We start from the raw sequence: 56,662 nt of genomic DNA, 5'->3' as shown, positions 1-56,662 counted from the left end.
GTCCCTGGTAGCGGACTACCACGACGACGTCGCCCTCGTCGAACGCACCGGCCTTGAACGCGGCCTTGACCGCCGCCTGGTCGTGAAAGACGCGCACCGGCGCCTCCACCACGCGGTGCTCGGGCGCGACGGCCGACACCTTCATCACCGCGGTGCCGAGATTGCCGGAAAGCCGCGTCAGCCCGCCGGTGGGCTGGAACGGGTCGGCGGCGGGGCGCAGGATGCGGTCATTGCCGGTCTCGCCCGCACCGGGACGCCATGTCAGGACCCCGTCATCGAGGACGGGTTCGCGCGTGTAATGGTGCAGCCCCTCGCCCGCGACAGTCCTGGTGTCGGGATGCAGCAAACCTGCGCCCAGCAACTCGCCGATCATGTAGCCAAGTCCCCCGGCTGCATGGAAATGGTTCACGTCCGCAAGCCCGTTGGGATAGACCCGCGCCAGCAGCGGGGTGACTGCCGAGAGATCCGAGAAATCCTGCCAGTCCAGCACGATACCGCCCATCCGGGCCATGGCCACGAGATGAATGAGCAGGTTGGTCGAACCGCCCGTCGCGTGCAGCCCGACGATGCCGTTGACGAAGGCGCGCTCGTCGAGGATGTCGCAAACCGGGGTATAGGCGTCTCCGAGCGCGCTGAGCGACAGCGCGCGCTGCGCCCCCGCGCGCGTCAGCGCGTCGCGCAGGCCGGTATTCGGCGTGACGAAGCTCGACCCCGGCAAGTGCAGCCCCATGAACTCCATCAACATCTGGTTGGTGTTGGCGGTGCCATAGAAGGTGCAGGTGCCGGGGCCGTGATAGGCCGCCATTTCCGCGCGCAGCAGCTCGGCCCGGTCCACTTCGCCGTTGGCGAATTTCTGGCGGACCTGTGCTTTCTCGTCATTGGACAGCCCGCTGGTCATCGGACCGGCGGGCAGGAACACAGCGGGCATGTGGCCGAAGGCCTGTGCCGCGATCACGAGCCCCGGCACGATCTTGTCGCAAACGCCAAGGAACACGGCCGCGTCGAAGGTGTTGTGCGACAGCGCCACGCCCGCGGCCATGGCGATCACGTCGCGGGAGAACAGGCTGAGCTCCATCCCCGGCTCGCCCTGCGTGACCCCGTCGCACATGGCCGGGACGCCCCCGGCCACCTGCGCGGTGCCCCCGGCCTCGCGCGCGGCCGCGCGGATCAGGCCGGGGAACCGTTCGAAGGGCTGGTGCGCCGACAGCATGTCGTTGTAGGCGGTGACAATGGCGAGGTTCCCGGCGTTACCCTCGGCCATCGCCTGCTGGTCCTCGCCGGCGCCGGCAAATGCGTGCGCCATGCCCGAGCACGACAGGTGGCCGCGCGCCGGCCCCTTCTGCCGCGCGGCGCGCATACGGTCCAGGTAATCGCCGCGCGTCGGCGCGCTGCGTTCGATGATCCGGTCCGTCACATCCCGGACCGTCTTGTTCAACGTCATTCCTTACCGCCCTCCCAGGGCCTGTTCGCGTCGATCTCCCGCCAGCGCCGCCCGTTCCTGTGCAACAGCATAAGCGCATCCTCCGGCCCGGAGCTACCCGGGTCATAGGGCTCGGGGGCGCGGGCCGAGTTTTCCCATTCCGCGATGATCGGGTCGATCCAGCGCCAGGCGGCCTCGACCTCGTCGCCGCGCATGAAGAGGGTCTGGTCGCCGCGGATCACGTCCATGATCAGCCGTTCATAGGCATCCTGCGGCACGCCGGCCTCGCCGAGGGCCTCGGCAAAGGTCATGTCGAGCGTGACCTCCGCCAGCCGCATGCCGCCCGGACCCGGTTCCTTGATTGTGGTGCGCAAGGTGATGCCCTCGTCGGGTTGCAGCCGGATGATGAGCGCATTGCCGCGCCGGCCCTCCATGTCGGGGAATATCATGTGGGGCGGATCACGGAACACCACCGCGATTTCCGAGCTGCGCGCGCGCAGCTTCTTGCCCGTGCGCAGGTAGAAAGGCGTTCCAGCCCACCGCCAGTTGGCGATGTTGACCTTCATCGCCACGAAACTCTCCGTGCGGCTGTGCGAATTCCCGGCATGTTCACGGTAGCCGTCCGTACCGTTCCCGCCGCGGTACTGCCCGCGCACGATATCCGATGGCCCAACGTGATCCAGCGCGCCGATCACCTTGCCCTTCTCGTCGCGCACGGCGTCGGGCTCGAATTTCGAGGGCGGCTCCATCGCGATCAGGCACAACAGCTGCATCAGATGGTTCTGGACCATGTCCCGCATGGCCCCGGAACGATCGTAGTAGGCGCCGCGCCCCTCGACTCCGACGCGCTCTGCCACGGTGATCTGGACGTGATCCACGTGCGTGGCGTTCCACAACGGCTCCCATAGCGAATTGGCAAAGCGCAGCGCCATCAGGTTCTGCACCGTCTCCTTTCCCAGGTAATGATCGATGCGATATATCTGGTGTTCCTCGAAACTTCGGCGCAGCTCCGCGTTGAGCGCGCACGCCGACCGCAGATCGTGGCCAAAGGGTTTTTCCACCACGATACGGCTTTCGGGCGTGGCGAGCCCGTGCCCCGAGAGCCGCTCGGCGATCGGGCCGAAAAGGGACGGCGCGACCGAGAGATAAAAGGCGCGCACGGCCTCGGGTCGCAGCGCCTGTGCCAGATCGTTCCATCCGGCCTCGCCGGTTGCATCGACCGCCATGTAATCGAGCCGGTGAAGGAACCGCGACAGCGTATCGTCATCGCGCGCCGCGCCGGGCGCGACCTCTGCCAACGTGTCGCGCACCGCGTCGCGGAACGCCTCGACGCTCATTTCCGAACGGGCGACCCCGATGATCCTGGCCTCTTGCGGCATCTGGCCGACGACGAAACGGTGGAAGAGGCCGGGCAGGATCTTGCGGCGCGCCAGATCCCCGGTCGCGCCGAACACGACCAGATCGAACGGCTCGACGGGGATGACGCGCGACACCATCGTTCAGACGGCCTTGCGCATGGGGCGCGTGGCATGCGTCACCTCGCCCATCCGGCGGCCGGTATCGATCATCCGGTTGGCAAAACCCCATTCGTTGTCATACCAGCTGACCACGCGTACCATGCCGTTTTCCGTCACCGCCGTCTGCGCCGCCGCGAAGCAGGAGGAATGAGCATCGTGGTTGAAGTCGACCGAAACCAGCGGTGCCTCCGTGTAATCCAGGACGCCGGCCAGCCGGCCCTCGGCGGCCTCGCGCATCTGGGCATTGACGGCCTCGACCGTCACCGCCTCACGAGGCATGAACACCAGGTCAACCACCGACACGTTGGGCGTGGGCACGCGAATTGCGGAGCCCTCGAGCCGGCCTTTCAGATGCGGCAAAACCTCTGAAATGGCCCGCGCCGCACCGGTCGAGGTGGGGATCATCGACATCGAGGCGGCACGCGCGCGGTAAAGATCCTTGTGATCGGTATCGTGGCTCGGCTGATCGCCCGTGAACGCGTGTACGGTGGTCATGTAACCGGTTTCGATGCCAAAGGCCTCGTCCATCACCTGCGCCACGGGGGCCAGACAGTTCGTCGTGCAGGACGCGTTCGAAACGATCAAGTCCTCGGGCGTCAGGTCGCCGTCATTGACGCCATAGACCACCGTGCGGTCCGCCCCCTTGCCCGGCGCCGAGATCAGCACCCGGCTGGACCCGTTCTCGAGATGGCGCGCAGCGGACTCGCGTGCCGTGAACAGCCCGGTGCATTCGAAGGCAACGTCGATGTCGTCCCATGACAGGTCGGCCGGGTCGCGTTCCGAGCTTACGCGGATGGAGCGGCCGTTCACGACCAGTTCGTTCTGCTCCACCCTTATATCCGCGTCGCACCGGCCATGTACGCTGTCATATGCCAGCAAGTGCGCGATATGGTCCAACGGGGCAAGGTCGTTGATGGCGGCGACCTCGACACCGGTTTCGCCGCGCTCCACAAGGGCGCGCAGAACGGCACGTCCGATGCGCCCGAAGCCGTTTATGCCAATCCGTAGTGTCATGTGCGTTTCCTTTCATCGTTCGGTTTTCACCTAGTTAGCGCTAACATATTTTCGGCGCCGCGTTGATCAAATCGCCGCGCCGCGCCTTGGACTTTCAAGCGGCGGCGCGCAGCACGTTCAACAGAACCTCGTTGGTCAGCTCGACCGGGTTTGCCTTCATCGAACTGGAAGATTGCGACCATTCCACGACCGCGGGGTACAGCTCGGCTGCCACCCCCATGCGATCCAGCCCCGGCAGCCCCTTTGCGGCGGCCCATCCGGCAAGGTCCGGCGTGCCGAGCGCCTGCTCGATCGCCTGCTCCACCTCGTCGAAACGGCCGATGGCCGCGCCGCCGGCGGCCGCGCGGTTCGCTGCAAGAACGTGTGGCAACAGTGCCCCGCAAACCGCGCCATGGGGAGCGCCCGGCACCATGCCGCCGATCACGCCGGCCAGACCATGCACCGCGCCCAGACCGGCATTCGAAAGGGCGATCCCGCCGCTCAGGCTGACGAAGGCCATTTCGTCGCGGGCGGATGTGTCCTCGTCCTCGGTCAGCCGTGCCAGCGCCCCAAGGCCGCGGGCAATCGCCGCACGGCAGATGGCATCGGTAAGCGGGGTCGCGCGACTGGACAGGTATGGTTCGATCACCTGCGTGATCGCGTCCAGCCCCGAGCCGAGCGTGACATCGCGGGGGGCGTTGTCGGTCAGCGCAGGGTCGACGAGCGCGATGTCGGGAACAAGCCGCGGGTCACGCAGGGACACCTTTCGCTCATGCTGCGGGACGCCGATCACCGCGTTGCGTGTCACCTCGGCACCCGTTCCGGCGGTCGTCGGGACGGCGAGGCAAGGCAGCGGCGCGTGCTCCAGCGGCAGCCCCCGACCGACCACCTCCAGATGATCCAGCGGATCGCGGCGGGCCGGCATCAAGCCGGCAGCCGCCTTGGCAAGGTCCATCGCCGCCCCGCCGCCAATGGCCACGACAACATCGGCATCCGCGGCGCGCGCGGCCTCTAGCGCATCGGACAGGATTGCCAGGTCGGGCTCGGCCGGGCAGGCATGGCAACTGACCGTAAGCGCAAGCGTCTCCGCCCCGGCCAGGAACGATCCCACGTGCCGCGCTGACGCGCCGTGGATGACAAGCACGTTCCGCCCCAGCGACGCCGCCAGCGCGGGCGCCTCGGCAAAGCGGCCGCGGCCGAACAGCACGCGCCGCGCGGTGGCAAAATCGAAGTGTTCCATCAGACCGTCATCGTCGCGGCGACCGCACGTTTCCAGCCATCGTATTTCGTGGCCCGCGTTGCGGCACACATGCGCGGCTCGAACCGCCGCTCCAGCGCCCATCCATTGGAAAACCCGTCCTGGTCGGGATAAACGCCCGCCTGCATGCCCGCCAGCCACGCGGCGCCGAGCGCAGTAGTTTCCAGCACGCGCGGGCGGTCCACTTGGGCGCCGATGATGTCGGCAAGAAACTGCATCGCCCAGTCCGACGCGCTCATTCCGCCATCCACGCGCAGGACCTGGCCTGCCCGTTCCTCCGTCCAGTCCGCCGCCATGGCCTCCAGCAGGTCGCGGGTCTGGTATCCCACGCTTTCCAGCGCGGCGCGGGCGAATTCCGCCGGGCCGGAATTGCGCGTGAGACCGTATATGGCACCGCGGCAATCGGCCTGCCAGTACGGCGCACCAAGCCCTGTGAAGGCCGGCACGAGGATAACGTTCTGGCCATCGTCGGCGCGTTCGGCCAAGGGCTGCGTTTCCGACGCTTCGCGGATGATCTTGAGCCCGTCGCGCAACCACTGCACCACCGCGCCGGCAATGAAGATCGACCCTTCGAGCGCATAGGTGGGCTTGCCATCCAGCTGGTAGGCAATGGTCGTCAAAAGCCGGTTCTTCGAGGCCACGGGCACCTCGCCCGTGTTCATCAGGGCAAAGCAGCCGGTGCCGTAGGTGGATTTCATCATGCCGGGCGAAAAACAGGCCTGACCGACTGTGGCGGCCTGCTGGTCGCCCGCGACACCCCGAATGGGTATTTCCCGGCCGAACAGATCCGGCCGCGTCGTGCCAAAGTCCGCGGCACAGTCACGCACTTCGGGTAGCATCCCGCGCGGAATGCCGAGAAGATCGCAGATCGTCGTGCTCCACCGGCCCTTGCGGATATCGTAGAGCAACGTGCGCGCGGCGTTGGTGGCGTCGGTGGCGTGCACCGCCCCGCCGGTCAGTTTCCAGATGAGGTAGCAATCGACCGTGCCGAAGAGCAGATCGCCCCTCTCCGCGCGGGCACGGGCGCCCTCGACGTTGTCGAGGATCCACGCCAGCTTGGTGCCGGAAAAATACGGGTCGAGCAGCAGCCCCGTGCGCTCGGTGATCATGGCTTCGTGGCCCGCCTCGCGCAAGCGGCGGCATGTATCGGCGGTACGGCGGTCCTGCCAGACGATGGCACGATGCACCGGCTCGCCGGTCTTACGGTCCCAGACGAGCGTCGTCTCGCGCTGGTTGGTGATCCCGATGGCCGCAATGTCGGCGGTCCGCACACCGCCGCGTTCGATCACCTCGCGGCAGGTTCCGGCCGTCGTCGCCCAGAGATCGGCGGGGTCGTGTTCCACCCAACCCGATGCGGGGTAATGCTGCTGGAATTCCTCCTGCGCCGTCGCGGCTATGCGCATTTCCCCGTCGAAAAGGATGGCCCGGCTGGAGGTCGTGCCCTGGTCGATGGCTAGAATGCTGGTCATGGCGGCCTGTTCGGGAGGTTGATCGTCCGGTTGGCGGCGGAATCGCCGTGATGGGTCGGCCGGGGCCCGAAGGCCCCGGCCCATGGTCAGGTCATTCCTGCCACGACTTGATCAGCTCGTCGTAGGAAACGGTCTTGGGTGTCTCTTCCTCGTTGGCGAGCTTGGCCTTCGGCGCGCCCGGCTGGCTGAGCCAGTACTCGGGATCACGCTCCTCGTTCAGCTGCGGGCCGAGATCACCTTGGATGCCCGCGCGTTCGAGCCGCATCAGCACCTGCTCCTGGTCCTCGCAGAGGCTGTCCAGCGCTTCCTTGGGCGTCTTTGCACCGGACATGGCATCGCCGATGTTCTGCCACCACAGCTGCGCCAGCTTGGGGTAATCCGGCACGTTGGTGCCCGTGGGCGACCAGCGCACGCGCGCCGGCGAACGGTAGAATTCCACCAGGCCGCCCAGCTTGGGCGCCCGTTCGGTGAAGCTCTCGTCGTTGATCGTCGACTCGCGGATGAAGGTCAGGCCGGTATGGCTCTTCTTCACGTCCACGGTCTTGGACGTCACGAACTGGGCATAGAGCCATGCGGCCTTGGCCCGGTCGACCGGCGTTGACTTCATCAGCGTCCACGATCCCGCGTCCTGATAGCCGACCTTCATGCCCTCTTCCCAGTACGCGCCATGCGGGCTGGGGGCCATGCGCCACTTGGGCGTGCCGTCCTCGTTGAGCACCGCGTCGGCCCCGTCGCCGACCATGGCGGCGGTGAAGGCGGTGTACCAGAACATCTGCTGGGCGATGTTGCCCTGCGCGGGCACCGGTCCGGCCTCGGAGAAGGTCATGCCGGCCGCGGCGGGGGGCGAGTACTTGTCAAGCCACTCGATCGCCTTGTCCACCGCGTAGACGGCGGCAGGGCTGTTGGTGGCTCCGCCCCGGTCCACGCAGGAGCCGACCGGCTGGCTGTTCTCGTTCACGCGGATGCCCCATTCATCGACGGGCAGGCCGTTGGGTTCGCCGGTGTCGCCCATGCCGGCCATGGACATCCAGGCATCGGTGTAACGCCAGCCGAGCGAGGGGTCCTTCTTGCCGTAGTCCATGTTGCCATAGACTTCCTCGTCAATGCCCATGTGGCTCATGTCGCGGCCAGTGAAGAACTCGGCAATATCCTCGTAGGCCGACCACGTGACCGGAACGCCCAGCTCGTAGCCGTACTCTTCCTCGAAATCGGCGCGGTTCTTTTCGTCCTGGAACCAGTCGTAGCGGAACCAGTACAGATTGGCGAACTGCTGGTCGGGCAGTTGGTAGAGCTTGCCATCCGGCCCGGTGGTGAAGGACGTACCGATGAAGTCGTCGATGTCCAGCCCGGGGTTGGTGACGTCCGCGCCCTCGCCGTCCATCCAGTCGGTCAGGTTGCGCACCTGCTGGTAGCGCCAGTGCGTGCCGATCAGGTCGGAGTCGTTGATGTAGGCGTCATAGATGTTCTGGCCCGACTGCATCTGCGTCTGCAGCTTTTCCACCACGTCGCCCTCGCCGATCAGGTCATGGGTGACGTTGATCCCCGTGATCGCGGAAAAGGCGGGCGCCAGCACCTTCGCCTCGTACTCGTGCGTGGCGATGGTTTCGGACACCACCTTGATATCCATGCCCCGGAACGGCTCGGCGGCATCGACGAACCACTGCATCTCCTCTTCCTGCGCGGCCCGGTCGAGCGAGGACAGACCGTCGATCTCCGTGTCGAGGAATTCCATCGCCTCTTCCATGCCGGCCACTGCCGCCCCGCCCGTCAGGCAGAGCGCCGTCGCCAGCGCGGTTGTCGTTCGTAGTGTCAGGTTCATTCTGATCCTCCCTTTCTGTCAGAACTTCTTTGGACATGGCGGACCCGCGCGCAGGCGGAGCCGCCGGTTGCAAACGCTCACACCCAGCGGAACACGGCCACCGCGTAGACGAGGCACACGACCAGCGCCCAGGGCTGGCTGGTGCCCACCAGCCCGAGCCATGCCAGGTTGATGAAGGCCGAGCCGAGCAGCGTGATGAACAGCCGGTCGCCGCGCGTCGTCTCGATGCGCAGGATGCCGGTGCGCGGGGTTTCGGGGTATTTCAGCCCGATAATGGTAAAGGCGATCAGCAGCGCGGCGATGATGCCGAAGAACGCCGCCGTGGGCCATGTCCATGCCATCCATGCCATGACGTTTCTCCCTCAGACCCGGCCCAGGGCGAAGCCCTTGGCGATGTAGTTGCGCACGAAGTAGATGACCAGCGCGCCGGGCACGATGGTCAGCACCCCGGCAGCCGCCAGCACGCCCCAGTCGAGCCCGCTTGCCGACACGGTGCGCGTCATCGTGGCGGCGATCGGCTTGGCCTCGACGCTGGTCAGCGTGCGGCTCAGCAGCAGCTCCACCCAGCTGAACATGAAGCAGAAGAACGCGGCCACGCCGATGCCCGACGCGATCAGCGGCATGAAGATCTTCACGAAGAACCGCGGGAACGAGTAGCCATCGATATAGGCGGTCTCGTCGATCTCCTTTGGCACGCCGCGCATGAACCCCTCGAGGATCCACACCGCCAGCGGCACGTTGAACAGGCAGTGCGCCAGCGCCACGGCGATATGCGTGTCGAAGAGCCCGACGCTGGAATAAAGCTGGAAGAAGGGCAACGCGAACACCGCGGGCGGCGCCATCCGGTTGGTCAGCAGCCAGAAGAACAGGTGCTTGTCCCCGATGAAGGAATAGCGGGAAAAGGCATACGCCGCCGGCAGCGCCACCGCGACAGAGATCACGGTATTCATCACCACGTAGATGAGCGAGTTGACGTAGCCCATGTACCATGACGGGTCGGTCAGGATCGTCACGTAGTTCTGAAATGTCAGGTCCCGCGGCCAGAGCGAGAATGTGCCGAGGATCTCGGTGTTGGTCTTCAGGCTCATGTTGACCAGCCAGTAGATCGGCAGCAGCAGGAAGACGAGATAAAGCGTCATCACCACGGCAGAGCCGTTCACCCGGAGCAACGAGCGTGCGCCACCATGCGAGAGGTTGCCGGGCGTGCGGGGGGTATCGGCGGTTGCGTCAGCCATGGCTCAGCGCCCCTCCTTGTCGAGATTGGTCATGACCGTGTAGAACACCCAGCTGATCAGCAGGATCACGAGGAAATACATGATCGAGAACGCCGCCGCGGGGCCGAGGTCGAACTGTCCGAGCGCCATCTTGACGAGGTCGATAGACAGGAAGGTCGTGGCGTTGCCGGGCCCGCCGCCGGTCAGCACGAAGGGCTCGGTGTAGATCTTGAAGCTGTCCATGAACCGCAGCAGGATCGCGATCGTCAGGACACCGCGCATCTTGGGCAGCTCGATGTAGCGGAAAACCTTCCAGCGGCTCGCCTGGTCGATCTTGGCGGCCTGGTAATAGGCATCGGGGATCGACACGAGGCCGGCGTAGGCCAGCAGGGCAACCAGCGACGTCCAGTGCCAGACATCCATCACGATGACCGTGATCCAGGCGTCGAGCGTGTCCTGCGTGTAGTTGTAATCGACACCCAGCTTGTCCAGCGTGTACCCCAGAAGTCCGATGTCGACACGGCCGAAGATCTGCCAGATCGTGCCGACGACGTTCCACGGGATCAGCAGGGGCAGCGACATCAGCACGAGACAGACGGAAACCCATATACCCTTCTTGGGCATGTTGAGCGCCACGAATATCCCCAGCGGCACCTGGATGGCGAGGATCACGGCCGAGAACAGTATCTGCCGTTGCAGCGCATTCCACATCCGATCGCTGTCGAGCAGGTCGCGGAACCACTGCAGCTTGTCCTCCAGCGGAAAGAATTCGCCCGCGAAAGCATCCTGAACCGCGTAGTTGACAACGGTCATGAGCGGGATGATGGCCGAGAAACACACCAGCACGAGAACCGGCAGGACGAACAGCCACCCCTTTTGATTGACGGTCTTTTCCTGCATCACGCGGCCTTTCCTTGCGGGTCCTGCGGGGCGACACGCCAGTCGTCGGCGTAGACGTTCACCCCCGCCGGGTCGAAATTGATACGGGTCAGGTCAGGGCCGATCTCGTCGCTTTCGCCCGCGATGACGTTGATCTCGGAGCCGAAACACTCCGCCCGGACGATCTTGTGCCGGCCGACATCCTCGACCCGCCGGATGCGCACCGGCAGCCCCCCGGAATCGGATAGCCGAACGTATTCCGGGCGCACCCCGATCTGGACGTTGCCGCCGGGCGTGCCGTACGCCCGGCCGAGATCGACCTCCGTGCCGTTGACGTAGGCCTTTTCCCCCTCGACCCGCGCCGGCAGAAGGTTCATGCCCGGCGACCCGATGAAATATCCCACGAACGTATGATCCGGCCGCTCGAACAGCTCCTCGGGGGTGCCGATCTGCACGACGCGCCCGTCATGCATGACCACCACCTTGTCCGCGAAGGTCAGCGCCTCGGTCTGGTCATGGGTGACGTAGATCATCGTGTGGCCGAACTTCTGGTGCAGCTGCTTGAGCTGGGTGCGCAGCTCCCACTTCATGTGCGGGTCGATCACGGTGAGCGGTTCGTCGAACAGCAGCGCGTTGACGTCCTCGCGCACCATGCCACGGCCGAGGCTGATCTTCTGCTTGGCGTCGGCCGTCAGCCCGCGCGCCTTGCGGTCGAGCACCGCCTCCATGCCGATCATCCGCGAGATTTCCTGCACGCGCTGCGCGACATAGGCCGCATCCGCACCCCGGTTCCTGAGCGGAAAGGCAAGGTTGTCGCGCACGCTCATCGTGTCGTAGACAACCGGGAACTGGAACACCTGCGCGATGTTGCGCTGCGCCGTCGCGGCGTCGGTGACGTCGACATCATCGAAAAGTATCCGGCCCTGGCTTGGGTGAAGCAGCCCCGATATGATGTTGAGCAGGGTCGACTTGCCGCAGCCCGATGCCCCGAGCAGCGCGTAAGCCTCGCCATCCCGCCAGTCGTGATTGAGCTCCTTGAGAGCGAAATCTTCCGGCCCGGACGGGTTGGGCAGGTAGGAATGGGCGAGGTTGTCGAGCGTGATCTTTGCCATCCCGTCTCTCCTTTCAGGCTGCCACGGCATAGGCCGCGGGGGCGACCAGCCGGCCCTGTTCGCTGAACACGTAGACATGCCGCGGATCGAGGTAGACGGTCAGATCATCGGCCAATCCGTTCTCGTGCACCCCGTGGATGAGCCCGACCCATCTTTCGCCGTGATGGTCCATGTGGATGAAGGTTTCCGACCCCGTGATCTCGGTCACCTGCAGGTGGGTCCTGAACTCCATCGCGTCGCTTGCATGTTTCTCGATCTCCAGGTGATTGGGCCGGAAGCCGGCGATGTAGCGCCCGTCTTCGAGACCCGCCAACTGCCCGCTCGCTGCCGCGGACTGGCCGTCGCCGAACATGATGCGCCCGCCGGTCTTGGAAATCTGCAGGAAGTTCATCGGCGGGTCGGAAAACACACGTGCCGTGGTGGCATCCACCGGCTGGCGGTAGACCTCCGGTGTCGGGCCGAACTGGGTCACCCGCCCCTCCCAGAGCGTCGCCGTATTTCCGCCGAGCAGCAGCGCCTCCTCGGGTTCCGTCGTGGCGTAGACGAAAATCGACCCGGAGGCCTCGAAAATCTTGGGGATTTCCTGCCGCAGTTCTTCGCGCAGCTTGTAGTCGAGGTTGGCCAGCGGTTCGTCGAGCAGCACCAGTCCGGCATCCTTGACCAGCGCCCGGGCCAGCGCGCAACGCTGCTGCTGTCCGCCCGACAACTCCAGCGGCGTGCGCTCCAGCATCGATCCCAGCTGCATCAACTCGGCCGTCTGGCGAACCGCGGCATCGATTTCAGATTTCGGCCGCCCCTTGAGCCGCATCGGCGAGGCAATGTTGTCATAGACTGTCATCGACGGGTAGTTGATGAACTGCTGGTAGACCATTGCCACGCCGCGGTCCTGCACGCGCCGGCCCGTGACATCCTCGCCGTCCCAGAGAATGCGCCCCGTCCACGGCGTGTCGAGCCCCGCCATCAGGCGCATCAGGGAGGTCTTGCCCGCCAGCGTCGGCCCGAGAAGGACATTCATGGTCCCCTTCTCGAGCGTGAGGTCGGTGGGGTGAATGTGGACTTCTCCCTCGACCTGCTTGGACACGTTTTCAAGAACGAGTGTCATCTGACTTCCTTCGTGGTATTCATTCGGCCGCCGCGGCAGCACCATTTCCGTTCCGGGCGGATTCCATCCAGCGGTCCAGCTCCTCGACCTGCCCCGCCTCCATCCTGAGGCCGAGTTTTGAGCGGCGCCAGAGCACGTCCTGCGCGTCGCGCGCATATTCGCGCGTCATCAGCCACGTCACCTCGCGCTCGGTCAGCGTCGCGCCGAAATCGCGCCCCAGATCACCTGCGATGGCCGCATCGCCCAGCAGCCCACGCGCCTCGGTTCCATAGGCACGCACAAGGCGCCGCGCCCAGAATTCCGTCAGGAAGGGATAGGCCGCGCGCAGGTCGGCGATCAGCCTTTCCACCTCGCCGACCTCGAAATCGCCGCCAGGCAACGGGGCACCGGCCGTCCACGCGCCCGACATGGCCGGAAAGAAGCGCGAAAGCTGCGACATCGCGCTTTCCGCGAGACGGCGATAGGTGGTTATCTTGCCGCCAAAGACATTGAGCAGGGGCGCCCCGTCGTCATCGACCTTGAGCACGTAATCCCGCGTTGCGGCCGTCGCGGACGTCGCCCCGTCATCATGCAGCGGCCGGACGCCGGAATAGGTCCATACGATGTCGTCGCGCGTGACCGGGCGCTCGAAATACTCCGACGCGAAGGCGCAAAGATAATCCTGTTCCTCGGGCGTGCATTCCGGCGGCTGCGATGGATCAAGGTGGTCGGCATCCGTCGTGCCGATCAGGGTGAAATCCGTCTCGTAGGGAATGGCGAATATGATCCGGCCGTCGCGCCCCTGGAAGAAATAGCACTTGTCATGGTCATAGAGCTTGCGCGTTACGATGTGGCTGCCGCGCACCAGCCGCACGCCCTCGCGGCTGTCGATCGCCGTCACCTCGTGGATCACGTCACCGACCCAGGGCCCGCCGGCATTCACCAGCGCCCGCGCATACCGCGTCATCCGCCGGCCCCCGTCACGCTCCTCCAGTGTCACGGCCCAAAGGTCGCCCTCGCGCCGCGCCTCCACGACCTTCGTCCGGGGCAGGATTTCCGCCCCCATCTCGGCCGCGTGCCGGGCGTTCAGCACGACCAGTCGTGAATCTTCGACCCAGCAGTCGGAATACTCGTAGGCGTGCTTGAACTTGGGCTTCAGGGGGGCGCCTTCGGGCGTGCCCCGCAGGTCGAGGCTCTTGGTTCCGGGCAGGATCTTGCGCCCGCCCAGCGTGTCGTAAAGCAGCAGGCCAAGACGGATCAGCCATGCCGGACGCCGCCCACGCATCCACGGCATCAACGTCTCCAGAACGCGCGAGGTCGGCGTGCCGCTCTCGAACCGCATCTCCTTGTGCCACGGCAGAACGAACCGCAGCGGCCAGCTGATATGGGGCATGGCCCGCAACAGCGTCTCGCGCTCGATCAGCGCCTCGCGCACCAGGCGGAACTCGAAGTACTCCAGGTAGCGCAGGCCGCCATGAAAAAGCTTCGTCGAGGAGGAAGAGGTTGCCGAGGCGAGATCCCCCATCTCGGCCAGAGTCACCGACAGGCCACGCCCCGCGGCATCGCGCGCAATACCACAACCGTTGATCCCCCCGCCGATGACGAACAGATCACACGCGTCGTCCTTGTGCGTTCCTCTTTCCAATTCCGGCCTCCTCCCGAATACCGCCAAGTCGAACCATAAGGAAGCGCGTTATGTCAACTTCTATTTTCGTTTTTATTCGCTATTGGCTCGGACAAGCTTTCGAATATAGATTATGTTTGGCGCTGACCGCTCAACTCGGCGAAACCGCACGCAGGGAGAAAGGGCAAATGTCCCAGACCTTTCGACAACCCGAGATCCTCGAGATTGCCCGTCGCGAGGGCAAGGTCGTCGTGGAGGACCTCGCCGAACGCTTCCACGTCACCGTGCAGACCATCCGCCGGGATCTGACGGAGCTCGCGGATGCCGGCAAGCTGGAGCGCGTCCATGGCGGCGCCGTCCTGCCGTCGGGGGTTTCGAACATCGGCTACGAGGACCGCCGCGGCCTGAACGAGGAGGCGAAACAGCGTATCGCCCGAACCTGCGCACGGGCGATGCCGGACAACGCGTCGGTGTTTCTCAATATCGGAACGTCGACCGAGGCGGTGGCGCGGGAATTGCGCCACCACCGCAACCTGATGGCGATAACCAACAACATGAACGTCGCCAACATCCTTGCCGGCAATTCCGATTGCGAGATCATCGTTGCCGGCGGAATCCTGCGCCGCTCGGACGGCGGTCTCGTGGGCAACCTGACGACCGCGACGATCGAGCAGTTCAAGTTCGACTACGCGGTGATCGGCTGCTCGGCGCTCGACGGGGACGGCGACCTGCTGGATTTCGACTTCCAGGAAGTGAACGTGAGCCAGACGATCATTCGTCAGGCGCGCGCCACCTTTCTCGTCGCGGATCACTCCAAGTTCCAGCGCCACGCCCCCGCGCGCATCGCGTCCTTGCGCGACATCGACACGTTTTTCACGGATCTTGAATTGACGCCGGAACTGGCCGCAAAGTGCCGCGAATGGCACACCGAGGTCGTGATCTGCAGCTAGGCGTGCGCGCCTTTATTCACCCCGGCAGCGCGGCGCAATCCTGCGGCCGCAGATGCAAATGGACATCCGCGCCGACGGGGAAAGGGTGTTCGTCGATCATGTTGATGGCCTGCAACTGCTGCTGTCCCGCGCGCACGAAGTACCGCACCGCCTGCCCCTGGTAGTCCACGGTTTCCACCTTTGCCGGCACGGACACCACCCCATCGGGCGCCGCCTCGGTCGACAGCACCAGCTTCTCGGCGCGAATCACCAGCTTGGCGGCACCCTCGCCGCTGATCTTGGGCGCCTTGGCGGCCGGGACCGTAATTGTGCCGAAGGTCGCCTCCTCCATCGTCACATCGCCCCCCGCTGCGGTGCAGCGCGCCGGAAGGATGTTCGACGCGCCCAGGAAATTCGCCACGAACTCGCTGGCCGGGGTGTTGTAGACCTCTTCGGGGGCACCGACCTGCTCGACCCGGCCCTCGGACATGACCACGATCTGATCCGACATCGCCAGCGCCTCGGACTGGTCGTGCGTCACGAACACGGTGGTAACGCCGATCTTGTCCTGTATCCGCTTCAGCTCGACCCGCATGTCCTCGCGCAGGTTGGCGTCAAGGGCCGAGAGCGGCTCGTCCAGCAACAGCACATCGGGCTCGATCACGATGGCACGCGCCAGCGCGATGCGCTGCTGCTGACCGCCTGACAATTCCTTGGGATAGCGCTCGCCAAGTTGCGGCAGCTGCACCAGCTCCAGCGCGTCCTGCACCCGTCTGGGGATCTCGGATTGCGCGACGTTGCGGTATTTCAGTCCGAAGGCGACGTTCTCGGCAACCGTCTTGTGCGGAAACAGCGCGTAGTTCTGGAAAACCAGACCCAGATTGCGCTTGTGAATGGGCACGTCGTTCACTCTTTTGCCGCCGATCATGATTTCGCCCTCGGTGGGGTCCAGCAGCCCGGCGATCATCCGCAGGTTCGTGGTCTTGCCGCATCCCGATGGTCCGAGAAGCGTCACGAACGCGCCCTCTTCGATCTCGAGCGAACTGCGGTGCACGGCGGTGAAGCTGCCGAACCGCTTCACGATGTTGTTCAATGTCACGGCGCTCATCGGCGGCCTCCTGCGGCGCAATTGTCCGGAAATCGGGCCACCCCCCGGCCGCACCGGGCCGGGGGGGGCGTATGGCTCTAGTAGCCTTTCTGAATCCGGCCGAATTTCTTCGACCACTCCTGCTCGTTCCCGTTCCAGTAGGCCGGGTCGGCAAAGGTGAGACCGTCGAGCTTGCCCGTGGGGTCGAAGGCCGGGAGATTGGGTATCTCGTCGCCCAGATCGACCTTTTGCGGGTCGAGCGCCGGCGGGTAGTTCTGCCCCTCCGCCACGGCGATCGCCGTTTGCGGCTCCAGCATGAAGTTCAGCAGTTCCTCGCAGGCCTCCATCGGGCTGCCCTTGATGACGAACATGCATTCCTGCCAGCCATAGCCGTTCGGCGGGTCCATGTAGCCGATGTCGTGGCCCTGCTCCTGCAGCGCGTAGATCCGGCCGGACCAGCCCTCGGTGACATAGATCTCTTCCTCGGCCAGCAGGCTCATCAGTTCCGCGCCCGACCCCCAGTACTTCAGGCTGAGGTCGCGGTGGGTGCGGATCGCATCCCAGATCGCCTCCATGTCGGTGGCGTTGTTTGGGTCCTGCCCTGTCTGCAGCGCGCCGAACCAGATGCGCGTGCGCCAGTCGCCCCAGCCGCCGATCTTGCCCTTGAGCTTCTCGTCGATGAGGATGCGCGCACCCTTTTCCTGCATCTCCTCGTCGGAGACGTAATTGCGGTTATAGGCCAGCCCGGTGGTCCCGTAGTCGTACGGCACGCAGCTCAGCTTGCCGTCCGTCACGTTGCGGAACACATCGATCAGCTTTGGGATCACGTATTGCAGGTTGGGAATGTTGTCCTCGTTCAGCACCGTGCTGAGGCCCAGATTGTGGTAGCGCGCGTAGTCGAACACGCCCGAAAGGTGCGCGATGTTGTACTCGCCTTCCTGGCTGGCCTTCACGCGGCTGAGGTATTCGTCACCCCCGCCAAAGGTGCCATCGACCACCTCGATGCCGGTTTCCTTCTCGAAGGGCTCGAACGCGTTTTCACGCAGTGCCTCGGACACGACGCCGCCCCAGCCGTCGAAACGGACTTCGCTGACGGTCGCGGCGTTGGCGAACTTGGCGAACGGTGTCTGCACGCCATAGGCCAGACCGGCGGCGCCGAGCAGGCCGAGGAACTTGCGCCGTTCGAGGTCACCGTTCATGTACCGCTCGCGCAGCCGCTCGTAGCGGGTGGTATTGTCCATCTTTCTGGTCATCGTGGGTCTCCTTGTTGGTTTCGGTTGGGTGTTGCAGGCGGTTGTCAGGTCCCGCTCTTCTTGGCGACCTGCCGGGCGATTGCCATCCCCAGCAGGGGAAGTCCGACGGTCATCAGGATCATGACCGTACCAAGCGCGTTGATTTCGGGCGATATGGAATTGCGCAGCATGGCGAAAATCTGGGTGGGAACCGTCTCGACGCCGCCCGGCTTCCAGAACAGCGTGCCCGTTATATCATCGAAACTTATCGTGAAGGCGAAAAGCGCCCCGGCCAGAACCGCCGGCAGCATCAGGGGCAGCGTGATCTCGAAGAATGTCTGCCGCGGCGAGGCACCGAGGCTCATCGCCGCCTCCTCCACGTCGCGCTTGATCGCCACCAGGCGGGCCTGCACCACGAGAATGACGAACGGCAACGTAAAGATCACGTGCCCGGCCAGCAGCAGCGTGAAGCTCTTGTTCACGTTCAGGAAATTGAGAAACAGCAGCAGCGCCACCGCCAGCACCACCTCGGGCACCAGTATCGGCGCGATGAGCAGCGTGGATATCAGGTTCGACCCGGGCACCCGGTAACGGATCAGCGCGAGGCTCGCCAGAACGCCAAGCGTGGTCGAGATCGCCGCCGTCAGCAGCCCCAGCACGATCGACGTGCGGAAGGCCCGCAGGATCGCCTCGTTCTGCGCCAGCTCCACGAACCAGCGGAAGGAAAAGCCCGTCATCGGGAAGCTGCCGAACTGGCTGGCGTTGAAGCTCAGCAATACCACGACAGCGACGGGCAGGAACATGAAGATGTAGACCAGGAAGGTCCAGATACGCACGAGGTTCCACGGCATCAGCCCAGCCCCTTCATCAGCTGGGCCATGCCCAGGTAGCGGTTGTAGATCAGCACGAGCGTCCCCAGCACCGCCAGCAGCATCAGGCTGAGCGCACTGCCGAGCGGCCAGTTGAGCTGCGTGATGATCGCCTCGAAGACGAGATTGGCGAACATCGCGTCCGTCGGCCCGCCGAGGATCAGCGGCGTGATGTAGGTGCCGGCCCCCAGCACGAAACACAGCAGCCCCCCGGCGGCCAGCCCCGGCAGCGACAGCGGCAGGGTCACCTGCAGGAACGCCTGCCACCTCGTGGCGCCCAGCGAATTCGCCGCGTCCTCGAGGTTGGTATCGATGCCATCAAGGCTGACGAAGACGTTGAGCACCATGAAGGGCAGCAGGAAATGCACCAGGCCCAGTATGACCGTCGTTTCATTGTACAGCATCTGGATCGGCTCATCGATCACCCCGATCCAGATAAAGAAGGTGTTGATCGCACCGGAAACTCCGAGGATGTTGATCCAGCTCATCGTGCGGATGATGTAGCTGATCCAGAAGGGCAGCATCAGCAGAAGCAGCAGGATCGCCTTGTTGCCTTTGGACCGCGCGATGAAATAGGCCGCCGGGTATCCCATGAGGGCGCAGACAAGCGTGGTGATCGCCGCGATCTTGAGGGTGTTGAGCAGGATGTCACGATAGAACCTGTCGGTCAGCACCTCCTGCCAGTTGTCGAGGTAGAACCCGACCTGGTCGGCCCCCGTGGCCGTCCGCAGCCAGAACGAATACACCACGATGAACAGCAGCGGCACGAACAGCAGGAACGTGACGGCTGTCAATGCCGGTGACAGCAATATCCACGGCTGTCGTGCCTCACGGGCTTCAACCGACATGCATCTCCCCTTTTGGTTGGCGCCCCGTTTCCGGAGGGGCTTGGCACCACGATGCAAAGCTGGCCGCCAGTGTTCAAATAGTTAATCGAAATTCGGGCCATAGATGAGAATTATGTCACTGCTCAAAAATAGAGCCCGAACCGATGCTGCCAGTATCCATGGTCCGGTGATGGCGGGAGGGGCGAATGCCCACGTCAACCGCCGGGCATGGGCCGCCGCGGCTCGGACCGCGACCCGGTTAGCGCAAGGATGTACGGCAAAGCCGGTGGGCGCTGACACAGTTCTGGCGGCTCCTGCGACCGCGTGGCATGAAATCCCACGGCTAGGTCGAGCCCGGTCGATCCTGGCCGTCGCAATGCGCCAGCCCGGCCAACCGGGCCCGCGGATACCGCGCCAGCACCGTCATCACCGCGTCACGGGCGCGCGCGCCCTCCCAGTCATCGGGCAAAAGCGCGTCCTGCAGCCCGCCGTGCCGCAGGCGCAGACGGCGCCAGTGATGGAGGGTCAAAAGGCGGATCACCGTCCTGTCCAGCGCGTCGGAGGGCACCGCCCCCTCGCAAACGCGGGACACGACCTCGTGCAATGCCGCGTACCCTGCGCGCATGTCATCATCCAGCACGAACCCCTGCAACCAGGACGGCACTGACCGCGGGCAGAAAGCCACGCCGACCATCTCGCCGGAACATGCCTCCGGCTCCCCCTCTATCAAGGCGGCGCGCGGCCCCAGTATCAACGCCCCTTGCGGCAGGGCCTCCGCGAACTCGGCGGCGGACCGCCCCGGGTCGCCAAGAACAAGCGCGGGCGTTCTGTCGCGCACGGGATCGGGCGAATAGATAGTGGCACGCACCGCCTGCGTCTGCTGCCAGCCCAGATCGGACAGGAAATAGGCCGATGTCCGTCCCTGCCGTTCGCTCTCGATCCAGCCGTCACGCCGCAGCCTGTGGATGGCCACCCGCGCGGCCTGCCCAGTGATGCCCATCCGGTTGAGAAGCCGGTTGAGGAGCTGGCTGCCGATCCGGTCCCGGCGCGACTGGCACAAATCACCCATCACCGTGACGATCACGGACCAGACCTTGATCGGCCCGGACTGCACAAGCATTTCTATTTTTTCATCTGTGCCAATAGGTTGCATGACCCGAGTATAGCCGGGCCGGAACCGGGCCTTCAATAGGCGTTCATCGTCAGCAACTCGTATTCGGCAACGGGCTCGTCATCAAGGTTGGTCATCGTCACATGCCAGCGGATCTCGCCGTATTCATCGGTCCGCGGGGTCTTTTTCTTGACGGTCAGGCGCACCTTGACGCTGTCGCCCGCTTCCACGGGCTTCATGAAGCGCAGGTTGTCCAGACCGGTGTTGGCCAGCACGGGCCCTTCCGCGGGGTCCACGAAAAGCCCGGCGGCAAAGGAGACCAGCAGATACCCATGCGCCACCCGGCCCGGGAAGAACGGATTGCGCTCTGCCGCCGCCTCGTCCATGTGCGCGTAGAAGGTATCACCGGTGAACTCGGCAAAGTACTCGATATCCTCCAGGGTCACCTCGCGGCTGCCGGTGTGCAGCGTCTCGCCGATGGCAAGATCACCGAAACGGCGTGTGAAGGGGTGCGCCGGCCCCTCCACCTCTGCCGCGCCGGGCACCCAGCTCTGGCCGATACCCGTCAGGATGTCCGGCGAGCCCTGCACGGCGGTGCGCTGCATGTAGTGCATCACACCGCGCACACCGCCCAGTTCCTCGCCGCCGCCTGCGCGGCCGGGACCACCATGCACCATGTGCGGCAGTGGCGAACCGTGGCCCGTCGATTCCTTCATCGAGTCGCGGTTGTTGAAATACAGGCGGCCATGATAGGCGCCGGCCCCTAACGTGACCTGCCGGGCGACATCCGGATCACGGGTGATGACCGAGGCCACCAGCGACCCCTGCCCGCGGTTGGCAAGCGCAACCGCGTGATCGAGATCGCGGTAGCCCATGACGGTCGAGACCGGCCCGAACGCCTCGGTGTCGTGCACGCGCACCGCCGTGTCGGGATCGCCGCAGTGGAAAAGCATGGGCGGCAGGAAGGCCCCCTTGGCCGGGTCGGCCCCCGACACCTCGAAATCGTCGGGATTGCCGAAGACACGCTCGGCCTCTGCCCCGAGCGCGGCGGCCTTGTCCAGAACGTCCGATTTCTGGCCGTTGCTGACGAGCGCGCCCATGCGCGTGGTTTCCAGCCGCGGATCGCCGATCACCGTTTTCGCCAGCCGCGCCGAGATCGCCTCGATGACGGGCTGGACCATGTCCTGCGGGGCAATGACACGCCGGATGGCGGTGCATTTCTGTCCCGCCTTGGCGGTCATCTCGCGGCAGACCTCCTTGATGAACAGCTCGAACTCGGGCGTGTCCGGCTGCGCGTCCGGCCCCAGTATAGACGCGTTCAGGCTGTCCTGCTCGGCCACGAAGCGCACGGAATTCTCAAGGATGTTGGCGCCCGACCGCAGCTTCAGCGCCGTGTCCGCCGAGCCGGTGAAACTGACCACGTCCTGGCTGGTCAGGCGATCCAGCATATCGCCCAGCCCGCCGGCCACGAATTGCAGCGCCCCTCGCGGCAGCAGGCCCGACTCCAGGATCAGCCGGACGCAGTGCTCGGTGACGTAGCAGGTGCTGGTCGCGGGCTTGACGATGGCCGGCACCCCGGCCAGCAAGGTCGGGGCCAGCTTCTCCAGCATGCCCCAGACCGGGAAGTTGAAGGCGTTTATGTGCACGCCCACGCCCTGCAAGGGGGTGCAGACATGCTGGCCGAGGAATGTGCCGTGCCGCGAGAGCTGCTCAACGCTGCCATCGAGATAGACATGCCCGTCCGGCATCTCGCGCCGGCCCTTTGACGCGAAAACGAAAAGCGTGCCGATCCCGCCATCGATGTCGATCAGGTGATCGCTCTGCGTGGCGCCGGTCTCGAATGACAGATCGTACAGCGCCTGCTTGTGCTGGCTCAGGTGCTGCGCCAGCGCCTTGAGCATCCGCGCGCGGTCGTGAAAGGTCATCTTGCGCAGGGCCGGGCCGCCGACGGCGCGGGCGTGCTCCAGCATCGCCTCCACGTCGAGCGCCGAGTTGCCCGCGCTGGCGATGACCTTTCCGGTCACGGCGCTGGCAATGTCGCGGGCGCCGGTGCCCGGGGCCACCCATTCACCCGCGGCAAAGCTGGACACCTGTTGAATCGTCATGGTGTTATCCTCCGTTCAGACGGGCCGGCAAACGCGCGAAACCGCGGAAACGCAGCCGCCCGCCGCGCTCGGCACCGTTTGTGATTGCATAGTCGGGGAAACGCGCGAGGAACCGCTCCACCGCGATCCGGCCCTCCATCCGTGCCAGCGTGAGGCCAACACAGGTATGCGGCCCGCCGGCAAAGGCGTGATGCTTGTTGGGGCGGCGATCGAGACGCATCTCGTCGGGTGCCTCGAACTGGCGCGGGTCACGGTTGGCCGCGCCGATCATCAGGTTGATGTCGGTCCCCGCCGGGATCGTCTCGCCATGGAATTCCACGTCCTGCGTTGTCAGCCGGTTGCCGATCTGGTTGGGGCTTTCCATCCGCAGGAATTCATCCACGGCCGTTGTAATGAGGGCGGGATTGGCCAGCAGTTCCGACCGTTTCTCGCGGTGCGCGTCCAGCAATGCCAGCGCGTTGCCGATCAGGTTGGTGGTCGTCTCGTGACCGGCGTTCAGGATGAAGATGCAATTCTGGTAGAGTTCCACCTCCGACAGGCCCTCGCCCTCGCTCTGCATCAGGCGGGTCAGCACGTCCGTTTCCGGATCACCGGGGTTGCGCGCCCTGTCCTCGATGATGTGGCGCAGGAAGTCCTTGAAATCCCGCACGGCCTGGTTGCCGCGCTCCATGTCCGCCTCCGAGAGCATCGGCTCCAGCGCGCCAAGGATCGCCAGCGACCAGTCCCGCAGGGGGCCGCGCTCTTCCCGCGGGATGTCGAGCAGGTTGCCGATAACCTCGATAGGGATCGCGCCGGCAAAGTCGGCGATCAGCTCCACCTCTTCGCGGCCCTCCATCGCATCAAGCAGGCTGTCCACCAGCGCGATCAGCCCCGGCTCCATCTTCTGCAGCGCCCGCGGGTTCATTGCCCCGACCATCACCTTGCGCACCCGCGTGTGCAACGGCGGGTCGTTGAAGACGAGCGAGGTGGTGTGATGCTCGTAAAGCGGGCTGTCGGTGCCGTATTTCGGCGCGAACACCTCCTTCTTGTCAGAGATGAAGCGCGTGGTGTCGCGATAGACGGTGTCGAGATCGGCGTAGCGCGACAGTACCACGCTCCCGTCCGGCTGCCAGCAGACGGGGCGCGCCTCCAGCAGCCAGCGATACGCCGGATAGGGATCGTCGTGGAACCCCTCGGGCGGATTGGTCAGGTCGAAATCGGTCAATGGCCCATCGCTCCCATCTGGTCGGGTAGCACCAGGACGAGCCACGGCACCGTGACGATCAGCGCAAGGCGCAGGATGTCGGCCACCCAGAACGGCGTGACCCCGCGAAAGATCGTGCCCGTGGACACGTCGCCCACCACCCCTTTCAGGATAAAGACATTGAGCCCCACCGGCGGCGTGATCAGCGATATCTCGGTGACGACCACGACGACGATCCCGAACCAGATCGGGTCATAGCCCAGCTCGGTGACCAGCGGGAAGAAGATCGGCACCGTGAGCAGCAGCATCGAAAGCGACTCGAACACGCAGCCCAGCAGGATATAGACAAGCAGGATCATCATCAGCACCGTGTAGGGTGCCACGTCATAGGCGGTAACAATCCCGATGAGCGCGTCGGGCAGGCCGGCAAGGTTGACGAAATTCGAAAAGATCTGCGCCCCGATCAGCACCGAGAAAAGCGCCGAGGCCGTCAGCGCGGTATCCTTTAGAACCTCCAGCGTATCCGACAGCGTGAGTCCCCCGCGCGAAAGCGCGATCAGGAATGCCCCCATCGCCCCCATGCCGGCCGCTTCGGTGGGCGAGAAGGTCAGGTAGATCGGGTGGAAATCGAAGATCCCGTAAAGCCCGCCGATCACCAGCACGAACAGCAGCAGCACCGCCCAGACCGAGCGCAGCGCGCCAAGCCGCTCGGTCCAGGTAAAGCGGTCTCCGGCCGGGCCGGCGGCGGGATTGCGCCAAACCGTGTACCGCACGGCGAAAAGGTAGAACAGGATGCCCATCAGCCCGGGAATGATGCCGGCCATGAAAAGCTTGCCGATCGATGTTTCGGTCAGCAGCCCGTAAATGACGAGGATCACGGATGGCGGAATGAGGATGCCCAGCGTGCCGCCCGCGGCGATCGACGCCGTCGAGAGACCGTCTGAATACCCGTAGCGGCGCATCTGCGGCATGGCGACCTTGGACATCGTGGCGGCCGTTGCCAGAGACGACCCGCAGATGGCCGAGAACCCCCCGCAGGCGGCGACGGTGGCCATGGCGATCCCGCCGCGCATGTGCCCCAGAAAGGCGTTGGAGACGGCGTAGAGTTCGCGCGCCATGCCGCCCTTGTTGACGAACAGCCCCATGAGGATGAACAGCGGCACCACCGACAAGCCATAGCTCTGGGCCGTGTCGATGATCTGCCGGCCCACCATGGACATGGCGGCCTTGAGGCCCCAGGCGTCGAACAGGCTGCCGCTGCGTTCGAAGGCAAAGCCGAACGTGCCGACCAGCCCCATGGCAAAGACGATCGGCATCCGCAGAAGGACGAGAACGAGAACCAGGGCAAATCCGATAAGCGCGGCGGTCATTGGGCGTCATCCCTCAGAAGATGCGGGGCAAGGAAATGCAACAGCCCCGCCACCACCATTGCCGCGGCCGCGATACCGGTCGCGATGGCGATGAACCACATGATGTAGAATTGGGGAATGGCGAGGTACTCTGTCACGTCGCCATAGCTGCGCGTGCGCTCGGCCAGCACGACGACCCGCTGTGTCGGCCAGATCAGCATCACCCCCGACGCGAGCAGGATGATCCCGTCGCGGACACGTTCCAGCCGGTAGCGCCGGAACAGGCTGTCAGTGAGGTCCACGGATATGTGGTAATTCGTCACCGACACGTGCGGCAGAACCGAGAAGACGATTATCGCCACGAAAATGCGCGTCAGCTCTGTCGCGGCCTCGATCGGCGCGTTGAAGCTCGACCGCAGGATCACGTCGAAGAACGTCATGACCATAAGCGCGAACAGTGCTGCGCAGGCGACGAGGATCGGAACCCTGTCCAGTTTGCGGACAGCGTGCAGGAACGGTCTCATGACTCTGGCCTCCGGGGCGCGGGATGGGGCGGGCGGCATCCCCGGCGGCCGCGCGGCCGCCGGGAACGACTCTCAAGGCGATCAGCCGTCCGAGAGCGCCTCGGACAGCATGTCGTAGGCGGCCTGCGCGTCGACGCCGGTTTCACCGACTTCCTTGATCACCGAGTCGATGATGCTTGCCGAGATTTCCTCGAACTTGGCCTGGTCGGCCTCCGAGGCTACGGTGATCGTGTTGCCTTCGGTTTCCCGCGTCAGCTCGAGGCTGTGCTGGTCACCGGCATCCCAGATCTTGCCGATCTCGCGGCTGATAGGCTCGCCGAACACGTTTTCCTCGAGCGCCTTCTGGATATCCTCGGGCAGGCGCTGGAACGATCCCTCGTTCATGATGAAGGCGAACGAGCCGCGATAGAAGCCGCCCGGCATCTCGTACAGGTGCGGCGCCACCTCGGTCAGCTTGAAGCCCTGGCGCGAGTCGACCGGCATGACGACGCCGTCTGCCGCGCCCGAGGCAAGCGTTTCATAGACTTTCGGCGCGGGCACCTTGATGCCGGTGGCGTCGAGCGCCTCGCCAACGTCACCACCCACGCCGCCGGGCACGCGCAGCTTCAGCCCCGAGATCTGGTCCAGCTCGGTGACCTTGTCGGCGGTGTGAAGCTGGGCCGGGCCGTGCGTGTGCATCGCCACGACCTTGACGCCGCGGTGCTCGTTGGCGTTGGACAGGTACCTGTCATAGGCGCGCCAGTAGGCAACCGACGCCTCCTCGGCGTTGCCGGCGTAGCCGGGCAGCTCGATCAGCTTCGTGGTGACGAACCGGCCCGCCTGGTATCCGTGGAAGATGATCGAAAGGTCGGCCGCACCGTCCTGGATCAGGTCCATTTGCGCCGGCGGCGGCGCAAGCCCCAGCTTCAGGTCGGTGGTCACGCGGCCATCGGTGGCTTTTTCGACCATCTCGGTGAACTTGGGCCACATCTTGGCGTTGATGTTGTGCGTCGGCGGGGCCCAGCTTGAAATGGTTAGTGTGTAATCCGCCGCCCATGCCGCGGAGCCCGCAAGCGCGAGCGCGGCCCCCGCCAGCAGCGATGTCAGTTTGTTACGTTGTGCCATTTGGTCCTCCCTAAGATGATGGCGTGTATTGACAGTCACGAGGCGCCCGCAACGACCCAGGAGCCCGGGCTCTCCTCGGCGACGAGCTGCATGGTCCGGCGCGCAATTTCCGGTCCGATTTCCTTGGCGTACTGCATCGGCCCGCCGCGCCAGCGCGGAAAACCGTATCCGTGCACCTCCACCACGTCGACGTCGCCGGGCCCCTCGGCGATGCCCTCCTCGACGATACGCGCGCCCTCGTTGGCCATGACGGCAAGCAGCCGTTCGGTTATCTCGGTCTCGGTGAATTCCCTGCGGGCAATGCCCTGCTCGCGCGAATGGGCCAGAACCAGCTCCTCCACCTCGGCGGAGCGCTGCGGCGTCACCCCGTCCGCGCCGTAATCGTACCACCCCATCCCGCTGCGGCGGCCAAGGCGCTCGCGCTCGCACAGCCAGTCGGCGACCGGCACGTAACGTTCCTGCGCGGGCCGCTTGGCGGCCTGACGCTTGCGGTTGGCCCACGCGATCTGAAGGCCCGCCATGTCCTGCGCCTCGTAGGGTCCCATCGGCATGCCGAAGGCGCGCATCGCGGCATCAACCTGATAGGGCAGCGCGCCATCCGCCAGCAGGTAATCCGCCTCGCGGCGATACGCGGCGAGGATGCGGTTGCCGATGAAGCCGTCACATATCCCCGACAGCACCGGTTGCTTGCCCAGGCGCTTTGCGACCGCAAAGCCCGTGGCAAGCGTTCGTGCGTCGGTCTCGGGGGTGCGGATCACCTCTACCAGCTTCATCACGCGGGCCGGAGAGAAGAAATGCAGCCCGAGGCACCGGGCCGGGTTGGCGATGCCGGAGAATATCTCACGCGGGTCGAGGTATGAGGTGTTGGTGGCAAGGATCGCGTCGGTATCCATCGCGGCATCGAGCTGCCGGAAAACCTCGCGCTTCACCGCCACGTCCTCGAAAACCGCCTCGATGGCGAGATCGGCGTCCGCGGCGATGTCATAGCTTCCGTCCGCCCTGAACCGGGCGGTCGCGCGCTCGCGGCCGTCGGCATCCATCTTGCCGCGCTTCACCGCCCCGTCGAGGATCTCGACAACGCGGGTGCGCGCGGCTTCGGCGGCCTGGGCATCGCGTTCCACGAGGCGCACCTCGAACCCTGCCATCAAGGCGGCCCCGGCGATGCCCGTCCCCATCAGCCCGCCGCCCACCACGGCAATCCGGGCGACATCCCGCTTGTCCACCCCGTTGATCGCCGCGGGGCGGCCTGCCGCGCGTTCGGCAAAGAAGACATGCCGCAAGGCCCGGCTTTCGGCCGACTGCCGCAACTCCAGATGGCGTTTACGCTCCCGCGGTTGGCCAATCTCGAACGGCTCCGACGCCCAGCCCAGCGCCGCGAGATTTTCCAGCGGCGACCGCTGACCACGGCTCTTGTGGGTCAGGTCGGCGCGGGCCTCTTCCATCAGTTCGGACGAATAGGACGGCACCGATCGGGCGGAAACCGCGGCGGGACGCGGCGGCAGATCTGCCGCCAGAGCGCGCGCGGCCGCTTGCGGATCCGCGGCAATCTCGTCGATGCCGCCAAGGGCGAGCATCCGCTCCGCCGAGAGCATCCGCCCCCTGCAAGCGATGTCGATCGCCGCCTCCATGCCGACAAGGCGCGGCAGTCGCTGCGTACCGCCCGCCCCCGGGATAAGCCCGACATTGACCTCCGGCAGGCCGAAACGCGTTCCGGGAGCCGCGATGCGCCAGGCGCAGGCCAGCGCCACCTCCAGGCCGCCGCCCAGCACGTTTCCGTGCAATGCCGCGATGAACGGCACATCTGAGTCCTCGATCATCTGAACCACGTCGGGCAGGTGCGGCTCCTCCGGCGGGGCGTCGAACTCCGTCATGTCACCGCCGGCGATGAAGGTCTGACCGGCACAACGCAGGATCGCGACGCGGGCCCCCGCGACATCCCGCACGGCACGGGCAAGCCCGGCACGCACGGCGCGCGAGGTGGCGTTCACCGGCGGATTGTCGATCGTGACCAGGGCGATGTCGCCGTCGCGATCAACCCTAACCGCATCTTCCTGCCTCATCTCGTGATCCTGCGATTTCGTGAATCGATCATACCGTAATTATTGACCAACCGTTCGGTTTATGCAAGGATCGATTTGCAATTCCACGAAGGCAGCCATGCAATGAGTGACACGATTCTTGCCGAAGGCCGCGGGCACTGGGTCGAGATTACACTGAATCGCCCCGACCGCCTGAACAGTTTCAACGACGAGATGCACCGCGCGCTTTATGCCGCGTTGGAATCGGCGCGCGACGGTGGTGCGCGGGCGATCCTGCTGACAGGTGCGGGCCGGGGTTTCTGCGCCGGGCAAGACTTGGCTGACCGCGATCCGTCCAGAATGGACGGCCCGCCCGATCTCGGCGACACGGTGCGCACATTCTATGCACCGCTCGTTCGGCTCATCCGGTCACTGGATTTTCCCGTGATCTGCGCGGTGAACGGCGTGGCGGCGGGGGCGGGCGCGAACCTCTCGCTGGCATGCGACATGGTTCTGGCCGCCGAAAGTGCCAAGTTCATCCAGTCCTTTGCCAAGGTGGGGCTGATCCCCGATACGGGGGGCAGCTGGCACCTGCCGCACCTGCTGGGCGAGGCACGCGCCAAGGGGCTGGCCTTTACCGGCGAACCGCTGACGGCGGCGCAGGCCGCTGAATGGGGGCTGATCTGGAAGGCGCTGCCGGACGACGAACTGATGGAGGAGGCACGCGCGCTGACGGCCAAGCTGGCGGAGGGGCCGACCCTTGGCCTCGGCATGACAAAGAAGACGATCCAATCCGCGGCGGCGAACACGCTCGACGATCATCTCGAGCTTGAGGCAGATGCGATGAAAACCTGTGGCGAAAGCGCCGACTACGCCGAGGGTGTTTCGGCCTTCATCGAGAAGCGCGCGCCGAACTTCCGGGGGAAATGAGCATGACACCCAAGGAACGCGCCGAGCGGGCCGCCACCGCCATGTGGTCGGGTGATCGGGCTTCTCAATGGGCGGGCATGGAAATCACCCATGTCGACGAGGGCGAGGCGACGCTGGAGCTGACGGTGCAACCGCACCACTGCAACGGGCATGGCATATGCCATGGCGGGCTCACCTTCATGCTGGCCGACAGCGCCTTTGCCTTCGCCTGCAACAGCCGCAACCAGTCCACCGTGGCCCAGCACAACGTCGTCAGCTACGTCGCGCCGGGCAAACAGGGCGACAGGCTGATTGCCAAGGCGCGAGAGGTCGCGCTTAACGGACGCAACGGCATCTACGACGTGACCGTAACGAACCGGAACGGGACGGTGATCGCCGAATTCCGCGGCATGTCACGCGCCATCAGCGGACGGCTGTTCGACGAGGATGATGACTGATTTGCCGGTGAGGACCCGGCGAGGAGGAGACGATGAAAGACCTGACCCCGACGAAATCCGACCTGGACCCGATCGAGATCGCCTCGATCGACGAAATCCGCAGCCTGCAACTGGACCGTCTCAAGTGGTCGGTGCGCCACGCCTATGACAACGTCCCGATGTACCGCGAGCGGTTCGACGCCGCGGGCGTCCATCCCGACGACCTCAAGCAGCTCAGCGACCTGTCCAGGTTCCCGTTCACCTACAAGACGGACCTGCGCGACAATTACCCGTTCGGCCTGTTCGCCGTCCCGCGCGACCAGATCGTGCGCGTGCATGCGTCATCCGGCACGACGGGCAAGCCGACGGTCGTGGGATACACCCGCAACGATATCGACATGTGGGCCGACATGGTCGCCCGGTCGATGCGCGCCAGCGGCACGCGCCCCGGCGACGTGGTGCACGTGGCATATGGCTACGGGCTGTTCACCGGCGGGCTGGGCGCGCATTACGGGTCCGAACGGCTGGGCTGCACGACGGTGCCGGTCTCGGGGGGAATGACCGAGCGGCAGGTGACGCTCATCAACGATTTCAAGCCTGCCACGATCATGGTCACGCCGTCCTACATGCTCAACATCCTCGAACAGTTCCACAAGCAGGGCCTCGACCCCCGCGAAAGTTCGCTGCAGGTAGGGATTTTCGGAGCCGAGCCATGGACGAATGCCATGCGCGAGGAGGTCGAGAAGGCCTTCGACATGCATGCCGTCGACATCTACGGGCTGTCCGAGATCATGGGGCCCGGCGTGGCCAATGAATGCGTCGAGACCAAGGACGGGCTGCATATCTGGGAAGACCACTTCTTTCCCGAGGTCATCAACCCCGAGTCGGGCGAGCCCGTCGAGGACGGCGAGATGGGCGAGCTGGTCTTTACGACCCTCACCAAGGAGGGCCTGCCGATGATCCGCTACCGCACCCGCGACCTGACGCGGTTGCTGCCGGGCACCGCGCGCAGCATGCGGCGCATGGAAAAGATCACGGGACGCTCCGACGACATGATCATCCTGCGCGGCGTCAACGTGTTCCCCACGCAGATCGAGGAACAGGTGCTGGCCACGGGCGGGCTGACCAACCATTTCCAGATCGAGCTTTACCGGGCAGGACGCATGGACGCGATGCGCGTGCACGTGGAGGCGGCCGCGGATTCCACCGACGAGGCGTCAAAGACGGCCGCGGCGCGGATGTTGCACAAGCACATCAAGGACGTGGTGGGCATCTCGACCGAGATCGACGTGCGCGACCCCGGCGATATAGAACGCTCGCAGGGCAAGGCCAAGCGCGTGGTCGACAACCGCGAAAAGGGCTGAGCCGTGGCGCGGACGATCGCCAAGGACCACGACGAGAAGCGCGAGCAGATCCTGCAATCGGCCGCCAAGGTTTTCGCGACCGAGGGGTTCGATCGCGCCTCGATGGCCCAGCTCGCCGGCGAATGCGGGATATCAAAGGCCAACATCTACCACTATTACGACAGCAAGGACGCGATCCTGTACGATATCCTGGAGACGTATCTGCGGCACCTGCGGGACCGCGTCTGCAGCATCGACCTGACCGGCCTCGACCCCGAGCAGCAGCTGCACAAGACGCTGCGCGAGATCCTGTTCGCCTACCAGGGCTCGGACCACGAACACCGGGTGCAGGTCAACGGGGTCTCGCGCCTGCCGTCCCAACAGCAGAAGGTGCTGCGCGGCTATCAGCGCGACATGGTCGTGTTCCTCAGCGACATCCTGAAGAACTGCGCGCCCGAGATCCTGGCGGACAACCCCGAGAAGCTGCGGGCGGCGACGATGTCGGTCTACGGCATGCTGAACTGGTATTACATGTGGAACTCCGGCGCGGGGGACGCCGCGCGCGAGGCCTATGCCCGCCTCGTGGCCGATCTCACGCTGCACGGGGTCAGAGGGATCTGAGCGCCCCGGCCGGCCGCCATCCAGCGGCGCGCCTTCGGCGCACGGGATGCGGGCGCGCTCGGGCCGCGCGGGCCTTGAGGGGCGCTGCCCCTCAAACTCCCCGGGGTACTGTTCCCAAGAAGAAGCGTGCCACGGTCACGTGTCGGGCGCCGCGAGACCAAGCACCCCAAGACGCGCGCGCGTCTCGCTTTGCCACCGGGCCCGCAGCGACTCGTTGGTTTCATGGCGCAGGCCCATGGCCCTGAGGCTGTCGAACTTGCGCGACCCCGTCGCGCCGAAAGACGCGAGCACCCTTGGCCACCAGTACGCGACCGATGCCTGGAGCGGCGCCGCGCCCTCGGCGTGCAGCAGCCGCGCGATGCCTTCCTCGGCCAGCTCGACGTGATGGGCCTCGACGGGAGCGATATCCCGGAACGCCTCGGCCAGGGGCTGGTAGGACACGCGGCTGAGCTCGCCCAGCTGGAGCGTGACGGCCCGGCCCATGAGCAGGTTCATGACCACCGCGTCGGCCCAGCCTTGCAGCGGATAGTTGAAAACCGCAAGGCGCATGTCCTGTTCTGTACGGGTCGTGCCGATATCTGCGTCACGCTCCAGCCGGGCCGTCCACGGATGGTGGTTTGCATAGCGCGCGGTATCGGCCCCGAACTCGCCCATGAGGCGCAGCACCTTGTCGGCGTTGTCGGTCTTTTCCAGCACGATCCGGGCCGCGGCGATGCGTTCCTTGATCCCGGGGCCGTCATTGATGATGTCGGCAAACCCCGCCGCGCCGGCCAGTTCGCTGTCCACGAAGGTCGCCATCAGCTTGAGCAGCTCCGCGCGGTAGCGCGGCGGGACATTCGCCGGGTTGGTCAGCGTCCCGCCCCCGGCGAGATAGGCGTCGATGGTCATCTCTTCGGTCATGGCATGGCCTCTCTCACTGGTCGTAATCGACGACGACCTTGTCGGTCACCGGGTAGGACTGGCACGACAGCACATAGCCCTTCTCGACCTCGTAGTCCTCGAGCGCGTGGTTGGTCACCATCTCGACCTCGCCTTCGAGCACGCGGCAGCGGCAGGTCGAACACACCCCCGCCCGGCAGGCGAAGGGTGCGTCCATGGTGTGCCCGAGCGCAGCATCGAGGATGACCGTGTCCTTGGGCATCTCGACGGTCTGCGTGGCCCCGTCGAGCGTTATCGAGACGCTGGTCTGGTTGGCCGCCCGTGCCGCCTGCTTCGACACGGCCTTGCGCCTGGCGCGTCCCGGCTGGGCCGAGGCGAAGAGCTCGAACTTGATCTGGCGGTCGGACAGACCGGCGTCGCGCAGGGCGCCGGCGATGCCCAGCATCATCGGCTCAGGCCCGCAGATGAAGGCGGTGTCGACCGTTTCGATATCGATGAACCCGCTGGCGAAGAGCTGCTGGCACTTTTCCTGCGTCACCAGCCCGGTGAAAAGCTCGATCTCCTGGGTGTCGGTTTCCAGCACGTGGATCACGTTGAACCGGCCGAGATAGAGGTTCTTGAGATCCTCGAGTTCCTCGCGGAACATGATCGAGTTCACGCCCTTGTTGGCATAGACGAGGGTGAAGCTCGATCTCGGCTCGCGGGCCAGCACGGTCTTGAGGATCGACAGGACGGGCGTGATGCCGGACCCGCCGGCAAAGCCCAGGTAGTGTTTTTCGCCATCGGGGTTCAGCTCGGTGTGGAAAGAGCCCATCGGCGGCATGGCCTGAAGTATGTCACCCGGGGCGAGGTCTTCGTTGGCCCATGTCGAGAAGGCCCCGCCCTCGACGCGCTTGATGCCGACCTGCAGCACGCCGTCATCCTTGCCGGCACAGATCGAGTACGAGCGGCGCAACTCCTCGCCGTCGAAGTCACGGCGGAAGGTCAGGTACTGGCCTTGTATGAAATCGAACTCCTCGGCCGCGCCGTTGAGGGGGCGCAGCGTCACGACCACCGCGTCGCGGATCGTCTTGCGGACGTCGGTTACCTCCAGGTCGTGAAATCGCGGCATTTGGGTCTCCTCCCTAGATGCACTTGAAATAGTCGAAGGGCTCAAGGCAGTCGCGGCAACGCCACTGGGCCTTGCAAGGGGTCGAGCCGAACTGGCTCAGCTTCTCCAGGTTGGTCCCGCCGCAGCGTGGGCACCGCTCCGGTCCGCCTGCGGGCCGGGGGGGCGCGATGCCGTAGGCCTCGAGCTTGGCGCGGCCTTCAGCGGTCATCCAGTCGGTCGTCCAGGCCGGGCTGAGCTGACGCCTGAGCTCCAGCTTTTCAATGCCGCGTCCGCGCAGGGCCGTCTCGATCTCCATGTTGATGAGCGAGGTTGCTGGGCATCCCGAATAGGTGGGCGTGACGGTGACGACCAGCTTGTCGCCCTGCCATGCGACATCGCGGATGATCCCCAGATCCGTCAGCGAGATCGCCGGGATTTCCGGATCGGGAATCTCGCCCAGCCAGTCCCAAACCTGCGCGATGTCCGGATGCGCCATTGTCCCGCCCTGCCCTGTCACCACTCGCAGCCGGGATAGGCCCGCTGCAACCACTGCATCGTGCACAGAAGATGGCCCAGATGCTCGGTGTGCATCTCGCCGCTGCGGCCGCCGCGATGCACGAATGCGCCCTGCGGCACCTTCAGCGTGGCGTCCTCCATCACCCGGCCGACCAGCGCATCATATTCCGCGCGCAGGCTGGCGGGATCGGGCGCGATGCCGGCTTGGGCCATCGCCGCGTCGGTCGCGTCACTCTCGAACAGCTCTCCGACATAGGGATAGAGATAGTCCAGAGCCGCCTGCATGCGCGCGTGGCTCTCTTCGGTGCCGTCGCCCAGCCCCACCACGGTATCGGAGGAGCGCTCGACGTGATACGCGACCTCCTTGGCGGCCTTCTCGGCGATCTCGCGCACCCGCTTGTCGGCGGATGACTGGAGCCGCGCCAGCATGATCGACGCCCATGCATCGTAAAGGAACTGACGCATCATCGTCTGGCCGAAATCGCCGTTGGGCAACTCCACCAGCAGCACGTTGCGGAAATCCCAGGCATCGCGGAGGAAGGCGAGGTCATCGGCCGACTTGCCCTCGCCCTGAACCTCGGCCGCGTAGCCCAGCCAGAGCTGTGTCTGCCCGATCAGGTCGAGTGCGGTGTTGGCCAGCGCGATGTCCTCTTCCAGTACCGGCGCGTGGCCGCACCACTCGGACACGCGATGGCCGAGGATCAGGGAATTGTCGCCGATGCGCAGCAGGAACTCCAGCAGCGCGGTCCTGTCGATCGTTTCGGCCATCACATGTGCCCCACTTCGTCGGGAATGTCGAAAAAGGTCGGGTGGCGGTAGACCTTGCTCTCCGACGGCTCGAAGAGCGGGCCCTTCTCTCCCGGCGCCGTGGCCGCGATATGGCGCGATTCCACCGCCCAGATCGAGACGCCCTCGTTGCGGCGCGTATAGACGTCACGGGCGTTCTTGATCGCCATCTCGGCATCGGGCGCGTGCAGGCTGCCCACGTGACGATGGCTCAACCCGTGCTGGCCGCGGATGAAGATTTCCCAAAGCGGCCATTCCTTGCGGTCCGGTGTCTCGCCGGCGCCTGTTTCGGGATACGGGGACGGGGTCACGGAACTCATGCTTTCTCTCCTCGGGATCGGGTCACTCGGCGGCGACGGCGGCGGCGGCCTTGCGGGCGGCCTTCTTGCGGCCATGGGCCAACAGGCCCTCGCGCACCCATGCGCCCTCTTCCCATGCCCGGTTGCGGGCGTTCATCCGCTCGGTATTGCAGGGACCGTTGCCCTTGATGACGTCGAAGAATTCCTTCCAGTCGGGCTCGGTGAAATCGTAGTGGCCGGTTTGCTCGTTCCATTTCAGGTCGGGGTCCGGGATGGACAGCCCGAGATATTCCGCCTGTGGCACAGTCTGGTCGACGAACTTCTGGCGCAGCTCGTCGTTGGTGTTGATCTTGATCTTCCAAGCCATGGACTGCGCGGAATGCACGCTGTCCTTGTCGGAGGGACCGAACATCATCAGCGAGGGATACCAGAACCGGTTGAGCGCATCCTGCGCCATGCGGCGCTGCGCCTCGCTGCCCTGCGCCATCTTCATCATGATGTCGTAGCCCTGCCGCTGGTGGAACGACTCCTCCTTGCAGATGCGGATCATCGCGCGGGAATAGGGGCCGTAGGATGTGCGCTGCAGCGGTACCTGGTTCATGATCGCCGCGCCGTCGACCAGCCAGCCGACCGCGCCGATATCCGCCCAGTTCAGCGTGGGGTAGTTGAAGATCGAGGAATACTTCATCCGGCCCGACAGCAGATCCTCGGTCAGCTCATCCCGGCTGACGCCGAGCGTTTCGGCCGCGCAGTAGAGGTAGAGGCCGTGCCCCGCCTCGTCCTGGACCTTGGCCAGCAGGATCATCTTGCGCTCCAGCGTGGGCGCGCGGGTGATCCAGTTGCCCTCGGGCAGCTGGCCCACGATTTCGGAATGGGCGTGCTGGCCGATCTGGCGTACCAGCGTCTTGCGGTATTCCTCGGGCATCCAGTCGCGCGGCTCGATCTTTATATCCGCGTCGATCCTGTCCTGGAACGCCCGTTCCTGCTCGGACATTTCCTCGCGGGATTTGACGCCCTTTCCAGAGCTCTTGACCATTTGCGCATACATCTGGGGTCTCCTCCCTCTCCTAGACACGCTCGAGGATCAGGGCGGCGCCCTGTCCAACTCCGACGCACATGGTGCAAAGCGCATACCGCCCGCCCGTGCGTTGCAACTGATAGGCCGCCGTCAGCACCAACCGCGCACCGGACATGCCCAGCGGGTGCCCCATGGCAATGGCGCCCCCGTTGGCATTCACATGGGGTGCATCGTCGGGCACGCCAAGCTCGCGCAGCGTCGCGAGGGCCTGGCTGGCAAAGGCCTCGTTCAACTCTATCACATCCATGTCCGCAATGCTCAGCCCGGCGCGCGCCAGCACCTTGCGCGTCGCGGGCACAGGGCCGATCCCCATGACGCGCGGCGCGACCCCGGCCGTCGACATGGCAACCATCCGCGCGATCGGGGTGAGGCCATTGTGCTCGGCGGCCCTTTCCCCCGCCACGAGCAGCGCGGCCGCGCCGTCATTCACGCCGGAGGCGTTACCGGGCGTGACACTCAGATCGGGCCCGTTCACGCCCTTCAGACCCGCCAGTTTCTCTGCCGTGGTGCCCGGGCGCGGATGTTCGTCGGTGTCAACGAGCACGGGGTCGCCCTTGCGCTGCGGGATCTGAACCGGCACGATCTCCTCGGCGAACACGCCGGCCTCGTGCGCGGCCGCCCAACGCGCCTGAGAGCGGGCGGCAAACGCGTCCTGGTCCTCGCGGCTGACACCGTAATCCTGCGCCACGTTGTCGGCCGTCTCGGGCATGGAATGGGTGCCGTAGCGCTCTTTCATCTTCGGGTTGACGAAACGCCAGCCAATGGTGGTGTCATAGACCGCGCTGGTGCGGCTGAACGGCGCATCGGCCTTTGGCATGACGAAGGGCGCACGGCTCATGCTCTCCACCCCGCCGGCAACGGTGAGGTCATAATCACCGGCCTTGATGCCGCGCGCGGCCATGCCGACGGCGTCCATGCCGCTGGCGCAGAGACGGTTGATCGTGGTGCCGGGAACATCCTCGGGAAGACCCGCCAAAAGCGCCGCCATACGCGCCACGTTCCTGTTGCTTTCACCCGCCTGGTTGGCGTCGCCCAGGATGACATCGTCGACACCGCTCCAGTCGACGTCGGGGTTGCGCGCCATCAACGCCTTGATCGGCAAGGCGGCAAGGTCATCGGTGCGCACCGATGACAGGGCACCGCCGTAGCGGCCGATCGGTGTTCTGACGGCGTCGCAAACGAATGCATCCATTTGACCTACTCCCTTATCGCGCACCCGGCGGCGCGGCGCCGGCCGGACGGTATTGACCGACCGTACGGTCGGCATATTGACGCGCCCGATTCGACGCAAGCATAATGTTACACATTTTCATTATTTTTGCATTTTTCGTAACTACCGATCCGTCGACACCGGGTTGACATGCACGATCGGGGCGCGCGGGCATCCCGGCAGAAGGTAGAATGCGCTGCATCCCGTAGTGCTGTCAGGAGGCCCGGTCGTCGATCAGCGGGTTGGGCTTGGCAAAACGCTCCAGATCGTCCTGGTCGGTTATCTTGATCCAGCTCCCGTTGACGACCACACCGTAACCCTGCAGCCCCCTGAAGGCGCGGCTGAGGTTCTCGGGGGTCATGCCCAGCAACGAGGCCAGCCGCCGCTTCTCGAACCCCAGTTCGAATCCCGCGCCGCCGCCCTCGCTCTTTTGCTGCCGCAGGAGATAGTTCGCCAGCCGTTCGAGCGAGGTCCTGAGCTTGAGATCCTTTTGCGACTTGATGACCGACCGGTAGCATTGCGCCAACTCCGTCACGGTCGCGCGCGCGAACTTCGCGTCGATGTCGAATACCGAGCGGACATCCTGGCTCGGGATCAGCACCAGCCGGCTCTTTTCGATGGTGCGCGCCGACATCAGGTAGGGCGCGTTCTTGACCGTCGCCGCGAGGATGAAGGTCGAGATCGGCCAGACCGTGCTCATGCTTGTCTCGCGATCGTTCCAGCGCGAGAAAAGCTCCACGGAGCCAGCCACGACGACATGCAGGAAATCGCTCGGGTCGCCCTCGGTGATCAGCTCGATCCGGGGCGGGAAATTCTGCACGTAGGCGCCGCGCATGAGCGCGCGGAAATTCTCTTCTTCCATGTCGGAAAAGAGATGCAGGCTTCGGATTTCCGGATAATGCGAATCGGGCATCTCACCACGTTCCGGCGTCCAGGGTCACAGGTGCCACGGTCTTTTCAGTTCAGCGTTTGACAAATATCAATATACCGCTTGACGCGCTTTGTCGACCCGTTTGAGCCACACGCGAGGGCGGGGCGACATTCTTGTGCAAGCCATTTATTTCGCTGCACTTTCCATCTCCGTTTGAGCCAGATCAAAAAATCTGGCGGCGTCCTCCCCCATGTCCGGGTCCAAGCCCGCTTCCGGCGATGCACCAACCCAACCGATTTGAGGAGCAACTCATGCACACGCTAGACGGGGTCACCCGCTCGGACAGCTACCGGGCCCTGGGCCTCAGCACGTTCGCCTTTACCGTCTGCTTTGCCGTCTGGACGATCTTTTCGATCATCGGCGTCAAGATCAAACAGGAGCTCGGGCTGAGCGACACGCAGTTCGGCCTTCTCGTCGCCACCCCGGTTCTGACCGGCTCGATCAGCCGCATCTTCCTGGGCGTGTAGACCGAACAGTTCGGCGGGCGCATCATGTTTCCGCTGCAGATGCTCATCACGGCGGTCTGCGTCTGGCTGCTAACCTCGGTGACGAGCTACCCGGTGTTCCTGCTCGCGGCGCTCGGTCTCGGTCTTGCGGGCGGGTCTTTCATCATCGGGATCGCCTATACTTCGCGCTGGTTCGACAAGGAGCACCAGGGCACTGCCCTGGGCATCTTCGGTGCCGGCAATGTCGGTGCGGCCGTGACGAACTTCGCAGCGCCTTTCCTTGTCGTGGCAGCGGGATGGGAAGGCACCGCGCGGGTCTATGCCATCGTCCTGGCGATCACCGCCGTGCTTTTCTACGTCTTCGCCAAGACCGATCCGGTACACGAAGAGCGCAAGCGAACGGGCAACGGGCCGGTCTCGACCGCCGACCAGCTGGCGCCGCTCAAGAACATCCAGGTCTGGCGCTTCGCAACCTACTACTTCTTCGTCTTCGGCGGCTTCGTCGCTCTGGCGAGTTTCCTGCCGCGCTACTACGTGGGCGCGTACGGGCTCGAACTGACGACCGCCGGTGTCTTTGCAGGGCTCTATAGCCTGCCCGGATCGGTTTTCCGCGCGCTTGGCGGCTGGATGTCGGACAAGTGGGGCGCGCGCGCCGTGATGTACGCGACGTTCCTCGTGTCGCTGGCGGTTCTTTTCGTCATGAGCTACCCCGAGACCAGCTATACCGTCGCCGGGATCAAGGGGGCAGTGACCTTCGATTTCGGCATCTCCGTCGGCGTGTTCCTCGGCCTGACCATCGTGCTGGGGTTCATGATGAGCCTCGGCAAGGCCGCTGTCTACAAGCACATCCCCGTCTACTATCCGCATCACGTCGGCTCGGTGGGCGGGCTCGTGGGGATGATCGGCGGGCTTGGCGGCTTCTTCCTGCCGATCGCGTACGGCGCGCTGCTGGACCTGACCGGCGTCTGGACGGCCCCCTTCATGCTGACCTTCTTGCTCGTGGCGATCATGACGGTCTGGATGCACGTGGCCATCCGCCGGATGGAACGCCGCCGCCACCCGGGTCTCGAAGAGGAAAGGTACCTTTCGGACGTACCGGACCGGCCGCTGGACGCGCCGCAGCCGGTCGATCCGGCCGCCCCCCTCGCGCACGGCACCGCCCCCCGCCCGGCAGGCTGAAAGAAAGGGCGGGTCCCCGGCCCCGGCGGAGCCGCCCGCTCGCACGTGACAAGATTGAACGCCCAAGAATACGGAGACACCCGTGGGACAAGACCTCAGAAACTACACGCCGGACCAGGAGGCCTTCTGGGCCTCGACCGGCAAGGCGGTTGCCAACCGCAATCTCTGGATTTCGATCCCCAGCCTGCTGTGCGGCTTCGCCGTCTGGCTATACTGGGGCATCATCACCGTGCAGATGCTGAACCTCGGCTTTCCGTTCGAGAAATCGCAGCTCTTCACGCTTGCCGCCATCGCCGGGCTGACCGGCGCCACGCTGCGCATCCCGTCGACCTTCTTCATCCGCATTGCCGGCGGGCGCAACACGATCTTCTTCACCACGGCCCTGTTGATGATCCCGGCCGCCGGAACCGGCTATTTCCTGCAAAACCCGGATACGCCGCTGTGGGTTTTCCAGGTTCTCGCCTTCCTGTCGGGGATCGGCGGCGGCAATTTCGCCAGCTCGATGTCTAACATCAGCTTCTTCTTTCCCAAGAAGATGCAGGGCTACGCGCTCGGCATGAACGCGGGGCTGGGCAATTTCGGCGTGACCACGATGCAGATCGTCATCCCGCTGGTGATGACCTTCGGCCTGTTCGGCGGCGAACCGATGGTGCTGGAAAACACCAGCGGAACCCTGATCGGCAAGATCCCCGCAGGCACGGAAACCTACATCCACAACGCCGGATATGTCTGGCTTGTGGCGCTCGTTCCCCTTGCCTTCGCCGGCTGGTTCGGGATGAACAACATCCGTGACGGGCATGTCTCGCCCGAGATCCCCGGGCCGCTCGGCGCCTTCGGGATCATCACGCTCATGCTGGTTTTCGGTTTCATCGCCGCGGCCATCGGGCTCTGGCTGATGCTGCCCGCGGATGTCGGCGGCTCCGGCTGGGACATATCCAAGTGGATCGTCCTGCCGATCGTGATCGCTCTGACCGTGGGTCTGCTCAAGCTCATCCCCGGCCAGGTCGGGCAGAACCTGACGCGCCAGTACCGCATCTTCAACAACAAGCACACCTGGGCGATGACGGTCATCTACACCATGACCTTCGGCAGCTTCATCGGATACGCCGCCACCTTCGCACTGGCAATCAAGGTCGTCTTCGGCTTCCAGCACGTGATGGTGGACGGGGTGATGACCCACGACACGGTCAACCCCGACGGTCCCTCGGCGCTGATGTACGCCTGGATGGGGCCGTTCATCGGCGCGCTCATCCGGCCGGTCGGCGGCGTGATGGCCGACAGGCTGGGCGGCGCGCGCGTGACGCAGTGGATCTCGCTGGTCATGGTCGCCTCGGCACTCGGCGTGGCCTACGTGCTGCAGCAGGCGTATGTATCGGCCACGCCGCAGGATTACTTCCTGCCCTTCATGATCCTGTTCCTGATCCTGTTCACCGCGACGGGGATCGGCAACGGCTCGACCTTCCGCACAATCGCGGTCGTCTTCGACAAGGAACAGGCCGGCCCGGTCCTTGGGTGGACCAGCGCGGTGGCGGCCTACGGCGCCTTCATCATCCCCAAGGTGTTCGGCGAACAGATCAAGGCCGCGACGCCCGAATACGCGCTCTACGGGTTCGCCGCCTTCTACGGCCTGTGCATCCTCATCAACTGGTGGTTCTACCTGCGCCCCGGCGCCTACGTGAAGAACCCCTGACACGATCGAAAACGCGCCCCGGCCACGTGCCGGCCGGGGCGCGCCGCCAAACCACAGGAGAAAAAGATGAGCCACCTGCTCGACAGGCTGAATTTCCTCCAGTCCAAGGAGCTGGAGCAGTTCGCCGACGGCCACGGCCAGGTCACCCGCGAGAACCGCGACTGGGAAGACACGTATCGCGGCCGCTGGCGCCACGACAAGGTCGTGCGCTCCAACGTGCTGACCAAATCCGTGCCGACCAAGCGCGTCAAGACGGCCGAGGGCGAAATCGCCGTGGCCACGGTGTTCGATCTTTTCTGCGCCAATTACGGCCTCGACCGCGGGCTGGGCGGTGACTGGGTCGCCACGAGCTACTCCGAGGACATCCCCGGCACCCCCGCCTGGGCCGAGAAGATCACCGGCGTTTCCGCCGACAAGATCGTCCATGTCGCCCGGGAGTTCGCGCAGAACGCCGAGCAGACGCAGGGAAAGTCCATGGTCATCATCGGCGCGGCCATGAACCACTGGTACCACATGGACATGAACTACCGCGGCGTCATCAACATGCTGGTGATGTGCGGCTGCGTGGGCCAGTCCGGCGGGGGCTGGGCGCACTACGTGGGTCAGGAAAAGCTGCGCCCGCAGACGGGCTGGCTGCCGCTGGCCTTCGGGCTGGACTGGGGGCGCCCGCCGCGGCACATGAACTCCACCTCCGCGTGGTACGCCCATACCGACCAGTGGCGTTACGAAACCCTGACGGCGGGCGAGATCCTGTCGCCCACGGCGCCCGAGGGCGACTGGGACGCCAGCATGATCGACTACAACATCCGCGCCGAGCGGATGGGCTGGCTACCCTCGGCGCCGCAGCTCAGGACCAACCCGCTGGAGGTGGCGAAACAGGCCGAGGCCGCCGGCAGGGAAATCCCGGCCTACGTGGCGGGGCAGTTGACCTCGGGCGCGCTGGAAATGTCCTGCGAGGACCCGGACGCGCCGGAGAACTGGCCGCGCAACCTGTTCGTGTGGCGTTCCAACCTCCTGGGATCCTCCGGCAAGGGGCACGAGTACTTCCTCAAGCACCTGCTGGGCACCGACAACGGCGTGATGGGCAAGGATCTCGGCGAGGAAGGCCGCCAGCTGCCCAAGGAGGCGCGCTGGCACGAGGAGGCACCGCGCGGCAAGCTGGACTTGCTGGTGACCATCGACTTCCGCATGAGCACGACCGCCGTCTACTCCGACATCGTGCTTCCCACAGCGTCGTGGTATGAAAAGGACGATCTGAACACGTCCGACATGCACCCGTTCATCCACCCGCTGCAGGCGGCGGTGGACCCCGCCTACGAAAGCAAGTCGGACTGGGAGATATTCAAGGCCATCGCCCGCAAGTTCTCGGAAGTGGTGCCGGGATACCTCGGTCGCGAAACGGACGTGGTCGCCCTGCCAATCCTGCACGACACGCCCGCCGAGATCGCCCAGGACCAGGTCAAGGACTGGAAGAAGGGCGAGTGCGAGCTCGTCCCCGGCAAGACCGCGCCGAACTTCATCGCGGTCGAGCGGGACTATCCCGCGCTCTACGAGCGTTTCACTGCGCTCGGGCCGCTCATGGACAAGCTCGGCAATGGCGGCAAGGGCATCTCGTGGAACACTCAGAAGGAGATCGACGCCCTGCGTGCCCTGAACGGCGAAAAACTCGACGGTCCGGCCGCGGGCCGGCCGAAGATCGACACCGCGATCGAGGCCGCCGAGGTCGTGCTGATGCTGGCCCCCGAGACAAACGGCGAGGTCGCCGTGAAATCGTGGCAGGCGCTGTCCAAGGCCACGGGGCGCGAACATGCCCACCTGGCCGAGGGCGATCATCACCAGAAGATCCGATTCAAGGACATCGCCGCGCAGCCGCGCAAGATCATCTCCTCGCCCACGTGGTCGGGCATCGAAAGCGAGAAGGTGAGCTACAATGCCGGCTACACCAATGTTCACGAGCTGATCCCGTGGCGCACCCTGACCGGGCGCCAGCAGCTCTATCAGGATCACCTGTGGATGCGCGCCTTCGGCGAGGGGTTCATGTCCTACCGCCCGCCGGTTGACCTCAAGACGATCACGGCGGAGATAAACCACGAGGCCCGCGACGGCGCGCCCCACGTCGTGCTGAACTTCATCACCCCGCACCAGAAATGGGGCATCCACTCCACCTATTCCGACAACCTGCTGATGCTGACGCTGAACAGGGGCGGGCCGGTGATCTGGATATCCGAGAACGACGCGACCAAGGCCGGTATCGCGGACAATGACTGGGTGGAGCTGTACAACATAAACGGCGCGCTCACCGCGCGGGCGGTTGTCAGCCAGCGCATGAAGGACGGAACCACCTTCATGTACCACGCCCAGGAAAAGATCGTGAACACGCCGGGATCGGAAAAGACCGGGCTGCGCGGGGGCATCCACAACTCGGTGACGCGCGCGGTTCCCAAGCCAACCCACATGATCGGCGGCTATGCCCAGCAATCCTACGGGTTCAACTACTACGGCACCGTGGGGGCGAACCGGGACGAGTTCGTCATCGTCAGGAAAATGAGAAAGGTCGACTGGCTCGACCAGGAAGCGACCGCAAAGGAGGCCGCGCAATGAGAATTCGTGCGCAAATCGGAATGGTGCTGAACCTCGACAAGTGCATCGGGTGTCACACCTGCTCTGTCACCTGCAAGAACGTGTGGACCAGCCGCGACGGCGTCGAATACGCGTGGTTCAACAACGTCGAGACCAAGCCCGGCACCGGCTATCCCACCGACTGGGAAAACCAGGATCGCTGGAACGGCGGTTGGGAACGGACCCGGTCCGGCAAGCTCCAGCCCAAGCAGGGCAGCAAGTGGCGGATACTGGCCAACCTTTTCGCCAACCCCGACCTGCCCGAGATCGACGACTATTACGAGCCGTTCGATTTCGACTACGACCACCTGAAATCCGCCCCCGAGATGGAGGCGTTCCCGACGGCGCGCCCCCGCTCCAAGGTCTCGGGCGAGCGGATGGAGAAGATCGAGAAGGGCCCGAACTGGGAGGAAATCCTCGGCGGCGAGTTCTCCAAGCGCGGCGAGGACTACAACTTCGAAGGCGTGCAGAAGGAGATCTACGGGGAATACGAGAACACTTTCATGATGTATCTCCCCCGGCTGTGCGAACACTGCCTGAACCCGACCTGCGCGGCCTCGTGCCCCTCGGGCGCGATCTACAAGCGCGAGGAGGACGGCATTGTCCTGATCGACCAGGAAAAGTGCCGCGGCTGGCGGATGTGCGTGTCGGGCTGCCCCTACAAGAAGATCTACTACAACTGGTCCACCGGCAAATCCGAGAAATGCACCCTGTGCTATCCCCGGATCGAGAGCGGCAACCCCACCGTCTGCTCGGAAACCTGCGTGGGCCGGATCCGGTATCTCGGCGTGATGCTCTACGACGCCGACAAGATCGAGGAGGCGGCGAATGCGGCCGACAAGATGGACCTCTACGATGCGCAGCTCGGCCTGTTCCTCGATCCCAACGACCCTGTCGTGATCGAGACCGCCCGGGCCGACGGCATCCCCGAGGACTGGATCAAGGCCGCGCAGGAAAGCCCGATCTGGAAGATGGCGATGGAGTGGAAGGTCGCCTTCCCGCTGCATCCCGAGTACCGGACCCTGCCGATGGTTTGGTACGTCCCGCCGCTGTCGCCGATACAGAACGCGGCCGAGGCCGGCGCGATCGGCACCGACGGCGAAATGCCGGACGTGCGCAACCTGCGAATCCCGCTGCGGTATCTCGCGAACATGCTGACCGCGGGCGACGAGGCGCCGGTGGCGCAGGCGCTGGAACGGATGCTGGCGATGCGCGCCTACATGCGCGCAAAGTCCATCGAGGGCGTGCGCGACGAGGCCATCGCGGCACGCGTCGGCCTGTCGGGCCGTGTGATCGAGGACATGTACAAGATCATGGCGCTGGCCGACTACGAGGACCGGTTCGTCATCCCCACCACGCACCGCGAACAGGTGGAAGAGGCCTACGACCTGCGCGGCGGCTGCGGTTTCACCGACGGCAACGGCTGTTCCACCGGCACCTCGAAGGGTTCGCTCTTCGGCGGTGGCAAGAAACCCCTGAAAATGCCCGAGGAGGTGCGCTGAGATGGACCGGACACTGAAATCGCTGTCGCTGATGCTGAGCTATCCCACGCGGGAGCTTCAGACGGCCATGCCCGATCTCGGGGGCGTTCTCGCCTCCGACACGCGGCTGACCGCTGCTGCAAGGCGGGCGCTGCGGCCGCTGGTCGAGGAGCTGGGATCGCGCGACATCTATGACCTTGAAGAAAGCTACGTGATGCTGTTCGACCGCTCGCGCACCCTGTCGCTAAACCTGTTCGAGCATGTCCACGGCGAAAGCCGGGACCGGGGCGGCGCGATGGTAAGCCTGCTGGAAACCTACCGCGCGGGCGGGTTCGAACCTGCCACCACGGAACTTCCCGACCACCTGCCGGTTCTTCTGGGGTTCCTGTCCACGCAACCCTTCGCGGTTGCGCAGGAAACCCTGGCAGACGCGGCCCATATCCTTGAGGCGGTCCAATCCCGGCTTGTCCGGCGCGACAGCCCTTATGCGTCCGCCTTCGCCGCTCTTTTGCAGCTTGCAGGCGTCTCGGCCGACCGGGCGGCGGTGGCCGAGCTGCTGGAAGAGCCCGACACCGACCCCGACGACCTCGAGGCGCTGGACGCGGTCTGGGAAGAATCGGAGGTCCGCTTCGGCCCAGACCCCGGCGCGGGCTGCCCGCAGGTGCGCGACATGCTTTCGCGGATGGATGAGCCCGTAACACCGCGCCCCGGCGTGGCGGCCCAGTGAAAGGAGGCCAGAAATGCACGATTTCCTCTTCGGAATATACCCCTACATCGCGCTGTCGGTGATGACCCTCGGGTCCATCGCGCGCTATGAACGCGACCCGTTCACGTGGAAAAGCTCGTCCTCGCAGCTTTTGCGGCGGCGCCAACTGGTGATCGGCTCGGTCCTGTTCCATGTCGGTGTGCTGGTGATCTTCGTGGGCCACCTCGTCGGCTTGCTCACGCCGATCTGGATCTTCGACGCCATGGGCATCAGTCACGGGGCAAAGCAGCTTCTGGCCGTGGTTGCCGGAGGTATCGCGGGCGTGATGGCGCTGGCGGGCGGGGCCATGCTGTTCCACCGCCGCTGGACCGATCCGCGCATCCGCGCCAATTCCAGCTTCTGGGACATCGCGATCCTCGCGCTGCTGCTGGCGCAGCTTGTGCTTGGCCTCGGGACGGTCTTCGTCTCGCTGCAACACCTCGACGGCCACGAGATGACCAAGTTCATGGCCTGGGCGCAGGGGATCTTCACCTTCCAGGCCGGCGCGGCCGAGCACATCGCCGACGTGGCGCTGATCTTCAAGCTGCACCTGTTCCTGGGCCTGACGATCTTCCTCGTCTTTCCGTTCACGCGCCTCGTGCACATCGTTTCGGGCATCGCGGCACCGTTCCGCTACCTGCTGACGCGACCCGGATACCAGATTGTGCGGTCGCGTCGCGCAAGGGCGCTGCCGCGCCGGTCCGGCCCGTTGAGTGCGCCCTCCCCGGCCAACGACCCCCGGCCGCGTGCCGGGCGTCCCGCGACCAAGCCGGCGGAGTAAGACGATGGGACGCGCACTCTTCCCCGATGTCGTCGTCAACGGCGAAACGGTGCCGCACGCGCTGATCGCCGGCGAGGCGCAGAACCACGCCGCGCCAAAGGGCAAGCCGGGCGTGGCATGGCGCAAGGCGGCCAACGCCGTGGCCATACGCACCCTGCTGCTGCAAGAGGCACGGCGGCGGGGGCTGTCGCCCGCGCCGGCCCAGGTCGGCCCGGGGCGCTTCGAGACCGAGGAGGAGGCCCTTGTCAGGGGCCTCCTCGACGCGGCCGTTCCCGTCACACCCCCGACAGAGCAAGAGGTGCACGCGGAATGGGTGCGCGACCCGGCGCGCTTCCGCGCGCCGCCCTTGTGGGAGGTATCGCATATCCTTGTCGCCTGCGCGCCGGGTGACAAGGAGGTGCAGGCCGCCGGCCGTGACCGCGCCGACATGCTGGCGGCGCGCGTGCGCGCCAACCCGCGCGAATTCGCGCGGCTGGCGTCGGAGCACAGCGATTGCGGCTCGAAATCGGCGGGCGGCGCACTTGGCCAGATCGGACCGGGCGACACCGTGCCGGAATTCGAATCCGCCCTGCGCGACCTCGACGAAGGGGACATTACCCCAGAACCGGTCCTGTCACGTCACGGCTGGCACATAATACGCCTCGACGCGCGGGCCGAGGGGGCAGTGCTGCCCTTTGAAACCGTGCGCGGCAAGATACGCGAGGCCATGGAGAAGGCCGAATGGGCCCGGTCTGCCCGGTCCTTCGTCGAGGGTCTCATCGCGGCATCCGACATCAGTGGCGCCGAGCTGGGACCGGCGCGCGGCGCATGACGCGTGCTGCATCCCCCGCCCCGGTCACGAGGTCCGGGACTGCCGAAGGAAGCTGACGATGCTCAATGATCTTCTGAACCGCAACATCGCCTGGTCGGACGGACGCAAGGCCGAAGATCCGGCGTATTTCGACCGGCTGGCCGCGCAGCAGACGCCGGAATTCTTCTGGATCGGCTGCTCCGACAGCCGGGTGCCCGCCAACGTGGTCGCAGGACTCGATCCCGGCGAGGTGTTCGTGCACCGCAACGTGGCCAACGTGGTGCATTCTGCGGATCTCAACCTGCTCTCGGCGCTCGAATTCGCCGTCGAGGCGCTGGCTGTACGCGAAATCATCGTCTGCGGCCATTACGGCTGCGGCGGGGTCCGGGCCGCGACCGAGGACATGCCGCACGGTCTGGCAGATCACTGGCTGGAACCGGTCCGGCGCCTGGCCCGCGCCTATGCCGTGGACCTTGCACGACAACCCGACGATGCGGCCCGGCGCGACAAGCTGGCCGAGTTGAACGTCGTCGAGGGTGTGCGGCGCGTTTCCGAAACCCCCGTCCTGCAAAAGGCATGGGCAAGGCGAACGGATGTCCGCGTCCACGGCCTGATCTACGGTCTCAGGGACGGGCGCCTGCGCAACCTCGACTGCACGGTGGGGCCGGGACATTTCCAGAAGGAGGCAGCGGAATGAGACCCCTGCAGAAGGCCTACGCCGAGGGGTGCGGATGCGACGCGGCGGAAACGGTGAGGACGCTCTGCTGCATCGACGAGGCGCTGCACCTGATTGCCCGCAACGCCCGACCCGTCACCGGGACCGAGCGCCTTGCGCCGGCGGATGCCGTCGGGCGCGTTGTGGCAGAACCGGTTCGGTCCACCGGGATGGTGCCTCCCTTCGACAACGCGGCGATGGACGGCTATGCCCTCGACAGCGCCGCGCTCGTCGGCGGCGGCCCGTGGAGGCTGGAAGTCAACGGCCGCGTGCCCGCGGGCAAGACGCCGTCGACCCGTCTTGCCGGCCAGGGGGCGGTGCGCATTTTCACCGGCGCCCCAGTGCCGGACGGCGCGGATTGCGTCGTCATCCAGGAAGAGGTCGAGCGCATCCGCGACACCGTCATCCTCCGCCGGCGGCCCGAGCCGGGCCTGAACATCCGGCGTGCCGGCAGCGACATGAGCCCGGGCCAGACCTTGCTGGAGACCGGCCGGCGCGTTGGCCCGCGCGAGGTCGCCGCCTGCGCGGCCGCAGGAATCGCGGATATTTGCGTTTACCGGCGCCTCCCGGTGGCCCTGCTGGTAACGGGCGACGAGATCCGGTCAGCGGGTGGCACCCGGCACGGCGCCCAGACATGGGACATCAACACGCCCATGCTTTCGTCACTGCTGGCCACACCGTCGGTGCACCTGTCCGAGGTCTGCCACGGCGCGGACAACCGTGACGGCCTGCGGCGACAGCTGTCCGCCCTGTCGACCCGCGCCGACCTCGTCGTCAGCACCGGCGGAATATCCGTCGGCGAGGAAGATCACGTCAAGCCGGCGCTGGAATCGCTCGGGGCAATGATCCATTTCAGCGGCGTGGCGATCAAGCCGGGAAAGCCGGTCTCGTTCGGCCGTCTTGGGCAGGCCGCGTGGCTCGGGCTGCCCGGCAACCCGCTCTCGGCCTTCGTGACGTGGCAACTTTTCGGGGCTGCGCTTGTGGGGCGTCTGACAGGCCGGGCCGGGGCGGGCCAGCGGCGGCGGCACGTGGTCACGGCCCGCGCCATAAGACGCAAGGCCGGGCGCTGCGAGTTGCGCCCCGCGACACTGTCAGGCTTCGACGCCGAGGGGCGAGAGGTCGTCCGCTTCGATCACGCGATCCACTCTGGCCGGGTTGGTGGACTGCCGGAGGCCGACGGGCTCATGTTTCTGCCGGCCGATGCCGACATGCTCCCCGAGGGTGCCCTTGTCGAATTCCTGCCATTTGACGAAACCTGAAGAGGCCGCGCCATGAACATCGCCTGCACACTGGCCCCCGGACGGGGCGACACGGACCTGCTGCTGCACGGGGTCGCCCAATCTCTGATCTCGCGGGGATACCACCCGGCGGGCACCGTCCAGATCAACACGCAATCAGCCGAGACCGGCCCCTGCGACATGGACGTGAAGGTGCTGCCGGACGGCCCCGTCATCCGCATCTCGCAGAGCCTCGGGCACGGGGCGCGGGGGTGCCGTCTCGACCCTGCGGCGCTCGAACGGGCTGTGGGCCACGTCGCGGCGGGGCTGGCGGACGGCGCAGACTGCCTGATCGTCAACAAGTTCGGCAAACACGAGGCGGATGGCCGCGGCTTCCGCCCCGTGATCGCAGACGCGCTGTCACGAGGCATTCCGGTGCTCGTGGGGCTCAGCCGCCTGAACGCCGCCGCGTTCCTCGAATTCTCCGGCGGCATCGCGGCGCAGCTGCCGCCGCGGTCAGCCGATCTGGAACGCTGGCTGTCCTGTGCGATGGACGCCGCGAAGGCACCTGCATAGCGGTTGCCGGCGGGCGAAGTGCTCAGCTCCCGGCGTGCGCGGCGTCGGGCCCCTTGGCACGGGCGGTGCCGCAGGCGGCGGAAAGACGGGCGTGCAGTTCCGCGACACGCTGCGGATTGCCGCTGGCCGGTTCCCCGTTCGCGCCAAGGATCGAGTTTTCGAACCCCACCCGGCATTTGCCGCCCGCCTTGGCGGCCCGCAAGAGGCATTCCGTTTCAAGCCGTCCGAACGCGCAGGCGGCCCAGTCGGGCGCGATCGCTTCCTCGGCCATCCAGCCGAGGAAGGGCGTCAACGCCGCGGGGCCGTTCTGCCCGACGTCGCCGTGGCGGCCCAGAACGAAAAGCAGCTGCAGCCCGGACGAGCGGAACAGGCCGGGCGGCAGAACGTTCTTCAACAACCTTGCATCGCGAAGATCGTAAAGGATGTGCTGCACCACGATGCCGGCATCGGCGCATCGCCTGTAAAAGGCTGGCGCGGCGCCGGGCTCGCGCAGCATCTCGCGCAGGGCGACGGATACGAACCTCGCCCCGGAGCCGAACGCCACCCGCCGCTGGTCGGCGGCAGAGTAGAGGCCGGCCGCCTCGGTCGTGACCTGGACCATCAGGCCGGGACACCGCTCTGACAATTCCCGCAGCGCCGCCCGGTAGGCGCATGGGTCGAGCAGGTGCCGCCCCCGCGCATCCCGCAGATGCAGGTGCAGCCCCCCTGCCCCGCGGGCATGGCATTGCGCGGCGCACTCGACGATCTCGGGCAGCGTCAGCGGAACCGCAGGATGATCGGATTTGTGCAGATGCGCGCCGTTCGGCGCGACCATGATCCTGGGCAGTTTCATCGCAGCGCGGCCGCGAGGCTGCATGACAACTTGTCGACCAGCTCCCCGATCTGGTCATCGGATATGATGAAGGGCGGCGCCAGCAGCACGTGATCGCCGCGGCGTCCGTCGATGGTCCCGCTGCCGGGATAGCAGATCAGGCCGTTTTCCATCGCCTGCGCCTTGATCGCCGCGGACAGGTTGCGCCCCGGGTCGAACGGCTCCTTGCTGTCGCGGTCGCGCACCAGTTCCAGCGCGCGGAACATGCCGCGCCCCCGGATGTCGCCCACATGCGGATGCTGGCCGAATTCCGCCTTCAACGCCTTGTCCAGACGTGCGCCCATCCGGGCGGACCGGTCGACCAGCCCGCCATCGGTCAGCTTTTCCACCACCACGTTCGCGGCAGCGCAGGCCGTCGGGTGACCGATATAGGTATGCCCGTGCTGGAAATATCCGCTGCCGGCTTCGACGGCCGCGTAGATCCGCGCCGAGCAGATCGCCGCGCCGATGGGTTGATATCCCGCGCCTAGGCCCTTGGCGATGCACAGGATATCCGGCACGACGCCCTCCTGCTCGCAGGCGAACAGGGTTCCGGTACGCCCCATGCCGCACATAACCTCGTCAAGGATCAAAAGGATGCCATGCGCATCACAGATCTCGCGGATGCGGCGAAAATACCCGGGGGCCGGCGGCACGGCCCCCGCCGTGGCCCCGACGACCGGCTCGGCGATGAAGGCGATGACGTTCTCTGGCCCCACGCGATACAGTTCGGCCTCCAGCTCGTTGGCGGCGCGCAGGCCGTAGTCCTCCGGCGCTTCATCCGCCCTCTGTTCGCGATACGCGTAGCACGGGGCGATATGGCTGGCCGACGTCATGATCGGGTCGAAGGGTTCGCGCCGCCACATGTTGCCGCCGGTGCCAAGGGCGCCAAGCGTGTTGCCGTGATAGCTCTGCCGCCGCGCGATGAAACGCGTGCGCCCCGGCTGGCCGGTTTCCAGCATGTACTGCCGCGCCAGCTTGAGCGCGGCCTCAACCGCTTCGGAGCCGCCCGAGACGAAATATACACGATCCAGCCCCGCGGGGGCGTGCGCCGCGAGACGATCGGCAAGCGCCTCGGCCGGGTCGGAGGTGAAAAAGCCCGTATGCGCGAAGGCCAGGCTTTCGGCCTGTTTGCGGATCGCGTCGATCACATCCGGGTCGGAATGCCCCAGACAGGAGACCGCCGCCCCGCCCGAGCCGTCAAGATATGCCCTGCCATCGCTGTCGTATATGTAGACCCCCTGCCCGCGCACGGCGCGCGGTGGCCTGGCCTTGGTGTGTCTTGGAAAGACGTGACTCATTTCCCGGGTATCCCGCATGTATCGAACGACACTGAAACAAATGTTTTTCACATTGACAATAGATGAAACAATTGAAACATCCGGTTCAACGGAAAGGAGGTGCAGCAGGTGACCGTTCGCTTCGAACAACGCCTTGCCGAACGCTATGACGGCCTGAGCCCGCGCCTGCGGGACGCGGGCGATTACGTCGCCGCCCACCCGCTCGACGTCGCCACGCGCAGCCTGCGCGCCGTGTCGCAGGAAAGCGGCATCGCGCCGGCGACATTCTCGCGGCTGGCCCGTGCGCTTGACTACGATAGCGTCGATGCCCTGCGCGACGCCATGCGCACGAACATCTCGCACCGGATCAGCAACTTCGCGGACCGTGCGCAGCAGCTTCAGGCCGCACATGGCGACAGCTCGGAAAGCTTCTTTCCCGCGCACGTATCGGCCTGCCTGCACAACATCGAGCAGATGGCACAGCAGATCGACCAGAGGCGGCTGAACGAGGTCGTCGACCGGCTCTACCATTCGCAGGAGGTGCTTCTACTCGGTGAGCTCGGATCGACAGGGCTGGCCGAGTATCTTTGCTACATGGCCGATTTCTGTGTCGAAAACTGGCACCTTGCCAGCCGGATGGGGGCATCGCTGGGGTCATCCCTCAGCCGCCTTGGCCCGGACGACGCGATGGTCGTCATAACCAAGCCACCCTTTTCCGCGCGCGTCGTTCGCGCCGCCGAGGTGGCGCACCGGCAGGGCGTCCACGTCGTGGTCATCACCGATACGCACGCATGCCCGGCGCTGCGGCATTGCTCGGCCGGGTTCATCGTTCCCACGGAAAGCCCGCATTTCTATTCGTCATACGTGGCCAGCATGGTGCTGGTGGAAAGCATGGTGGGCATGCTGGTAAGCCGCGCCGGCCGGGCCGCGCAAGAGCGCATCGCGCAGGTCGAAGACAGCAACCGCCGTCTGAACGAGGTGTCGGACCGCTGACACACACCGCAACGGTGGGCCGGCCGGCGGGGTGGACAATCAGCCACCGGAATCCAGCGCGTCGATGAGCGCCGGCAGGTCGGCCACCGTGTCGATCACATGGTCCGCCCCCGCGGCGCGCAGCATCTCTGTCGCCGCTTGCCGCAGGCGTTCAACCGCCGGCGCGTCCATCGCGGCCAGCTCCGCTGGCGTCTTGGCGACAGCATTGCCCGACAGTGCCACGCCCACCGTCACGCATCCCGCCGCAACCCCCTCGGCGATACCCGGCGCGGTGTCATCCACCTTGATCACCGATCGGGGCGGGTAGACACGCAGGTCGATGAAACACTGGTACATCCCAAGCGGCCCCGGCCGCCCCTCGGGCAGGTCGTCGGAACACACAACGTTGTCGGGCGCGTAGCCCTGCGCCGCGGCAACGGGCAACACCCGCTCCATGATCGAGCGTGTATAGCCCGTGGTCGAGCCGATCTTCATGCCCCGCCCGCGGAGGTTGCCCACAACCGCCGCCATTCCGGGCACGAGCTCGGCATGTTCCGCCGCCGCGGTCTCGTTCATCGGCACGTAAACTTCGTAGACCCGCTCGACATCGGCCTCGCCCGGGGCGGCGCCATGTTCGGCAGCCCACCGTGCGGCGACCGGCTCAATGTCCAGCATGGCCCGGATATGGTCGCGCTTGGCGCTGCCCATGGGCGCGCGCGCCTCTTCGTGGCTGACCTCGACACCGCACGCGGCAAACGCCTTGACGAAAGCCGCCGCCGGGGCGAAGCAGCCGAAATCCACGGTCGTGCCCGCCCAGTCGAAAACCGCAGCCCTGAACCTGCCCATACCTGCATCCTCCATTGCCTGCATCCCGCCCATCGCGACACCGTCACCCGCCTACACCAGCCTGCCATCGGCGGCCAACAAGTCCCCGGCGCAGCGTCGCGGCCCTGGAACGGGTTCCATGCCGATTGCCGGATGCCCCCTTGAGCGTGCAGGCGCCGCGGCACCACTTCGGCGCGCGAACGGCATTGGGTGCCGTGACGTTCTGGTATACACCCCGCGTGAAACGAGGTCGTGACACTCATGCTGAGAACGGAAAATCTGGAAACGGCGCGCGGATCGCTGCTGCTGCAGGGCCTGCCGGAGCACGTGATCGAGAAGCTGCTCACCGATGCATCGACGCGCGACTGCGCGCGCGGTGAAACGGTTTTCCTGCAAGGCGAAAGCGCGCAGGTGATCCACATCGTTCTCGAAGGCTGGGTCAAGCTTTACCGCGTGGCATCGAACGGCAACGAGGCGGTGGTCAACGTGTTCACGCGCGGGCAGAGCTTCGGGGAAGCGGTGGCATTCCGCCTCAAGCCCTACCCGGTCTCGGCCGAGGCCGTCACCGACTGCAAGCTGCTGCAGATCTCCGCGCGCACGTTCATCTCGATCCTGCACCATCAACCAGAACTTGCGGTGTCGGTGCTCGCCGCGACGTTTCAGCATCTGCACGCGCTGGTTGGACAGGTCGAACAGATCAAGGCCCAGACGGGCGCACAGCGCGTGGCAGACTTCCTGATCCACCTGTGCGACGGCGAAAGCGGGTCGTGCGTCGTGCGCCTGCCATATGACAAGGCGCTGATCGCCGGGCGGCTCGGCATGAAGCCCGAGAGCCTGTCGCGCGCGTTCTCCAAACTCAAACCCGTCGGGGTCGAGGTATCGCGCCATCACGCCACCGTGCGGGACATAGAGGCCCTGCAGGAGTTTGCCGAGCAGGACCCGGCAGACGCATGGAACAAGACGCCTTGACGGGGCTCGACGGCGCGCGCGGCAACCGCGCGCGGCTGCCGGGTTCCGGCGGCTTGTGCCGTTTCGTCTCAGCTTTCGTTGGCCGCCACCTTCCGCGGCCCGGTGAACGCCGGCCAGAGGGCCGCGACGTATAGGGCAAAGCCCGCTATCCAGAGCGCGCCGGTGGCGAGCATGACGGGGACATAGACACCGCCGCCCATGGTCGCGCCCGCCCAGCGCAGGGCCGCGGCCATGGCCACGAGCCCGTAGGCCACCGCCACCGCCCCCGGCGCGACCAGAGCGCGGCCGGTATGTCCCAGAACCGCCCGGCTCATCACCGCGAGTGTCATGCCGCCAACGGCGCCGATACCCAGAACATGCAAAGCGGCCACCTCGCTGCCCCGGCCGAGCAGGCTGAGACCCCACAGGATCAGACCGACACCCAGCATCGCCATGCCGAGATGCAGCGCCCAGAGGATCGGTTGGCCCAGCACGCGGTGCGCGCCCCAGAAAGCGATGCGCACGACTTGCGCCGCGCCCCCGGCAATGGCCAGCGTTCCGGTCAAGGCCACCGGCACACCGGCCATCAGCGCGAGCGGCACAAGCCCGATCAGCACGACCGCGGCAAGATCCAGCGGCTTGCGCGTGCGCGGCAGCGACGTCTCCGCAACGCCCCGGCGTTTCAGGGCATTGCGGGTGAAGCCGGGCGTGACGCGCCCGCCGAG

Annotated in this window: 53 protein-coding genes and 1 pseudogene (2 of these 54 only partly in view); 19 read left to right on the top strand and 35 right to left on the bottom strand. The window is 65.6% G+C overall.

Annotation, left to right across the window (positions count from 1 at the left end):
• From edd to glpD, 12 genes are all read right to left on the bottom strand, one after another.
• Nucleotides 1-1,441: the 5' portion of a phosphogluconate dehydratase gene (gene edd, locus ACH13J_RS03860; RefSeq protein WP_397541995.1), read on the bottom strand. Its footprint begins 371 nt before the window's first position; 1,441 of the gene's 1,812 nt are visible here — the first part of the coding sequence; its start codon is at nt 1,439-1,441; its stop codon lies off the left edge, out of view.
• On the bottom strand, nt 1,438-2,916 hold the full coding sequence (gene zwf, locus ACH13J_RS03855; protein ID WP_397541994.1) for a glucose-6-phosphate dehydrogenase: 1,479 nt from the start codon (nt 2,914-2,916) through the stop codon (nt 1,438-1,440). Before zwf ends, edd begins: the two co-directional genes overlap by 4 nt.
• A 3-nt stretch (nt 2,917-2,919) precedes the next feature.
• On the bottom strand, nt 2,920-3,951 hold the full coding sequence (gene gap, locus ACH13J_RS03850; RefSeq protein ID WP_397541993.1) for a type I glyceraldehyde-3-phosphate dehydrogenase: 1,032 nt from the start codon (nt 3,949-3,951) through the stop codon (nt 2,920-2,922).
• 94 nt (nt 3,952-4,045) lie between these two features.
• A complete protein-coding gene (locus tag ACH13J_RS03845; RefSeq protein WP_397541992.1) occupies nt 4,046-5,170 on the bottom strand; it encodes an iron-containing alcohol dehydrogenase in 1,125 nt (374 codons plus the stop codon).
• Nucleotides 5,170-6,657, bottom strand: a complete 1,488-nt coding sequence (gene glpK / locus ACH13J_RS03840; RefSeq protein WP_397541991.1) for a glycerol kinase GlpK — start codon at nt 6,655-6,657, stop codon at nt 5,170-5,172. The genes ACH13J_RS03845 and glpK overlap by 1 nt, the downstream gene beginning before the upstream one ends.
• Nucleotides 6,658-6,748: 91 nt before the next feature.
• The gene (locus tag ACH13J_RS03835) at nt 6,749-8,476 is read right to left on the bottom strand and encodes an extracellular solute-binding protein (protein ID WP_397541990.1); all 1,728 of its coding nucleotides are present in this window, start codon (nt 8,474-8,476) and stop codon (nt 6,749-6,751) included.
• 77 nt (nt 8,477-8,553) lie between these two features.
• Nucleotides 8,554-8,826, bottom strand: a complete 273-nt coding sequence (locus tag ACH13J_RS03830) for a DUF2160 domain-containing protein (protein ID WP_397541989.1) — start codon at nt 8,824-8,826, stop codon at nt 8,554-8,556.
• Nucleotides 8,827-8,838: 12 nt separating this feature from the next.
• Nucleotides 8,839-9,711 (bottom strand): ABC transporter permease subunit, encoded by an 873-nt coding sequence (locus ACH13J_RS03825; protein WP_397541988.1) that lies wholly within the window; start codon nt 9,709-9,711, stop codon nt 8,839-8,841.
• 3 nt (nt 9,712-9,714) lie between these two features.
• The gene (locus tag ACH13J_RS03820) at nt 9,715-10,590 is read right to left on the bottom strand and encodes an ABC transporter permease subunit (RefSeq protein ID WP_397541987.1); all 876 of its coding nucleotides are present in this window, start codon (nt 10,588-10,590) and stop codon (nt 9,715-9,717) included.
• The gene (locus ACH13J_RS03815) at nt 10,590-11,681 is read right to left on the bottom strand and encodes an ATP-binding cassette domain-containing protein (protein ID WP_397541986.1); all 1,092 of its coding nucleotides are present in this window, start codon (nt 11,679-11,681) and stop codon (nt 10,590-10,592) included. Before ACH13J_RS03815 ends, ACH13J_RS03820 begins: the two co-directional genes overlap by 1 nt.
• A gap of 13 nt (nt 11,682-11,694) precedes the next feature.
• Entirely contained in the window at nt 11,695-12,783 is a 1,089-nt protein-coding gene (locus ACH13J_RS03810; RefSeq protein WP_397541985.1) for an ATP-binding cassette domain-containing protein, read from the bottom strand.
• A 19-nt stretch (nt 12,784-12,802) separates the two neighbouring features.
• Nucleotides 12,803-14,407 carry a glycerol-3-phosphate dehydrogenase gene (glpD, locus tag ACH13J_RS03805; protein WP_397541984.1) on the bottom strand — a complete coding sequence of 535 codons (1,605 nt, stop codon included), beginning with the start codon at nt 14,405-14,407 and terminating at the stop codon, nt 12,803-12,805.
• A gap of 167 nt (nt 14,408-14,574) precedes the next feature.
• Here glpD and ACH13J_RS03800 point away from each other — a divergent pair, with 167 nt between their 5' ends.
• Nucleotides 14,575-15,336 (top strand): DeoR family transcriptional regulator, encoded by a 762-nt coding sequence (locus ACH13J_RS03800; protein WP_397541983.1) that lies wholly within the window; start codon nt 14,575-14,577, stop codon nt 15,334-15,336.
• 16 nt (nt 15,337-15,352) lie between these two features.
• Here ACH13J_RS03800 and ACH13J_RS03795 read toward each other — a convergent pair whose 3' ends face one another.
• The 11 genes from ACH13J_RS03795 to ACH13J_RS03745 all read right to left on the bottom strand — a co-directional run bounded on the left by ACH13J_RS03795 (nt 15,353) and on the right by ACH13J_RS03745 (nt 28,766).
• Nucleotides 15,353-16,423 carry a polyamine ABC transporter ATP-binding protein gene (locus ACH13J_RS03795; protein ID WP_397541982.1) on the bottom strand — a complete coding sequence of 357 codons (1,071 nt, stop codon included), beginning with the start codon at nt 16,421-16,423 and terminating at the stop codon, nt 15,353-15,355.
• A 77-nt stretch (nt 16,424-16,500) separates the two neighbouring features.
• Nucleotides 16,501-17,643 carry an extracellular solute-binding protein gene (locus ACH13J_RS03790; RefSeq protein WP_397541997.1) on the bottom strand — a complete coding sequence of 381 codons (1,143 nt, stop codon included), beginning with the start codon at nt 17,641-17,643 and terminating at the stop codon, nt 16,501-16,503.
• Between the two features lie 56 nt (nt 17,644-17,699).
• Nucleotides 17,700-18,485: an ABC transporter permease subunit gene (locus tag ACH13J_RS03785; protein WP_397541981.1), complete on the bottom strand. Its 786-nt coding sequence runs from the start codon at nt 18,483-18,485 to the stop codon at nt 17,700-17,702.
• A complete protein-coding gene (locus ACH13J_RS03780; protein ID WP_397541980.1) occupies nt 18,485-19,351 on the bottom strand; it encodes an ABC transporter permease in 867 nt (288 codons plus the stop codon). The genes ACH13J_RS03785 and ACH13J_RS03780 overlap by 1 nt, the downstream gene beginning before the upstream one ends.
• Before the next feature lie 322 nt (nt 19,352-19,673).
• The gene (locus ACH13J_RS03775; RefSeq protein WP_397541979.1) at nt 19,674-20,450 is read right to left on the bottom strand and encodes a PaaX family transcriptional regulator C-terminal domain-containing protein; all 777 of its coding nucleotides are present in this window, start codon (nt 20,448-20,450) and stop codon (nt 19,674-19,676) included.
• Nucleotides 20,451-20,515: 65 nt separating this feature from the next.
• Complete coding sequence (gene paaZ, locus ACH13J_RS03770) at nt 20,516-22,546, bottom strand: phenylacetic acid degradation bifunctional protein PaaZ (RefSeq protein ID WP_397541978.1); 2,031 nt, start codon at nt 22,544-22,546, stop codon at nt 20,516-20,518.
• A 4-nt stretch (nt 22,547-22,550) separates the two neighbouring features.
• A complete protein-coding gene (locus ACH13J_RS03765) occupies nt 22,551-23,750 on the bottom strand; it encodes a cytochrome P450 (RefSeq protein WP_397541977.1) in 1,200 nt (399 codons plus the stop codon).
• Nucleotides 23,747-25,099 carry a TRAP transporter large permease subunit gene (locus tag ACH13J_RS03760; RefSeq protein WP_397541976.1) on the bottom strand — a complete coding sequence of 451 codons (1,353 nt, stop codon included), beginning with the start codon at nt 25,097-25,099 and terminating at the stop codon, nt 23,747-23,749. Before ACH13J_RS03760 ends, ACH13J_RS03765 begins: the two co-directional genes overlap by 4 nt.
• Nucleotides 25,096-25,602: a TRAP transporter small permease subunit gene (locus ACH13J_RS03755; protein ID WP_397541975.1), complete on the bottom strand. Its 507-nt coding sequence runs from the start codon at nt 25,600-25,602 to the stop codon at nt 25,096-25,098. The genes ACH13J_RS03760 and ACH13J_RS03755 overlap by 4 nt, the downstream gene beginning before the upstream one ends.
• An 81-nt stretch (nt 25,603-25,683) precedes the next feature.
• A complete protein-coding gene (locus ACH13J_RS03750) occupies nt 25,684-26,706 on the bottom strand; it encodes a TRAP transporter substrate-binding protein (protein WP_397541974.1) in 1,023 nt (340 codons plus the stop codon).
• 35 nt (nt 26,707-26,741) lie between these two features.
• Complete coding sequence (locus ACH13J_RS03745; RefSeq protein WP_397541973.1) at nt 26,742-28,766, bottom strand: 3-hydroxyacyl-CoA dehydrogenase NAD-binding domain-containing protein; 2,025 nt, start codon at nt 28,764-28,766, stop codon at nt 26,742-26,744.
• A 102-nt stretch (nt 28,767-28,868) separates the two neighbouring features.
• On the opposite strand from ACH13J_RS03745, the gene paaG reads away from it, so the two are divergent.
• The 4 genes from paaG to ACH13J_RS03725 are packed head-to-tail and all read left to right on the top strand — an operon-like array spanning nt 28,869 to nt 32,034.
• Nucleotides 28,869-29,654, top strand: coding sequence for a 2-(1,2-epoxy-1,2-dihydrophenyl)acetyl-CoA isomerase PaaG (paaG, locus tag ACH13J_RS03740; protein ID WP_397541972.1), 786 nt, complete (start codon nt 28,869-28,871; stop codon nt 29,652-29,654).
• Between the two features lie 2 nt (nt 29,655-29,656).
• The gene (gene paaI, locus ACH13J_RS03735; RefSeq protein ID WP_397541971.1) at nt 29,657-30,091 is read left to right on the top strand and encodes a hydroxyphenylacetyl-CoA thioesterase PaaI; all 435 of its coding nucleotides are present in this window, start codon (nt 29,657-29,659) and stop codon (nt 30,089-30,091) included.
• A 32-nt stretch (nt 30,092-30,123) separates the two neighbouring features.
• Complete coding sequence (paaK, locus tag ACH13J_RS03730; protein ID WP_397541970.1) at nt 30,124-31,434, top strand: phenylacetate--CoA ligase PaaK; 1,311 nt, start codon at nt 30,124-30,126, stop codon at nt 31,432-31,434.
• Between the two features lie 3 nt (nt 31,435-31,437).
• Entirely contained in the window at nt 31,438-32,034 is a 597-nt protein-coding gene (locus tag ACH13J_RS03725; protein WP_397541969.1) for a TetR family transcriptional regulator, read from the top strand.
• A 135-nt stretch (nt 32,035-32,169) separates the two neighbouring features.
• On the opposite strand, the gene ACH13J_RS03720 is transcribed toward ACH13J_RS03725, so the two are convergent.
• The 8 genes from ACH13J_RS03720 to ACH13J_RS03685 form a co-directional block, all read right to left on the bottom strand.
• A complete protein-coding gene (locus ACH13J_RS03720; protein WP_397541968.1) occupies nt 32,170-32,934 on the bottom strand; it encodes a Phenylacetic acid catabolic protein in 765 nt (254 codons plus the stop codon).
• A 13-nt stretch (nt 32,935-32,947) separates the two neighbouring features.
• On the bottom strand, nt 32,948-34,024 hold the full coding sequence (locus ACH13J_RS03715; protein WP_397541967.1) for a 2Fe-2S iron-sulfur cluster-binding protein: 1,077 nt from the start codon (nt 34,022-34,024) through the stop codon (nt 32,948-32,950).
• 13 nt (nt 34,025-34,037) lie between these two features.
• Nucleotides 34,038-34,499, bottom strand: coding sequence for a 1,2-phenylacetyl-CoA epoxidase subunit PaaD (gene paaD / locus ACH13J_RS03710; protein ID WP_397541966.1), 462 nt, complete (start codon nt 34,497-34,499; stop codon nt 34,038-34,040).
• A 17-nt stretch (nt 34,500-34,516) separates the two neighbouring features.
• The gene (gene paaC, locus ACH13J_RS03705) at nt 34,517-35,287 is read right to left on the bottom strand and encodes a 1,2-phenylacetyl-CoA epoxidase subunit PaaC (protein ID WP_397541965.1); all 771 of its coding nucleotides are present in this window, start codon (nt 35,285-35,287) and stop codon (nt 34,517-34,519) included.
• Nucleotides 35,287-35,625, bottom strand: coding sequence for a 1,2-phenylacetyl-CoA epoxidase subunit PaaB (paaB, locus tag ACH13J_RS03700; RefSeq protein ID WP_397541964.1), 339 nt, complete (start codon nt 35,623-35,625; stop codon nt 35,287-35,289). The genes paaC and paaB overlap by 1 nt, the downstream gene beginning before the upstream one ends.
• 22 nt (nt 35,626-35,647) lie before the next feature.
• Nucleotides 35,648-36,652 carry a 1,2-phenylacetyl-CoA epoxidase subunit PaaA gene (gene paaA / locus ACH13J_RS03695; RefSeq protein ID WP_397541963.1) on the bottom strand — a complete coding sequence of 335 codons (1,005 nt, stop codon included), beginning with the start codon at nt 36,650-36,652 and terminating at the stop codon, nt 35,648-35,650.
• 19 nt (nt 36,653-36,671) lie between these two features.
• Nucleotides 36,672-37,874, bottom strand: coding sequence for a 3-oxoadipyl-CoA thiolase (gene pcaF / locus ACH13J_RS03690; protein WP_397541962.1), 1,203 nt, complete (start codon nt 37,872-37,874; stop codon nt 36,672-36,674).
• Nucleotides 37,875-38,106: 232 nt separating this feature from the next.
• Nucleotides 38,107-38,805: a helix-turn-helix domain-containing protein gene (locus ACH13J_RS03685; protein WP_397541961.1), complete on the bottom strand. Its 699-nt coding sequence runs from the start codon at nt 38,803-38,805 to the stop codon at nt 38,107-38,109.
• Between the two features lie 269 nt (nt 38,806-39,074).
• Between ACH13J_RS03685 and ACH13J_RS03680 the strand changes: the two genes are divergently transcribed.
• From ACH13J_RS03680 to ACH13J_RS03620, 12 genes and pseudogenes are all read left to right on the top strand, one after another.
• Complete coding sequence (locus tag ACH13J_RS03680; protein ID WP_397541960.1) at nt 39,075-39,290, top strand: hypothetical protein; 216 nt, start codon at nt 39,075-39,077, stop codon at nt 39,288-39,290.
• 18 nt (nt 39,291-39,308) lie between these two features.
• Nucleotides 39,309-40,031 (top strand): annotated as a pseudogene (locus ACH13J_RS03675) (MFS transporter); the annotation flags it as partial.
• Nucleotides 40,017-40,448: an MFS transporter gene (locus ACH13J_RS03670; RefSeq protein WP_397541996.1), complete on the top strand. Its 432-nt coding sequence runs from the start codon at nt 40,017-40,019 to the stop codon at nt 40,446-40,448. The pseudogene ACH13J_RS03675 and the gene ACH13J_RS03670, both read left to right, overlap by 15 nt.
• 82 nt (nt 40,449-40,530) lie before the next feature.
• Complete coding sequence (locus tag ACH13J_RS03665; RefSeq protein WP_397541959.1) at nt 40,531-42,138, top strand: antiporter; 1,608 nt, start codon at nt 40,531-40,533, stop codon at nt 42,136-42,138.
• A gap of 66 nt (nt 42,139-42,204) precedes the next feature.
• Entirely contained in the window at nt 42,205-44,739 is a 2,535-nt protein-coding gene (locus ACH13J_RS03655; protein ID WP_449619223.1) for a nitrate reductase subunit alpha, read from the top strand.
• The gene (narH, locus tag ACH13J_RS03650) at nt 44,736-46,259 is read left to right on the top strand and encodes a nitrate reductase subunit beta (protein WP_397541958.1); all 1,524 of its coding nucleotides are present in this window, start codon (nt 44,736-44,738) and stop codon (nt 46,257-46,259) included. The genes ACH13J_RS03655 and narH overlap by 4 nt, the downstream gene beginning before the upstream one ends.
• A gap of 1 nt (nt 46,260) precedes the next feature.
• Entirely contained in the window at nt 46,261-46,965 is a 705-nt protein-coding gene (gene narJ, locus ACH13J_RS03645; RefSeq protein ID WP_397541957.1) for a nitrate reductase molybdenum cofactor assembly chaperone, read from the top strand.
• Nucleotides 46,966-46,978: 13 nt separating this feature from the next.
• Nucleotides 46,979-47,764, top strand: a complete 786-nt coding sequence (gene narI / locus ACH13J_RS03640) for a respiratory nitrate reductase subunit gamma (RefSeq protein WP_397541956.1) — start codon at nt 46,979-46,981, stop codon at nt 47,762-47,764.
• Nucleotides 47,765-47,768: 4 nt separating this feature from the next.
• A complete protein-coding gene (locus ACH13J_RS03635) occupies nt 47,769-48,575 on the top strand; it encodes a peptidylprolyl isomerase (RefSeq protein ID WP_397541955.1) in 807 nt (268 codons plus the stop codon).
• Between the two features lie 58 nt (nt 48,576-48,633).
• Nucleotides 48,634-49,251, top strand: coding sequence for a carbonic anhydrase (locus ACH13J_RS03630; protein ID WP_397541954.1), 618 nt, complete (start codon nt 48,634-48,636; stop codon nt 49,249-49,251).
• A complete protein-coding gene (locus ACH13J_RS03625; RefSeq protein ID WP_397541953.1) occupies nt 49,248-50,528 on the top strand; it encodes a molybdopterin molybdotransferase MoeA in 1,281 nt (426 codons plus the stop codon). Before ACH13J_RS03630 ends, ACH13J_RS03625 begins: the two co-directional genes overlap by 4 nt.
• A gap of 12 nt (nt 50,529-50,540) precedes the next feature.
• Nucleotides 50,541-51,062, top strand: coding sequence for a DUF2478 domain-containing protein (locus tag ACH13J_RS03620; protein WP_397541952.1), 522 nt, complete (start codon nt 50,541-50,543; stop codon nt 51,060-51,062).
• A gap of 22 nt (nt 51,063-51,084) precedes the next feature.
• Here the strand turns inward: ACH13J_RS03620 and ACH13J_RS03615 are convergent, their stop codons facing one another.
• Entirely contained in the window at nt 51,085-51,894 is an 810-nt protein-coding gene (locus ACH13J_RS03615) for a 3-keto-5-aminohexanoate cleavage protein (protein ID WP_397541951.1), read from the bottom strand.
• Entirely contained in the window at nt 51,891-53,213 is a 1,323-nt protein-coding gene (locus tag ACH13J_RS03610) for an aspartate aminotransferase family protein (RefSeq protein ID WP_397541950.1), read from the bottom strand. Before ACH13J_RS03610 ends, ACH13J_RS03615 begins: the two co-directional genes overlap by 4 nt.
• Before the next feature lie 108 nt (nt 53,214-53,321).
• Between ACH13J_RS03610 and ACH13J_RS03605 the strand changes: the two genes are divergently transcribed.
• Entirely contained in the window at nt 53,322-54,185 is an 864-nt protein-coding gene (locus ACH13J_RS03605) for an SIS domain-containing protein (protein WP_397541949.1), read from the top strand.
• 39 nt (nt 54,186-54,224) lie between these two features.
• Here ACH13J_RS03605 and phnX read toward each other — a convergent pair whose 3' ends face one another.
• Complete coding sequence (gene phnX, locus ACH13J_RS03600) at nt 54,225-55,025, bottom strand: phosphonoacetaldehyde hydrolase (RefSeq protein WP_397541948.1); 801 nt, start codon at nt 55,023-55,025, stop codon at nt 54,225-54,227.
• A gap of 225 nt (nt 55,026-55,250) precedes the next feature.
• Between phnX and ACH13J_RS03595 the strand changes: the two genes are divergently transcribed.
• Nucleotides 55,251-55,958, top strand: a complete 708-nt coding sequence (locus ACH13J_RS03595; protein ID WP_397541947.1) for a cyclic nucleotide-binding domain-containing protein — start codon at nt 55,251-55,253, stop codon at nt 55,956-55,958.
• Nucleotides 55,959-56,026: 68 nt separating this feature from the next.
• Here the strand turns inward: ACH13J_RS03595 and ACH13J_RS03590 are convergent, their stop codons facing one another.
• Nucleotides 56,027-56,662: the 3' portion of an NnrS family protein gene (locus ACH13J_RS03590; protein ID WP_397541946.1), read on the bottom strand. The gene runs 567 nt beyond the window's last position; the window shows 636 of its 1,203 coding nt (coding positions 568-1,203); its start codon lies off the right edge, out of view — the gene reads right to left on this strand; its stop codon occupies nt 56,027-56,029.

This window comes from Roseovarius salis (assembly GCF_044472985.1).
In the GTDB taxonomy this organism is placed as follows: domain Bacteria; phylum Pseudomonadota; class Alphaproteobacteria; order Rhodobacterales; family Rhodobacteraceae; genus Roseovarius; species Roseovarius salis.
The sequence above is the reverse complement of the archived record's forward strand: the minus strand, read 5'-3'. Positions and strand labels throughout refer to the sequence as shown.

Bases quoted from the DNA above. Each gene is read 5' to 3' on its own strand.
- zwf (WP_397541994.1), bottom strand. From the start codon at position 2,916: ATGGTGTCGCGCGTCATCCCCGTCGAGCCGTTCGATCTGGTCGTGTTC.
- gap (WP_397541993.1), bottom strand. From the start codon at position 3,951: ATGACACTACGGATTGGCATAAACGGCTTCGGGCGCATCGGACGTGCC.
- ACH13J_RS03845 (WP_397541992.1), bottom strand. From the start codon at position 5,170: ATGGAACACTTCGATTTTGCCACCGCGCGGCGCGTGCTGTTCGGCCGC.
- glpK (WP_397541991.1), bottom strand. From the start codon at position 6,657: ATGACCAGCATTCTAGCCATCGACCAGGGCACGACCTCCAGCCGGGCC.
- ACH13J_RS03835 (WP_397541990.1), bottom strand. From the start codon at position 8,476: ATGAACCTGACACTACGAACGACAACCGCGCTGGCGACGGCGCTCTGC.
- ACH13J_RS03830 (WP_397541989.1), bottom strand. From the start codon at position 8,826: ATGGCATGGATGGCATGGACATGGCCCACGGCGGCGTTCTTCGGCATC.
- ACH13J_RS03825 (WP_397541988.1), bottom strand. From the start codon at position 9,711: ATGGCTGACGCAACCGCCGATACCCCCCGCACGCCCGGCAACCTCTCG.
- ACH13J_RS03820 (WP_397541987.1), bottom strand. From the start codon at position 10,590: ATGCAGGAAAAGACCGTCAATCAAAAGGGGTGGCTGTTCGTCCTGCCG.
- ACH13J_RS03815 (WP_397541986.1), bottom strand. From the start codon at position 11,681: ATGGCAAAGATCACGCTCGACAACCTCGCCCATTCCTACCTGCCCAAC.
- ACH13J_RS03810 (WP_397541985.1), bottom strand. From the start codon at position 12,783: ATGACACTCGTTCTTGAAAACGTGTCCAAGCAGGTCGAGGGAGAAGTC.
- ACH13J_RS03800 (WP_397541983.1), top strand. From the start codon at position 14,575: ATGTCCCAGACCTTTCGACAACCCGAGATCCTCGAGATTGCCCGTCGC.
- ACH13J_RS03795 (WP_397541982.1), bottom strand. From the start codon at position 16,423: ATGAGCGCCGTGACATTGAACAACATCGTGAAGCGGTTCGGCAGCTTC.
- ACH13J_RS03790 (WP_397541997.1), bottom strand. From the start codon at position 17,643: ATGGACAATACCACCCGCTACGAGCGGCTGCGCGAGCGGTACATGAAC.
- ACH13J_RS03785 (WP_397541981.1), bottom strand. From the start codon at position 18,485: ATGCCGTGGAACCTCGTGCGTATCTGGACCTTCCTGGTCTACATCTTC.
- ACH13J_RS03780 (WP_397541980.1), bottom strand. From the start codon at position 19,351: ATGTCGGTTGAAGCCCGTGAGGCACGACAGCCGTGGATATTGCTGTCA.
- ACH13J_RS03775 (WP_397541979.1), bottom strand. From the start codon at position 20,450: ATGCTTGTGCAGTCCGGGCCGATCAAGGTCTGGTCCGTGATCGTCACG.
- paaZ (WP_397541978.1), bottom strand. From the start codon at position 22,546: ATGACGATTCAACAGGTGTCCAGCTTTGCCGCGGGTGAATGGGTGGCC.
- ACH13J_RS03760 (WP_397541976.1), bottom strand. From the start codon at position 25,099: ATGACCGCCGCGCTTATCGGATTTGCCCTGGTTCTCGTTCTCGTCCTT.
- ACH13J_RS03755 (WP_397541975.1), bottom strand. From the start codon at position 25,602: ATGAGACCGTTCCTGCACGCTGTCCGCAAACTGGACAGGGTTCCGATC.
- ACH13J_RS03750 (WP_397541974.1), bottom strand. From the start codon at position 26,706: ATGGCACAACGTAACAAACTGACATCGCTGCTGGCGGGGGCCGCGCTC.
- ACH13J_RS03745 (WP_397541973.1), bottom strand. From the start codon at position 28,766: ATGAGGCAGGAAGATGCGGTTAGGGTTGATCGCGACGGCGACATCGCC.
- paaG (WP_397541972.1), top strand. From the start codon at position 28,869: ATGAGTGACACGATTCTTGCCGAAGGCCGCGGGCACTGGGTCGAGATT.
- paaI (WP_397541971.1), top strand. From the start codon at position 29,657: ATGACACCCAAGGAACGCGCCGAGCGGGCCGCCACCGCCATGTGGTCG.
- paaK (WP_397541970.1), top strand. From the start codon at position 30,124: ATGAAAGACCTGACCCCGACGAAATCCGACCTGGACCCGATCGAGATC.
- ACH13J_RS03720 (WP_397541968.1), bottom strand. From the start codon at position 32,934: ATGACCGAAGAGATGACCATCGACGCCTATCTCGCCGGGGGCGGGACG.
- ACH13J_RS03715 (WP_397541967.1), bottom strand. From the start codon at position 34,024: ATGCCGCGATTTCACGACCTGGAGGTAACCGACGTCCGCAAGACGATC.
- paaD (WP_397541966.1), bottom strand. From the start codon at position 34,499: ATGGCGCATCCGGACATCGCGCAGGTTTGGGACTGGCTGGGCGAGATT.
- paaC (WP_397541965.1), bottom strand. From the start codon at position 35,287: ATGGCCGAAACGATCGACAGGACCGCGCTGCTGGAGTTCCTGCTGCGC.
- paaB (WP_397541964.1), bottom strand. From the start codon at position 35,625: ATGAGTTCCGTGACCCCGTCCCCGTATCCCGAAACAGGCGCCGGCGAG.
- paaA (WP_397541963.1), bottom strand. From the start codon at position 36,652: ATGTATGCGCAAATGGTCAAGAGCTCTGGAAAGGGCGTCAAATCCCGC.
- pcaF (WP_397541962.1), bottom strand. From the start codon at position 37,874: ATGGATGCATTCGTTTGCGACGCCGTCAGAACACCGATCGGCCGCTAC.
- ACH13J_RS03685 (WP_397541961.1), bottom strand. From the start codon at position 38,805: ATGCCCGATTCGCATTATCCGGAAATCCGAAGCCTGCATCTCTTTTCC.
- ACH13J_RS03680 (WP_397541960.1), top strand. From the start codon at position 39,075: ATGCACACGCTAGACGGGGTCACCCGCTCGGACAGCTACCGGGCCCTG.
- ACH13J_RS03655 (WP_449619223.1), top strand. From the start codon at position 42,205: ATGAGCCACCTGCTCGACAGGCTGAATTTCCTCCAGTCCAAGGAGCTG.
- narH (WP_397541958.1), top strand. From the start codon at position 44,736: ATGAGAATTCGTGCGCAAATCGGAATGGTGCTGAACCTCGACAAGTGC.
- narJ (WP_397541957.1), top strand. From the start codon at position 46,261: ATGGACCGGACACTGAAATCGCTGTCGCTGATGCTGAGCTATCCCACG.
- narI (WP_397541956.1), top strand. From the start codon at position 46,979: ATGCACGATTTCCTCTTCGGAATATACCCCTACATCGCGCTGTCGGTG.
- ACH13J_RS03635 (WP_397541955.1), top strand. From the start codon at position 47,769: ATGGGACGCGCACTCTTCCCCGATGTCGTCGTCAACGGCGAAACGGTG.
- ACH13J_RS03630 (WP_397541954.1), top strand. From the start codon at position 48,634: ATGCTCAATGATCTTCTGAACCGCAACATCGCCTGGTCGGACGGACGC.
- ACH13J_RS03625 (WP_397541953.1), top strand. From the start codon at position 49,248: ATGAGACCCCTGCAGAAGGCCTACGCCGAGGGGTGCGGATGCGACGCG.
- ACH13J_RS03620 (WP_397541952.1), top strand. From the start codon at position 50,541: ATGAACATCGCCTGCACACTGGCCCCCGGACGGGGCGACACGGACCTG.
- ACH13J_RS03615 (WP_397541951.1), bottom strand. From the start codon at position 51,894: ATGAAACTGCCCAGGATCATGGTCGCGCCGAACGGCGCGCATCTGCAC.
- ACH13J_RS03610 (WP_397541950.1), bottom strand. From the start codon at position 53,213: ATGAGTCACGTCTTTCCAAGACACACCAAGGCCAGGCCACCGCGCGCC.
- phnX (WP_397541948.1), bottom strand. From the start codon at position 55,025: ATGGAGGATGCAGGTATGGGCAGGTTCAGGGCTGCGGTTTTCGACTGG.
- ACH13J_RS03595 (WP_397541947.1), top strand. From the start codon at position 55,251: ATGCTGAGAACGGAAAATCTGGAAACGGCGCGCGGATCGCTGCTGCTG.